56 protein-coding genes and 2 riboswitches (2 of these 58 only partly in view) are annotated in these 52,839 nt (G+C 71.1%); of the genes, 28 read left to right on the forward strand and 28 right to left on the reverse strand.

What is annotated here, in order from left to right; genetic code table 11:
- Positions 1–484, reverse strand: the 5' portion of a protein-coding gene (locus EOD73_RS06505; protein ID WP_127681968.1) for a DsbC family protein. It extends 308 nt beyond the left edge of the window; 484 of the gene's 792 nt are visible here — the first part of the coding sequence; it begins with the start codon at positions 482–484; its stop codon lies beyond the left edge, outside the window.
- Positions 481–1,635 carry an FAD-dependent monooxygenase gene (locus EOD73_RS06510; protein ID WP_127681970.1) on the reverse strand — a complete coding sequence of 385 codons (1,155 nt, stop codon included), beginning with the start codon at positions 1,633–1,635 and terminating at the stop codon, positions 481–483. Before EOD73_RS06510 ends, EOD73_RS06505 begins: the two co-directional genes overlap by 4 nt.
- Positions 1,636–1,757: 122 nt before the next feature.
- Between EOD73_RS06510 and ychF the strand changes: the two genes are divergently transcribed.
- The gene (gene ychF, locus EOD73_RS06515; RefSeq protein ID WP_127681972.1) at positions 1,758–2,849 is read left to right on the forward strand and encodes a redox-regulated ATPase YchF; all 1,092 of its coding nucleotides are present in this window, start codon (positions 1,758–1,760) and stop codon (positions 2,847–2,849) included.
- Between the two features lie 72 nt (positions 2,850–2,921).
- Here ychF and EOD73_RS06520 read toward each other — a convergent pair whose 3' ends face one another.
- The gene (locus tag EOD73_RS06520; protein WP_127681974.1) at positions 2,922–3,710 is read right to left on the reverse strand and encodes a hypothetical protein; all 789 of its coding nucleotides are present in this window, start codon (positions 3,708–3,710) and stop codon (positions 2,922–2,924) included.
- Between the two features lie 128 nt (positions 3,711–3,838).
- Here EOD73_RS06520 and EOD73_RS06525 point away from each other — a divergent pair, with 128 nt between their 5' ends.
- On the forward strand, positions 3,839–4,351 hold the full coding sequence (locus tag EOD73_RS06525; RefSeq protein ID WP_127681976.1) for a hypothetical protein: 513 nt from the start codon (positions 3,839–3,841) through the stop codon (positions 4,349–4,351).
- Positions 4,348–5,553, forward strand: coding sequence for a TIGR03862 family flavoprotein (locus EOD73_RS06530; RefSeq protein WP_127681978.1), 1,206 nt, complete (start codon positions 4,348–4,350; stop codon positions 5,551–5,553). The genes EOD73_RS06525 and EOD73_RS06530 overlap by 4 nt, the downstream gene beginning before the upstream one ends.
- On the opposite strand, the gene EOD73_RS06535 is transcribed toward EOD73_RS06530, so the two are convergent.
- Complete coding sequence (locus EOD73_RS06535; protein ID WP_127681980.1) at positions 5,520–5,798, reverse strand: DUF1272 domain-containing protein; 279 nt, start codon at positions 5,796–5,798, stop codon at positions 5,520–5,522. The genes EOD73_RS06530 and EOD73_RS06535 overlap by 34 nt on opposite strands.
- Before the next feature lie 7 nt (positions 5,799–5,805).
- A complete protein-coding gene (locus EOD73_RS06540; RefSeq protein ID WP_164845964.1) occupies positions 5,806–6,345 on the reverse strand; it encodes a phosphoglycerate mutase family protein in 540 nt (179 codons plus the stop codon).
- 58 nt (positions 6,346–6,403) lie between these two features.
- Here EOD73_RS06540 and EOD73_RS06545 point away from each other — a divergent pair, with 58 nt between their 5' ends.
- From EOD73_RS06545 to EOD73_RS06555, 3 genes are read left to right on the forward strand one after another with little or no spacing between them, the layout of a single operon-like run.
- Entirely contained in the window at positions 6,404–7,609 is a 1,206-nt protein-coding gene (locus EOD73_RS06545; RefSeq protein ID WP_127681984.1) for a methyltransferase, read from the forward strand.
- A gap of 10 nt (positions 7,610–7,619) precedes the next feature.
- Positions 7,620–8,846 carry an MFS transporter gene (locus EOD73_RS06550; RefSeq protein WP_127681986.1) on the forward strand — a complete coding sequence of 409 codons (1,227 nt, stop codon included), beginning with the start codon at positions 7,620–7,622 and terminating at the stop codon, positions 8,844–8,846.
- Positions 8,847–8,854: 8 nt separating this feature from the next.
- Complete coding sequence (locus tag EOD73_RS06555) at positions 8,855–9,847, forward strand: extracellular catalytic domain type 2 short-chain-length polyhydroxyalkanoate depolymerase (protein WP_127681988.1); 993 nt, start codon at positions 8,855–8,857, stop codon at positions 9,845–9,847.
- 29 nt (positions 9,848–9,876) lie between these two features.
- Here EOD73_RS06555 and EOD73_RS06560 read toward each other — a convergent pair whose 3' ends face one another.
- Both EOD73_RS06560 and EOD73_RS06565 read right to left on the reverse strand, forming a co-directional pair.
- Positions 9,877–10,575 (reverse strand): SDR family NAD(P)-dependent oxidoreductase, encoded by a 699-nt coding sequence (locus EOD73_RS06560; protein WP_127681990.1) that lies wholly within the window; start codon positions 10,573–10,575, stop codon positions 9,877–9,879.
- Entirely contained in the window at positions 10,572–11,447 is an 876-nt protein-coding gene (locus tag EOD73_RS06565; protein WP_127681992.1) for a sterol desaturase family protein, read from the reverse strand. The genes EOD73_RS06560 and EOD73_RS06565 overlap by 4 nt, the downstream gene beginning before the upstream one ends.
- 104 nt (positions 11,448–11,551) lie before the next feature.
- On the opposite strand from EOD73_RS06565, the gene EOD73_RS06570 reads away from it, so the two are divergent.
- On the forward strand, positions 11,552–12,520 hold the full coding sequence (locus tag EOD73_RS06570; protein WP_127681994.1) for a LysR family transcriptional regulator: 969 nt from the start codon (positions 11,552–11,554) through the stop codon (positions 12,518–12,520).
- Between the two features lie 7 nt (positions 12,521–12,527).
- Here EOD73_RS06570 and EOD73_RS06575 read toward each other — a convergent pair whose 3' ends face one another.
- The 4 genes from EOD73_RS06575 to EOD73_RS17530 are packed head-to-tail and all read right to left on the reverse strand — an operon-like array spanning position 12,528 to position 17,493.
- Positions 12,528–13,127: a DUF2894 domain-containing protein gene (locus EOD73_RS06575; protein WP_127681996.1), complete on the reverse strand. Its 600-nt coding sequence runs from the start codon at positions 13,125–13,127 to the stop codon at positions 12,528–12,530.
- Positions 13,128–13,129: 2 nt separating this feature from the next.
- Entirely contained in the window at positions 13,130–13,807 is a 678-nt protein-coding gene (locus EOD73_RS06580) for an OmpA family protein (protein ID WP_127681998.1), read from the reverse strand.
- Positions 13,800–16,322 carry a coiled-coil domain-containing protein gene (locus EOD73_RS06585; RefSeq protein ID WP_127682000.1) on the reverse strand — a complete coding sequence of 841 codons (2,523 nt, stop codon included), beginning with the start codon at positions 16,320–16,322 and terminating at the stop codon, positions 13,800–13,802. Before EOD73_RS06585 ends, EOD73_RS06580 begins: the two co-directional genes overlap by 8 nt.
- A gap of 7 nt (positions 16,323–16,329) precedes the next feature.
- The gene (locus EOD73_RS17530; RefSeq protein WP_127682002.1) at positions 16,330–17,493 is read right to left on the reverse strand and encodes a DUF3348 family protein; all 1,164 of its coding nucleotides are present in this window, start codon (positions 17,491–17,493) and stop codon (positions 16,330–16,332) included.
- On the opposite strand from EOD73_RS17530, the gene EOD73_RS06595 reads away from it, so the two are divergent.
- Positions 17,432–17,920 carry a hypothetical protein gene (locus tag EOD73_RS06595; protein WP_127682004.1) on the forward strand — a complete coding sequence of 163 codons (489 nt, stop codon included), beginning with the start codon at positions 17,432–17,434 and terminating at the stop codon, positions 17,918–17,920. The two genes, EOD73_RS17530 and EOD73_RS06595, sit on opposite strands and share 62 nt — an antisense overlap.
- A gap of 79 nt (positions 17,921–17,999) precedes the next feature.
- Here the strand turns inward: EOD73_RS06595 and EOD73_RS06600 are convergent, their stop codons facing one another.
- The gene (locus tag EOD73_RS06600) at positions 18,000–18,860 is read right to left on the reverse strand and encodes a DUF1444 domain-containing protein (RefSeq protein WP_127682006.1); all 861 of its coding nucleotides are present in this window, start codon (positions 18,858–18,860) and stop codon (positions 18,000–18,002) included.
- Between the two features lie 50 nt (positions 18,861–18,910).
- Here EOD73_RS06600 and EOD73_RS06605 point away from each other — a divergent pair, with 50 nt between their 5' ends.
- On the forward strand, positions 18,911–19,813 hold the full coding sequence (locus EOD73_RS06605) for a DMT family transporter (RefSeq protein ID WP_127682008.1): 903 nt from the start codon (positions 18,911–18,913) through the stop codon (positions 19,811–19,813).
- Positions 19,814–19,938: 125 nt separating this feature from the next.
- Here the strand turns inward: EOD73_RS06605 and EOD73_RS06610 are convergent, their stop codons facing one another.
- Together EOD73_RS06610 and EOD73_RS06615 are read right to left on the reverse strand one after the other, a co-directional pair.
- Entirely contained in the window at positions 19,939–20,139 is a 201-nt protein-coding gene (locus EOD73_RS06610; protein ID WP_127682010.1) for a hypothetical protein, read from the reverse strand.
- 156 nt (positions 20,140–20,295) lie between these two features.
- Positions 20,296–20,871 carry a histidine phosphatase family protein gene (locus EOD73_RS06615; RefSeq protein ID WP_127682012.1) on the reverse strand — a complete coding sequence of 192 codons (576 nt, stop codon included), beginning with the start codon at positions 20,869–20,871 and terminating at the stop codon, positions 20,296–20,298.
- Between the two features lie 85 nt (positions 20,872–20,956).
- Here EOD73_RS06615 and EOD73_RS06620 point away from each other — a divergent pair, with 85 nt between their 5' ends.
- Entirely contained in the window at positions 20,957–22,057 is a 1,101-nt protein-coding gene (locus tag EOD73_RS06620; RefSeq protein WP_127682014.1) for an S-(hydroxymethyl)glutathione dehydrogenase/class III alcohol dehydrogenase, read from the forward strand.
- Positions 22,057–22,911 carry an S-formylglutathione hydrolase gene (fghA, locus tag EOD73_RS06625; RefSeq protein ID WP_127682016.1) on the forward strand — a complete coding sequence of 285 codons (855 nt, stop codon included), beginning with the start codon at positions 22,057–22,059 and terminating at the stop codon, positions 22,909–22,911. The genes EOD73_RS06620 and fghA overlap by 1 nt, the downstream gene beginning before the upstream one ends.
- A 3-nt stretch (positions 22,912–22,914) precedes the next feature.
- Here fghA and EOD73_RS06630 read toward each other — a convergent pair whose 3' ends face one another.
- From EOD73_RS06630 to EOD73_RS06645, 4 genes are read right to left on the reverse strand one after another with little or no spacing between them, the layout of a single operon-like run.
- The gene (locus EOD73_RS06630) at positions 22,915–23,364 is read right to left on the reverse strand and encodes a hypothetical protein (RefSeq protein WP_127682018.1); all 450 of its coding nucleotides are present in this window, start codon (positions 23,362–23,364) and stop codon (positions 22,915–22,917) included.
- A gap of 10 nt (positions 23,365–23,374) precedes the next feature.
- Positions 23,375–24,583, reverse strand: coding sequence for an acyltransferase family protein (locus EOD73_RS06635; RefSeq protein ID WP_127682020.1), 1,209 nt, complete (start codon positions 24,581–24,583; stop codon positions 23,375–23,377).
- 47 nt (positions 24,584–24,630) lie between these two features.
- Positions 24,631–25,383 (reverse strand): LytR/AlgR family response regulator transcription factor, encoded by a 753-nt coding sequence (locus tag EOD73_RS06640; protein ID WP_127682022.1) that lies wholly within the window; start codon positions 25,381–25,383, stop codon positions 24,631–24,633.
- On the reverse strand, positions 25,380–26,435 hold the full coding sequence (locus tag EOD73_RS06645) for a sensor histidine kinase (RefSeq protein WP_127682024.1): 1,056 nt from the start codon (positions 26,433–26,435) through the stop codon (positions 25,380–25,382). The genes EOD73_RS06640 and EOD73_RS06645 overlap by 4 nt, the downstream gene beginning before the upstream one ends.
- A 123-nt stretch (positions 26,436–26,558) precedes the next feature.
- On the opposite strand from EOD73_RS06645, the gene EOD73_RS06650 reads away from it, so the two are divergent.
- Positions 26,559–27,344 (forward strand): alpha/beta family hydrolase, encoded by a 786-nt coding sequence (locus tag EOD73_RS06650; protein ID WP_127682026.1) that lies wholly within the window; start codon positions 26,559–26,561, stop codon positions 27,342–27,344.
- Between the two features lie 118 nt (positions 27,345–27,462).
- A riboswitch (cyclic di-GMP riboswitch) is annotated at positions 27,463–27,566 on the forward strand.
- Positions 27,567–27,607: 41 nt separating this feature from the next.
- A complete protein-coding gene (locus EOD73_RS06655; RefSeq protein ID WP_240660616.1) occupies positions 27,608–29,449 on the forward strand; it encodes a S8 family peptidase in 1,842 nt (613 codons plus the stop codon).
- Between the two features lie 19 nt (positions 29,450–29,468).
- On the opposite strand, the gene EOD73_RS06660 is transcribed toward EOD73_RS06655, so the two are convergent.
- Together EOD73_RS06660 and EOD73_RS06665 are read right to left on the reverse strand one after the other, a co-directional pair.
- Complete coding sequence (locus EOD73_RS06660; RefSeq protein WP_127682028.1) at positions 29,469–30,551, reverse strand: WD40/YVTN/BNR-like repeat-containing protein; 1,083 nt, start codon at positions 30,549–30,551, stop codon at positions 29,469–29,471.
- A 4-nt stretch (positions 30,552–30,555) separates the two neighbouring features.
- Positions 30,556–30,816, reverse strand: coding sequence for a MoaD/ThiS family protein (locus tag EOD73_RS06665; RefSeq protein WP_127682030.1), 261 nt, complete (start codon positions 30,814–30,816; stop codon positions 30,556–30,558).
- Positions 30,817–30,920: 104 nt separating this feature from the next.
- Between EOD73_RS06665 and EOD73_RS06670 the strand changes: the two genes are divergently transcribed.
- The 7 genes from EOD73_RS06670 (at position 30,921) to EOD73_RS06700 (ending at position 34,375) form a co-directional block, all read left to right on the forward strand.
- Positions 30,921–31,517 carry a GbsR/MarR family transcriptional regulator gene (locus EOD73_RS06670; protein ID WP_127682032.1) on the forward strand — a complete coding sequence of 199 codons (597 nt, stop codon included), beginning with the start codon at positions 30,921–30,923 and terminating at the stop codon, positions 31,515–31,517.
- Positions 31,518–31,589: 72 nt separating this feature from the next.
- Complete coding sequence (locus tag EOD73_RS06675; protein ID WP_127682034.1) at positions 31,590–32,033, forward strand: thiol-disulfide oxidoreductase DCC family protein; 444 nt, start codon at positions 31,590–31,592, stop codon at positions 32,031–32,033.
- 30 nt (positions 32,034–32,063) lie between these two features.
- A complete protein-coding gene (locus EOD73_RS06680; protein ID WP_127682036.1) occupies positions 32,064–32,456 on the forward strand; it encodes a hypothetical protein in 393 nt (130 codons plus the stop codon).
- Position 32,457: 1 nt separating this feature from the next.
- A complete protein-coding gene (locus EOD73_RS06685) occupies positions 32,458–33,315 on the forward strand; it encodes an NAD-dependent epimerase/dehydratase family protein (RefSeq protein WP_127682038.1) in 858 nt (285 codons plus the stop codon).
- Positions 33,312–33,680: a DoxX-like family protein gene (locus EOD73_RS06690; protein ID WP_240660617.1), complete on the forward strand. Its 369-nt coding sequence runs from the start codon at positions 33,312–33,314 to the stop codon at positions 33,678–33,680. Before EOD73_RS06685 ends, EOD73_RS06690 begins: the two co-directional genes overlap by 4 nt.
- Positions 33,677–34,153 (forward strand): DUF2269 family protein, encoded by a 477-nt coding sequence (locus tag EOD73_RS06695; RefSeq protein WP_127682042.1) that lies wholly within the window; start codon positions 33,677–33,679, stop codon positions 34,151–34,153. Before EOD73_RS06690 ends, EOD73_RS06695 begins: the two co-directional genes overlap by 4 nt.
- 12 nt (positions 34,154–34,165) lie before the next feature.
- Positions 34,166–34,375 carry a SlyX family protein gene (locus EOD73_RS06700; protein ID WP_127682044.1) on the forward strand — a complete coding sequence of 70 codons (210 nt, stop codon included), beginning with the start codon at positions 34,166–34,168 and terminating at the stop codon, positions 34,373–34,375.
- Between the two features lie 15 nt (positions 34,376–34,390).
- Here the strand turns inward: EOD73_RS06700 and EOD73_RS06705 are convergent, their stop codons facing one another.
- Positions 34,391–35,266 (reverse strand): transporter substrate-binding domain-containing protein, encoded by an 876-nt coding sequence (locus tag EOD73_RS06705; RefSeq protein ID WP_127682046.1) that lies wholly within the window; start codon positions 35,264–35,266, stop codon positions 34,391–34,393.
- A gap of 140 nt (positions 35,267–35,406) precedes the next feature.
- Between EOD73_RS06705 and EOD73_RS06710 the strand changes: the two genes are divergently transcribed.
- Positions 35,407–36,222: a GNAT family N-acetyltransferase gene (locus EOD73_RS06710; protein WP_240660618.1), complete on the forward strand. Its 816-nt coding sequence runs from the start codon at positions 35,407–35,409 to the stop codon at positions 36,220–36,222.
- Between the two features lie 76 nt (positions 36,223–36,298).
- Here the strand turns inward: EOD73_RS06710 and EOD73_RS06715 are convergent, their stop codons facing one another.
- The 5 genes from EOD73_RS06715 to EOD73_RS06735 form a co-directional block, all read right to left on the reverse strand.
- Positions 36,299–36,541 carry a hypothetical protein gene (locus tag EOD73_RS06715; protein ID WP_127682048.1) on the reverse strand — a complete coding sequence of 81 codons (243 nt, stop codon included), beginning with the start codon at positions 36,539–36,541 and terminating at the stop codon, positions 36,299–36,301.
- Positions 36,542–36,678: 137 nt separating this feature from the next.
- Positions 36,679–37,155 (reverse strand): GNAT family N-acetyltransferase, encoded by a 477-nt coding sequence (locus EOD73_RS06720; RefSeq protein WP_127682050.1) that lies wholly within the window; start codon positions 37,153–37,155, stop codon positions 36,679–36,681.
- A 215-nt stretch (positions 37,156–37,370) separates the two neighbouring features.
- Complete coding sequence (locus EOD73_RS06725) at positions 37,371–38,207, reverse strand: DUF6279 family lipoprotein (protein ID WP_127682052.1); 837 nt, start codon at positions 38,205–38,207, stop codon at positions 37,371–37,373.
- 16 nt (positions 38,208–38,223) lie between these two features.
- The gene (gene cphA, locus EOD73_RS06730; RefSeq protein ID WP_127682054.1) at positions 38,224–40,803 is read right to left on the reverse strand and encodes a cyanophycin synthetase; all 2,580 of its coding nucleotides are present in this window, start codon (positions 40,801–40,803) and stop codon (positions 38,224–38,226) included.
- Between the two features lie 18 nt (positions 40,804–40,821).
- A complete protein-coding gene (locus EOD73_RS06735) occupies positions 40,822–42,999 on the reverse strand; it encodes a cyanophycin synthetase (protein ID WP_127682056.1) in 2,178 nt (725 codons plus the stop codon).
- Between the two features lie 79 nt (positions 43,000–43,078).
- Between EOD73_RS06735 and EOD73_RS06740 the strand changes: the two genes are divergently transcribed.
- From EOD73_RS06740 to EOD73_RS06750, 3 genes are read left to right on the forward strand one after another with little or no spacing between them, the layout of a single operon-like run.
- Entirely contained in the window at positions 43,079–45,370 is a 2,292-nt protein-coding gene (locus tag EOD73_RS06740; RefSeq protein ID WP_127682058.1) for a cyanophycin metabolism-associated ABC transporter, read from the forward strand.
- On the forward strand, positions 45,367–45,813 hold the full coding sequence (locus EOD73_RS06745; protein ID WP_127682060.1) for a cyanophycin metabolism-associated DUF1854 family protein: 447 nt from the start codon (positions 45,367–45,369) through the stop codon (positions 45,811–45,813). Before EOD73_RS06740 ends, EOD73_RS06745 begins: the two co-directional genes overlap by 4 nt.
- Positions 45,810–46,385 (forward strand): flavin reductase family protein, encoded by a 576-nt coding sequence (locus EOD73_RS06750; protein ID WP_127682062.1) that lies wholly within the window; start codon positions 45,810–45,812, stop codon positions 46,383–46,385. Before EOD73_RS06745 ends, EOD73_RS06750 begins: the two co-directional genes overlap by 4 nt.
- Positions 46,386–46,449: 64 nt before the next feature.
- Here the strand turns inward: EOD73_RS06750 and EOD73_RS06755 are convergent, their stop codons facing one another.
- Positions 46,450–48,444: a hypothetical protein gene (locus EOD73_RS06755; protein ID WP_127682064.1), complete on the reverse strand. Its 1,995-nt coding sequence runs from the start codon at positions 48,442–48,444 to the stop codon at positions 46,450–46,452.
- A gap of 164 nt (positions 48,445–48,608) precedes the next feature.
- Positions 48,609–48,697: riboswitch (S-adenosyl-L-homocysteine riboswitch) on the forward strand.
- 74 nt (positions 48,698–48,771) lie between these two features.
- Here EOD73_RS06755 and ahcY point away from each other — a divergent pair.
- The 3 genes from ahcY to metF all read left to right on the forward strand — a co-directional run bounded on the left by ahcY (position 48,772) and on the right by metF (position 51,933).
- Positions 48,772–50,205, forward strand: coding sequence for an adenosylhomocysteinase (gene ahcY / locus EOD73_RS06760; protein ID WP_127682066.1), 1,434 nt, complete (start codon positions 48,772–48,774; stop codon positions 50,203–50,205).
- A 124-nt stretch (positions 50,206–50,329) separates the two neighbouring features.
- Positions 50,330–51,082: a TlyA family RNA methyltransferase gene (locus EOD73_RS06765; protein ID WP_127682068.1), complete on the forward strand. Its 753-nt coding sequence runs from the start codon at positions 50,330–50,332 to the stop codon at positions 51,080–51,082.
- On the forward strand, positions 51,079–51,933 hold the full coding sequence (gene metF / locus EOD73_RS06770) for a methylenetetrahydrofolate reductase [NAD(P)H] (protein ID WP_127682070.1): 855 nt from the start codon (positions 51,079–51,081) through the stop codon (positions 51,931–51,933). The genes EOD73_RS06765 and metF overlap by 4 nt, the downstream gene beginning before the upstream one ends.
- Here the strand turns inward: metF and EOD73_RS06775 are convergent.
- Complete coding sequence (locus EOD73_RS06775) at positions 51,930–52,616, reverse strand: 16S rRNA pseudouridine(516) synthase (RefSeq protein ID WP_127682072.1); 687 nt, start codon at positions 52,614–52,616, stop codon at positions 51,930–51,932. The two genes, metF and EOD73_RS06775, sit on opposite strands and share 4 nt — an antisense overlap.
- Positions 52,617–52,692: 76 nt before the next feature.
- Here EOD73_RS06775 and EOD73_RS06780 point away from each other — a divergent pair, with 76 nt between their 5' ends.
- Positions 52,693–52,839 carry the 5' end (the start) of an isovaleryl-CoA dehydrogenase gene (locus EOD73_RS06780; RefSeq protein WP_205702415.1) on the forward strand. Its footprint extends 1,032 nt past the window's final position, so the window shows 147 of its 1,179 coding nt (coding positions 1–147); it begins with the start codon at positions 52,693–52,695; its stop codon lies off the right edge, out of view.

The following is a 52,839-nucleotide window of genomic DNA, read 5'->3' on the forward strand; positions in this document are numbered from 1 at the left end:
TGAGCTCCGCCAAGCCCTTCTCGAAGCGCTTGCAGTAGCCGCAGTTCGGGTCTTCGAACACGGCCAGCTTGCGCGCCCCGGTGCCCCGCTTGACCACCATGGCATCGGCAACGGGCAAGGCGGAGAACTGGATGGCGGTGAGCTTGTCGACACGGGCTTGCGTCAGGCTGCTGCGGGTCTTCAGGTCGACCAAGTCGCCCTCGATCAGGTACTCGCCTTTGCCGTCGACGTAACGGATGTCGGTGCCAAAGCGAATCTCAAAAAGACCGGGGATCGGTGTGGTGCGGATCTCGTCGATCGGCGGGAAGTTGGGCAGGCGCTCGGCGATCGCCCGGCGCAGCGACACCTCGATGGCGCGCACCTCGGGGGCGGCCGCCGCAGGCGCTGGGGCTGGCGCCGCCTTCTTGGTGGGCACTTGGGCGGAGGCACCGGCCAGGGTCAAGGACAGGGCCAGGGCAGTGGCCAGCTTGCGGGGGAGCGTCATGGGGTCGGCCTTGCGGCGTTGGAAGCGTTCGAAGAGGGGGCACTGGCGCGGTGGCCCAGCGCCTGCTGGGTGAACCAGCGCTTGAGCGGCCCGAGGGCGTCGACCAAGGCCAGGCCCTGATTGCGCGCCACGCGGGCCCAAGGGGCGCCGTGCGCGAAGCCGTGCCACAGGCCGTCGGTCACGGTGGCCATCATCCAGGTGTCCAGCGCACGCTGGCGTTCGTAACGGCGCAACAGGGTCAAGTCGCCCAGCGGGCGCCAGGGCTCGCGCGCGGCCAGCACCTCGGCCAGGGCGGCCACGTCAGCGAGGCCCAGGTTCAAGCCCTGCCCGGCCAGCGGGTGAACCTGGTGGGCGCAATCGCCCAGCAGGGCCAAGCCGGGACGCACAGTGGGCGTGGCCCGCAGCAGGTTCAGGGGCCAGGTCTGCGCGGCGCCCACCTGCTGCAAATGGCCGGCGCGTTGGTGGGTCGCGGCCTGAAGTTCGGCCGCCAAGGCCTCGGGCGACAGCGCGGCTCGGCGCAGCGCGTCCTCGGCCGGCTGCGACCACACCATCGCGTAGCTGTGCCCGGGCGTGGGGCGGTCGAGCGGCAACAGAGCCAGCACGTCGCCGCCCGCCCCGAACCACTGCCAGGCGCGGCCTTGGTGGGGCACGTCGCTGACCCAGCGGGTGGCCAGCGCGTGGTGCCCGTAAGCCCGGCGCTCGACCTGGATGCCGTGCGCCTCGAGCCCGCGGGCCTCGCGCCCCTCGCACAGGGCCAGCAAGGCGTGCGGCAGTTCGCCGTCCACCCGTTGCACGTGGGGGGCAAAGCGCAGGGCGGCGTCCAAGGCGGCGTCCAGCTCGGCCGCGTCGACGATGACGGCCAGTTCGGCCAGGTGCGCCTGCCAGGCGCTGAAGTTCAGGCGCCCGCCTTCTTGGTCGCCGAACACCTGCATGTCCTGCACCGGCGTCTTGGCATCGGGCGGCAGGCTGTCCCACACCTTCAAGCGGCGCAGCAGGGCCTGGGCCCCGGCGTTCAGGGCGTAAGCGCGAACGTCTTGGGGGCGGGCTTGGGCGCGCCCCTGCAGGCCCACGCGCAGGCCCTGGTGCGACAGCGCCAGCGCCAGCGAGCGTCCCACGGCGCCATCGCCCCGGATGAGTACATCGACCTGCATAGCGCTCATTCTAGGAAGGGCCCCTCCGGCCCTTCTAAAATCACGCCTTTGGCCCGGACGACCGGGCCGCCTGCCCGGACGAACGACGCACCGGGCGCCTCCCCCACTGAAAGCCCTGCGCGATGAGCCTCAAATGCGGCATCGTGGGCTTGCCCAACGTCGGCAAGTCCACCCTCTTCAACGCCCTGACCAAAGCCGGCATCGCCGCCGAGAACTACCCCTTCTGCACGATCGAGCCCAACGTGGGCATCGTCGAGCTGCCTGACCCGCGCCTGGCCCAGCTGTCGGAGATCGTGAAGCCCGAGCGCATCGTGCCGGCCATCGTCGAGTTCGTGGACATCGCCGGCCTGGTGGCCGGGGCCAGCAAAGGCGAAGGCTTGGGCAACCAGTTCCTGAGCCACATCCGCGAGACCGACGCCATCGTCAACGTGGTGCGTTGCTTCGAGGACGAGAACGTCATCCACGTGAACGGCCGCGTCGACCCGATCGCCGACATCGAGGTCATCCAGACCGAGCTTTGCCTGGCCGACCTGGGCACTGTCGAGAAGAGCCTGCACCGCTACAACAAGGTGGCCCGCGCCGGCGACAAGGACGCCCAAGCCCTGGTCAAGGTGCTGGAGAAGTGCCAGGCCGCGCTGGACCAGGCCCAACCGGTGCGCGCCATCGACTTCAGCAAGGAAGAGCGCGCCATCCTCAAGCCCCTGTGCCTGATCACCGCCAAGCCGGCGATGTTCGTGGGCAACGTGGCGGAAGACGGCTTCGAGAACAACCCCTTCCTCGACCGCCTGCGCGAGTACGCCACCAAGCAAAACGCCCCTGTGGTGGCCATCTGCGCCAAGACCGAGGCCGAGCTCTCGGAGATGAGCGACGAGGACAAGGCCATGTTCCTGGCCGAGATGGGCCAGGACGAGCCCGGCTTGAACCGCCTCATCCGCGCCGGCTTCAAGCTGCTGGGCCTGCAGACCTACTTCACCGCCGGGGTGAAAGAAGTGCGCGCCTGGACCATCCACCAGGGCGACACCGCCCCGCAGGCCGCGGGCGTCATCCACACCGACTTCGAACGCGGCTTCATCCGCGCGCAGACCATCGCCTTCGACGACTTCATCGCCTACAAGGGCGAGCAAGGCGCCAAAGACGCCGGCAAGATGCGCGCGGAAGGCAAGGAGTACGTGGTCAAGGACGGCGACGTGCTGAACTTCTTGTTCAACGTCTGACACCACCCCTGCGAATGAAAACGGCGCCCTGCAAGGCGCCGTTTTCATTTGGAAGGGCGGGACCAACGCGGTTCAGGCCCCGCGCGGTGGGGCGGCGCGCCAGCCCCACCCCACCACCCCCGCCCCCAAGGCCACCCCGAGCAAGGCCTGCACCGCGGGGGGTGTGGCGGCCCAGCTTTGGCACAGGGCATTCCAGGCGTTCAGGTCCCCGAAGAACTGGAAACCCACGCTCTGTACCACCAATACGCCAGCCGCCCACAGGTAGGGCTTGGCGTGCTGCCGGGCTTGCAGGGCCAGCGCGACGGCGATGGCCAAGGCCACCAGCTGGGCCAACTGCACGCTGCCGGCAAAGCGCGGCAAGTCTTCCAGCCCGCGCATGGCGAAGGGCGGCAGGAACCCGGTGAACAAGCGGGCCAGCACCGGGCTGACCAACAGCAAGGGGGTGGCCATCAGCCAGCCGGCGTGCGCCGCCACGCGCCGGCGCTGGGCCAGGGCGGCGGCCACGAAGCCGGCAAAGCCCAAGGTGGCGAAGAAGTCGATGGCGATCAGGCGGTGGGCGTACATCGCATGGAACGGGCTCTTGCCTTGCGCCATGGTGCCCATCACCAGCAGCCCCCCGGCCAGGAAGGCCGGCACCAACAGCACGGCGCTGGTGCCCAGGAGGCGGTGGCCGGCGCGCCGTCCGCCATGGATCAACAGGCCCTGCGCCACCAGCAGCAGCATCCACAGCGTGGCGGTCACGCCGTGCACGTGGAACTGCCAGGGCACGGCGTCGAGCTTGCCGAAATAACTGGGCCAAAAGGCCAAGCCGGTCAGGCCGAGCAAGAGCAGCAGGTACAACCAAGCGCGGGGATAGGGCATGGACTTCGACTCCTTCAACAGGGCGGACCACGCTGGCCCCAAAACGCAGGTCAGCAACGCGCAGCATAGACACCGCGAGGCCGGGCCACAGCCCGCAAGCAGGGGGTCGGCCCGGCGATGATGGCGGCATGACCGAATTCACTGTGCTCGACCGACCGCCACCCCCGTCCTCGCTGTTGGCCCAACGCGCCGCGCAGGGCGAGTACGTCGACGCCTACTGCCTCCAAGTGCCTGCGCCTGCTGCACTGCCGGGCTGGGTGGTCGCCTTCTACGGCACCCGTCTCTTTGCCGCCGAGCGCTGCGTGCTGGCCCTGCTCGGCCACCCTTCTCGGCGCGCCCAGGCCCATGCGCTGGCCCAGGGCGAGCGCGAGGGCTTTGCCGCCTGGATGGTCACTGCGCGGCGCAGCGACGAGCTCTTGCTGACCGAGGCCTCGGGGCGCACGCGCTCGTGGCTGTCGGTGCAATCCTTGGACCCAGGCAGCCTGCTGTGGTTCGGGTCGGCGCTGCGCACCCGGCAGCAAGACGCCGACGGACGCCCGCGTTTGACCGGCGCGATGAAGGCCTTGCTGGGCCTGCACGAGCGCTACTCCCGCGCCCTGCTGCGCGCCGGCGCCCGCGACCTGCTGCGGGGTGCCGCATGAAGGCCCGGGTGGTGGGCGGCGGCCCGGCGGGCCTGATGGCCGCCGACGTGCTCAGCCAAGCCGGCTGGGCCGTGGACCTGTACGACGCCATGCCCAGCGTGGGCCGCAAGTTCTTGCTGGCCGGGCGCGGGGGTTTGAACCTCACGCACAGCGAGCCCTACGACCGCTTCGTCGCGCGCTTCGGCGCGCGCGCACCGGCCTTGCAGGCCGCCCTGGACGCCTTCACGCCGGACGACCTGCGCGCCTGGGCGGCGGACCTGGGCGTGGACACCTTCGTCGGCAGCTCGGGCCGCGTGTTCCCCACCGACCTGAAGGCCGCGCCGCTGCTGCGCGCGTGGCTGCGCCGCCTGCACGCGCAGGGCGTGCACTTCCACAGCCGGCACCGCTGGCTGGGCTGGGACGAGGACGGCGCGCTGCGCTTTGCCACGCCGGCCGGCGAGGCCCGTGTGCCCGCGGCGCCCACGCTGCTGGCCCTGGGGGGCGCCAGTTGGGCCCGCCTGGGCAGCGACGGCGCTTGGGTGCCGGTGCTGCAAGCCGCGGGCGCAGAACTCGCGCCGCTGCAGCCCAGCAACTGCGGCTTTGCCGTGGAAGGCGGCTGGAGCGCGTTCCTGCGCGAACGCTTTGCCGGTCAGCCGGTCAAGCCCGTGAGCCTGACGTTTGAAGGCCGCACGCAACAGGGCGAGTTCGTGCTCACCGACGATGGCGTGGAAGGCAGCTTGGTGTACGCCTTCAGCGCCGCGCTGCGCGACGCCATCGCCCGCGACGGCCAGGCCACCCTGCACCTGGACCTGCTGCCGCAGCACCCGCTGGACAAGGTGCGCGAGATCCTGAACCGCGGCCTGGGCGCCAAGAGCCTGGCCAGCTTCTTGAAGAGCCAGTTCAAGCTCAGCGGGCTGAAACCCGCGCTGCTGCACGAGGTGTTGGGCGCCAGCAAGGACCCGGCCGCGCTGGCCGCCACGCTCAAGGCCCTGCCTCTGACCCTGGTCGCCACGCGCCCCATCGACGAGGCCATCAGCACGGCTGGCGGCGTGCGCTTCGAAGGCCTGGACGCCGGCTACCAACTGCGCGCCAAGCCGGGCGTGTGGGTGGCGGGCGAGATGCTGGACTGGGAGGCCCCCACGGGCGGCTACCTGCTGACCGCCTGCCTGGCCACGGGCCGCGCGGCGGCTCAGGGGATCTTGTCGGCCGCCGTGCCGGGCTGAGCGTCGGCGCAAGCCGCGTGCGGCTGGCGCACGCGCTGCGTGCTCGCCGGGTTGCGCGCCAGCGCGTCGCCCACGCGGCGGGGCCGGGGCTGCAGCTCGCCGCCGCAGTTGGGGCACCGTCCGCCCAGGCGCTGGCGCACGCAGTCGTCGCAGAAGGTGCACTCGAAGCTGCACACCATGGCGCCGGGCGCGTCGGCCGGCAGGTCGCGGTCGCAGCACTCGCAGTTGGGGCGCATCTGCAGCATGGGGGTCTCAATGCTCACCGCACACCGGATTGGGCGCGCCGTACTGCAGGCGCATCACCGCGGCACTGCCGCCGGCATCCACAACGGGCTGCACCACGTAGGCCCAGCCGAACTGGTTCTCGCAGGGCGCCGGCACGGCACGGCCGCTCAGGGCCTTGACGATCTCGGCCACGGTGTTGCTGTGGCCCACCACCAGCACGCGGCCGCTCAGGCGCTGCACCGCGGCCGCCACCTCGGCCACGTGGGCCGGCAGCTCGCCTTTGCGGATGGCGACCACCTGGGGCGTCAGGCCCCGGGCGCGGGCCAGCGGGGCAGCGGTCTCTTGGGTGCGGCGCCAATGGCTGGTGACGATGGCGTCGATGCCCGCGTCGCTGCCGATCTGCGCGAGCAAGGCGGCGCGCTCGGCGCCTTCCGGCGTCAGCGTGGGGTCGCCAGCGGGCTCGGCCGCGCGCTCGGCGTGGCGAACCACCAGCACGAGGCTGGGGGCGGCGCTGGCACTGCCCCACACCACCAGGCCGCCGAGCAGCCAGGGAATCCAACGGGGCATGTCACGCCTACTGGTTGACGAAGGGGCGCCAGCATCGCACGGCGGCCACAATCCGACGATGAGCCTTCCGACCTCCCTCGCCAATCCCGCCGCGCCTGCGTTGACCTGGATCTCCACCGACGGAGAACCCCTGAGCGCCCGCTGGCACAGCGGCAGCGGCGCCCCCGCCCCCAAGCGCATCCGCGCCGTGGACGACAGCATCAACGCCGACGCCGCCTACAAGTTGGTGTGCGAAGGCACCGCGCTGGTGTGGGAGGGCGACTACCACCAGGCCCGGCAGATGCTGCAAGCCATAGCCCACCGCATCGACCGCCGCCGCGCGCGCAAACCGGCCACCGCCAAAGCGCCGGTGGCCTCGCCGGCCGACGCCTTCCACCAGCACCGCAAGGGCCAGGCCGAACGCGCCCGCATCCTGGGCCTGTTGGTGATGCGCCTGACGCCCGAGTTGCAACTGCCACTGCGCCGTGCGCCCGACCTGGCCCTCGCCGCCCGCGCGGCCATCGGCCCGCAGACCGAAGGCACCTTGGTGAGCCTGCGCGAGCTGCTGGGCTGGATCGGCGCCTGGGAATGGCGCCAGCAAGGCGTGCCGGTGCCGGCCCTGGGCCTGCGCAAGAACGGCGAAATCGCGCGCATCCACCCCTGGTACGGCGTGTTCAGCCCGGTGCGCGGGGAGTACCTGGAGCTGGTGCTGCAAGCGCCGTTGCCCGAAGCCCTGAAGGCGGAAGGTGCCTGGGCCATGGACATCGGCACGGGCACCGGCGTCGTCGCTGCGGTGCTGGCCCAGCGGGGCGTGGCCCGCACCGAGGCCACCGACCTCAGCCCCAGCGCCCTGGCCTGCGCGCTGGACAACCTGCAGCGCCTGGGCCTGCAGCACAAGGTCAAGCTCACCCAGGCCGACCTGTTCCCCGACGGCCGCGCCGCGCTGGTGGTGTGCAACCCGCCCTGGCTGCCGGCGCGCCCCAGCAGCGCGCTGGAGGCCGCCATCTACGACCCCGACAGCCGCATGCTCAAGGGCTTCTTGAACGGGCTGGCGGCGCACCTGGTGCCGGGGGGCGAAGGCTGGCTGATCCTGTCCGACCTGGCCGAGCACCTGGGCCTGCGCACCCGCGCCGAGCTGGAGGCCTGGATCGCCAGCGCCGGCCTGCAGGTGCTGGCGCGCCTGGAGATTCGCCCCACGCACGGCAAGGCCAGCGACAAGGCCGACCCCCTGCACGCCGCGCGCGCCAAGGAAACCACCTCGCTGTGGCGCCTCGCCGCGCTTTGAGTTCATCGCCATGACCACCTCGCCCCGCGCCACGCCGTACTGGTCCCTCGTGCTCGTGGCGGCCGCCATCCTGATGGTGACCATGGGCGCGCGGCAGAGCATGGGCCTGTTCATCGCGCCCATGAGCCGCGACACCGGCCTGTCCATCGTGGACATCAGCTTCGCGCTGGCCATCGGCCAGTTCGTCTGGGGCGCGTCGCAGCCGGTGTTCGGCATCGTGGCCGACCGCTTCGGCCCCACCAAAGTCGTCGTGCTGGGCGGCCTGCTGCTGGCCGCGGGCACGGCGCTCACGCCCTTCGTGCGCAGCGAGTGGGCGCTGATGGTCACCCTGGGCGTGATGGCCGCCGCTGGGGCGGGCGCGGGCAGTTTTTCGATCCTCATCGGCGCGGCCGCGCAGCGCCTGCCGGCCGAAAAGCGCAGCAGCGCCTCGGGCGTCATCAACGCCGGCGGCAGCTTCGGGCAGGCGGTGTTCGCGCCCATCAACCAGGCGCTCATCAGCGCACTGGGCTGGGTGCAGGCCATGTGGACGCTGGCGCTCATCACCCTGGCCACCCTGCCCTTGGCCTGGAAGTTGGGCGGCGGCAAGGCCGGCAGCCCGGCCCCCGGCGCGGTGGCCGCCCCGGCAGGCCCCAGCCTGGGCCAGCAGCTGCGCGAGGCCTTCGCCGACCGCAGCTACTGGTGCCTGCACCTGGGCTTCTTCACCTGCGGTTTTCACATCGCGTTCTTGGTCACGCACCTGCCCGGCGAAGTCGGCCTGTGCGGCCTGCCCGCCAGCGTGGCCGCCACTTCGCTGGCCGTCATTGGCGTGGCCAACATCGCCGGCAGCCTGATGGCCGGTGCGGCCGGCAACCGCTTCCGCATGAAGTACATCCTGTTCTGGATGTACGGCACCCGCGCGCTGGCCATCTTGGTCTACCTGGCCGCGCCCAAAACCGCGCTGACCTTCTACGTCTTTGCCGCCGTGCTCGGCTTCACCTGGCTGGCCACGGTGCCGCCCACCGCCGGCCTGGTGGGCAAGCTCTTCGGCACGCGCCACCTGGCGACCCTGTTCGGCATGACGCTGCTAAGCCACCAAATCGGCGGCTTCTTCGGCGCCTACTTCGGCGGCTTGGCCTTCGCGCGCTGGAACAGCTATGAGTCCATGTGGTGGGCCGACATCGCGCTGGCCGCCGCGGCCGCCGTCATCAACCTGCCCATCCGCGAGGCCAAGCTACCGCCGCGCGCCCAACCCGCTTGAGGACGCCCATGCGCTTGGCTGCCCTGCTCCTCGTTTCGACCTTGGCCACCGCCCCCGCGTTGGCGGCCGATGCCCCTCCGCCCCCGGAACTGCCTCGCCTCGGCGTGCAAGCCGACGGCGCCACGGTGTCGGGCGTGTCTTCGGGCGCCTACTTGGCGGTGCAATTGCACCTGTCGCAAGGCTCGCTGTTCGCCCGCGGTGTGGCGGCCGTGGCCGGTGGGCCCTTTGGCTGCGCGCAGGGCTCGGTGCTGCAAGCCTTGGGGCCCTGCCTCGGCCGCAGCCCCATCGACGTGCCGCTGCTGGTGCAACGCACCCAGGCGCTGGTGACCCAGGGCGAGATCCCGCCGCTGACCGCGCAGCAGAACGCCCGCGTCTACCTGTTCAGCGGCGCCAAGGACACGGTGGTCAACGTGGCCACCACCCAAGCCCTGCAAGCCCAGTTGCAGGCCCTGCTGCCCCACGCCCACATCACCGCACGCACCGACGTGCCTGCCGCGCACGGCTGGGTGGTCGACCGCGAAGGCGGCGACTGCGATCGCATGGCCGCGCCGCACCTGCTGAACTGCGGCGTCGACCTGGCGGGCGCACTGCTGCAGCACCTGCTGGGGCCGCTGAACGCCCGCGCCGATGCGGTTCCCGAGGGCGCGCTGCGGGCCTTCGACCAACGCCCCTTCCACACCGGGCCGGACCTGGGGCCGCAAGGCTTTGTGTTCGTGCCCCCGGCCTGCGAAGCCGGCGGCTGCCGCGTGCACGTGGCGCTGCACGGCTGCCAGATGAACGCCGGCTTCGTGGGCGAGGCCTTCGCGCGGCGCAGCGGGCTCAACGCGTGGGCCGCCACCAACCGGCTGGTGGTGCTGTACCCGCAAACCGGGCCGGGCGCGGTGAACGGGTGCTGGGATTGGTGGGGCTATGGCGGGGCCGGGTACCTGGGGCGGAACGCGCCGCAGATGAAGGCGATTGCGGGCATGGTGGCGCGCTTGCAGGAATCGCCCACGCGCTGACCGGCTCAACCCAAGGGGTCGCTGCGTCCTCAGACCCGACCACGGGCGGGGATCAAGGCCCCGTGCAGTGGCTCTGCCTCGGGCGACAGCAAAAAGGCCACCACTTTGGCCAGGGCCGTGGGGGTCACCCAGCGGCTGGCGTCGGCATCGGGCATGGCCGCGCGGTTGGCGGGGGTGTCCAGCAAGCTGGGCAGCACCGCGTGCACCCTCAAGGCACTGGCCTTGAACTCCTCCGCCAGCGCCTCGGTGAACCGCGCCACGCCCGCCTTGGCCGCGGCGTAGGCCCCCATGCCGGCGCCGGTCCGCTCCGCGGCAGCCGCTCCCACGTTCACCACGCACCCGCCGCCGCTGGCCAGCAACGCCGGCAGGGCCGCCTGCGTGCTGCACACCGCACTGCGCAGGTTCGAGCGGTACATGGCCTCCCAGATCGCCAGGTCACCGCCCGCCACATCTTGCATCTGAAAGCCGCCGGCCACGTTGACCAAGCCGTCCAAACGTCCATGCCATTGCAGCACCTGCGCCATGGCGACGCGGGCCGCCTCGGGCTCGTCCAGTCGCACCTGACCCAGGCACATCAAACCGTCGTCGTCGGGGAGCGCCCCAGCGTCGGGCGCCGTCGCGGCATCCAGCAAGGCCACCTGCGCGCCCTGCGCCCGCAGCACCTGCCCCAAGGCGCGACCCAAGGCGCCAAAGCCACCGGTGACCACGATGACCGGGACGGCGCTCATGCCAACTCCTGCTCGGCGTCGTCGTCGTAGGGCTTGCCGCCCGGGCGCAAGGCCGAGTGGATGCGGCGCGAACGCACCAAGGGGTAGAACATCTGTGCCGCCCAGTGCTCGTCGCCGAACAGCTTGTCGTCCACCAGCCCCACCTCAGGCGGGTAGCGGCGGGTGATGTGGGCGCTGCCGAAGAGCATGTCCCACACAAACAGCAGGTTGCCGAAGTTGCCCTTGTAGTGCCCCACGCCATCGCGGTTGCTCATGGCGTGGTGGGCCCAATGCGTGGCCGGGGTGGAAATGGTGCGCTCCAGCACCCAGGCCAAGGGGCGCAGAACCGGCTGCCGGTACAGGACTTCGTCCCACCGCCAGGCGCAATGGGCCCCCAAGATCACGGCGATCTTGACCACCACGTACACGAGGTACACCGCCCCAAACCCCAGGTAGAGCAGCACGCCAGACAGCCACAGGCCGGGCATGAGCAGGTAGTAGAAGAAGTTGTTGCGGTAGGTCACGCGGATGCTCATGTACCGGGCCGAATGGTGGGCGCGATGCAAAGGCCACAGCAACGGCGTGTGCGACAGGCGGTGCCACCAGTACTGGGTCATGTCGTCGGCCAGCAGCAGCACGCCCACCATGGCCCACCAGGGCCAATCGGCCAGCGCATTGCGTTGCTCGGGCAGGAGCCAGGCGCACAGGGCATTGCTGCCCAAGAGGGCCGTCGGCTGCGCCACGGCGAGCAAGCTGACAAACATCAGGCCCTCGAGCCAGGTGTCATTGCGGCTCGCCCGGACGGTGGTTTGGTAACGGCGCGTGGCGAACTCCATGCCCGCAAAGCCCAGGATGAGGCAAAGGATCAGCGTGTTCTGCAGCAGCGGGTTCATGGGCACCTCCGGCAAAGACCAACTCCGAATTAGCGGCTCCTTTCGGTAATGCGTCCAATGCATTGTTAGAAATGCTTTAATGCATTCAAAGCAATGGAGTTGCAGTGGACCTGAAGCACCTGAGCCACCTGGTGGCCTTGGACGACGAGCGCCATTTCGCCCGTGCCGCCCAACGGGTTCACCTCAGCCAACCCGCCTTCAGCCGCAGCATCCAAGCGGCAGAACAGGCGCTGGGATTGCGTCTGTTCGACCGCGAGGTGGGAGAGGTGCGGCCCACGCCCGCGGCCTCCTTCCTGCTGCCACGGGCCCGGCGCCTGCTGCTCGAGGCGCGCCACCTGCAGCACGAGGCCGCCCTGTTGCGCGACGGGCAGTTGGGCGACTTGGCCTTTGGGGCAGGACCCTTTCCCGGCGAAACCCTGGCGCCACGCTTGATGGCCCAGTTGCGCGTCGCGCACCCGCAGGTGCGCATCCGCTTCGAGAAGAACAACTGGCAATCGCTGTTGCAGCGCTTGTTCGACGAAAGCATCGAGTTCTTCGTGGCCGACCACCGGGACATTCCGGCCGACGCGCGCATTCAGGTGATGCCGCTGGGGCGCGACCGGGGCCGCTTGTTTGTGCGCCAAGGCCACCCCTTGGCCGGCCGCACCTGCCAGCTGAGCGAAGCCTGGGCCTACGGCTTGGCGGGGCCCAAGCTGCCGCAGGCCATGCACGCCTTGCTGGTGCGTTTGCTGGGTCTGCCCCACGCAGAAGACGCCGTGATGGCCCTGGAGTGCGACGAGGTGCCCTTGCTGCGGCAGGTGGCGCTGAACACCGACACCGTGGTGGTGTGCAGCGAGCTCGCCCTGCGCGACGAAGCCCAGGCGGGACGCCTGCTGCCGCTGGACGTTCACGGCTTGCCCGACGTGGGGGCCGACATGGGCATCGTGCTGCTGCGCCACCGAACCCCGTCCCCCATGGCACAACGGGCCATCGAAGCGCTTTGGCAACTGGCCCGCAGCCTGGGAATCCCAGCCCTGCCTGACTCGCCTTCCGGCCCAGCCCCATTCGGCGGCGTTGCCGCAGCGCGCCCGTGAGTGCTGGCTAGGGACGCCTTCGAATCGGCGCCTTCGGCTTGGCCGGCTTGCGCGGCACCACCGCCACCGGTGACGCCGCCGGTGCCGGCGCAGCGGCCGCGCGAGGCAACGAGCCCAGCACGTCGAACTGCTGCATCAGCCGCTGCAGGTACTCGGGCGACAGGGATTGCAGTTGCGCCAAGGCCTTGGGCATCAGCGCGTGGGCGTTGAGCGGGCCCACCGGGGTGCTGGGCTCGGGCGGCACGTCGGCCAGGCGGCGGGCCACGCGCAGGCGGGTCCAGTCGCGGGTGTTGGCGCGCACCGCGCGCAGCTCGGGCCAGGCGCCGTCGGCGGCTTCGGGGTGGCCGGCGTTCAGCGCGGCGGTCAGGGCCTGCAAGGGCGGGCGCACGGCCGAGGGCGCGCGGGCGGGTGCTGGCTCGCCCCCGGGCAGCGCCGCCACACCAGCGCCCAAGCGGCGGCACAGCAGGGTGCGCAACGCGCCTTCGGCGCGGGCCGCGCGGCGGGCCAGGGCCACCAGGGCGTGCCAGCGCGCGGGGTGCGTGCGCGCGGTCTGGGCTTGCGGCTGCGCTTGCAGCCAGCTCAGCGGGTCGTCGGCCGGGTCCAGCATCGTCAGGGGGCGCTGGCCGCCGAAGCGGCACTCGCCGCGGCGCCCGCACGGCGCGGCATCGGGGCGATCTCCACGCGGCGGTTGAGCGCGCGGCCGGCGGCGTCGGCGTTGGAGGCCACGGGCTGCTCTGGCCCGAAGGCGGCGGCGAACACGCGCGAGGCGGGCACGCCGTCGGCCATCAGCGCGCGGGTCACGGTCAGCGCGCGCAGGGCCGAGAGCTCCCAGTTGTCTTCGAAGCGGCGGTTGCCGCCGCGCACCTGCTTGTCGTCGGTGAAACCGCTGACCATCAGCACCTCGTCGCGCGCGGCGAGGTAGGCGTTCAGGCCCGGCGCCAGGCCGCGCAGCAGCTGACGGCCTTCGTCGTGCAGTGCATCGGAACCCGGCGCGAACAGCACGTTGCCGGCGATGCCGATGCGCCCGTCTTTGAGCGTGATGCGCCCGCCCGCCAGCGGGCCGGCCAGGGCCTGTTCCAAGGCCTCGCGGCGCTGGGCCTCGGCCTGGCGTTGGCGTTGCGCGTCGTCCAGCTGCTGCGCCAGGTCCATCTGCATGACGAGGGCGAAGGCCAGGATCAGCACGAAGGCGCCGAGCACGCCCGTCATCAGGTCGCCAAACGCCGCCCACACCGGCGTGGCGCCGGCGCCGTCGGGGGCACCGTCCACCAACGGGTCGTGCTCAAGCATGGCCGGCCTTGCCCGCGTGGCGCAGGGCGTCCACGGCTTGCTTCTGAGCGTCCAGGCAGAGGTCGATCACCTCGCGGGCCTGGGCCACGTAATAGGCCAGCTGCTCGTCGCTGCGGGCGATGCTGCGCTCCAGCGAAGCGTCCACCTGGCTGAGGTGGCCCACCAAGGCCTCGTTGGCGCTGTGGAACTGCGCCACGGCCGCGCCAAAGCCTTCGCCCAGCGCGCCCATCTCGGCGGCGCTGCCCGCCAGTTGGGTGGCGGCTAGCGCCAGGGTCTCTTGCGTGGCGCTGGCCTGCGTGGCGACGCGCTCGCTCAAGTCGTTCATCAGGGTGGACGAGGCGCTCACCAGCCCGTCCACCGCGGCGCGCTGCTCGCCCGCGGCCTGCTGCACGGCGGTCAGCAGGGTGTGCAGGGTCTCCATGAGCTGCGCGCGCTCGGCCAGCGCGGCGTTGTCGCGCACCAGGCTCTGGCTGAGCTGTTCGCGCAGCGCGGCGACCACCTCGCCGGCGGCGCGCGGGGCCTCGGCGGCGCTGGCCAGCAGGCCGGTCACCTCTTGGATGGTGGCGCGCGCCTGGGCCTCGGCCTGGGCCACCACCTCGCGGGCGGTGGCGGCCAGGGTGTCGGCCAAGGCGGTGTGGTGGGCCTGCTGCTGCGCGGTGGCCGCGCTCCAGGCCTGCTGCATGCCAGACTGGGTTTCGGCCAGCGCGCTGCGCCAGGCGGCCAGGCGCTCGGCGTCGGCCTGGGCCAGGGCGGCCATGCGCTCGCCATCGGCCTGGGCCAAGGCCGCCTGCTGCGCGGCTTGCGCTTCGCTCCAGCGCAGCACCAACTGGGTGGACTGCGCGGCCAGGCCCTCGGCCCAGGCGCTGGCGGCTTGGCGAGACTGGGCGCTGGTCTCGGCCAAGGTGGCCTGCGTTTGCTGGGCCAAGGCCTGCACGGCCTCGCGGGTGTGGGCCACGGCCTCGGCCAGGGCCTGCTGGGTGTGCGTCACCGTCTCCGTCAGGGCCACGCCACTGCGCTCGGCCTGCTCGGTCATCAGGGCCGCTTGGCGCTCGACCTGGGCCTGCATCAGCGCAGCCTGGCGTTCCACCTGCGCCTCCATCAGGGCGGACTGCTGCTCGGCCTGCGCCTGCATCAAGGCCGACTGGCGCTCGGCCTGCTCGGTCAGCGCACGGGCCTGCGCCTCGGCTTGCGCCGCCAAGGCGGCGGCCTGCTGCTGGCTGTGCTGCTGCAGGGCCTGCTGCAGCGCGCCCACCTGCGTGGCCGCGGCGGCCAGCTGGGCCTCCACGGCCTGGCGCACGTCGGCGCCCAGTTGCTGCACGCTGCCCTGCACCTGCGCGGCGGTGTGCTGCAGCTGCTGCGCGCTGGCCTCGGCCACCGCCTTGTGAAGTTGTTCGGCGCTGGCGCGCACGGTGTCGGCGGTGTGGCTCAGCGCCTGCTGCAGGCCTTGCGCTTGGGCGCTGGCGGCGGCGGTGTGGGCCTCGGCGCTGGCGCTCACCGCGCGCGCCAGGGCATCCACCTGCTGAGCGATGTCTTGCACCGTGCGCTGGTGCAGCGTGGTGGCGCTGGTGGTCAGCTGCGCGTGCAGCGCCTGAGCCTGCTGGGCCAGGGCGCTCAAGGTGGCGTCCACCGCGGGGCGGATGGTGTCGGCGGCGCGCTGGGCGCTGTCCACCAGGCTGGTGCGCAGCGTTTGGTCCACCGAGGCGGCCAGGCCGGTGAAGGCGCTGCGCGTGTCGGCCTGGAAGCGCTGCTGCTCGGACAGCCACTGCGCCTGGAACTGCGCCTGCTGCTCGGCCATCTGCGTGTGCAGCGCCTTCACCTGGGCCACCAGCTCGGGCACGGCCAGGGCTTGGGCTTGCAGGGCGCGCTGGGCTTCGTCGCGGCGGTGGGCGGCGGTGTGCGGGTGCAGGGGGCCGAGCAAGGCGGCGTCCAGCGCCTGCGCCACGGCCTGGCGTTCGCGACGGGCCAGCGCGGCCATCAGGCCCAGCATGGCCGAGGTGGCCACCCCCGCCACCGAGGTGCCGAAGGCCAGGCCCAGGCCCTGAACGGGCGCGGTCAGCGCGGCGCGCATGGCGGTCAGGTCGGTGGTGGCGCGCAGCGCGTTGGCCGTGCCGCCCAGGGTGATGACCAAGCCCACGAAGGTGCCCAACATGCCCAGCAGAACCAGCAGGCCGGCCAGCGAGGGCGCCAGGGCCGGGCCGGGCAGCTCGCTGCGTGCGCCGTCCAAGCGCTGGCGCACGGGCTCGCGCAGCGCGGCGGGCAGCTGCAAGAGCCAGTCGCCCAGCGCCGCCACCGCGGCCCCCGGTTGGGCCAAGGGCAGCAGCGCGCCTTTCAGCTGCGCCGTGGCGCTCCGGTAGCCGTGCAGCTCCCAAGCGCCCAGGCCGAAGAAGAAGGCGACCAGCACTGTCGTGCCCAGGGCCACGGCGTGGTGCTGCACGGCAGCGCCCCCGGCCCAGCCGATGGCGGCCAGGCCGGCAACGAGGGCGGCGGGGTACAGGAAGGCGGTCAGGCGGTTCATCGCGAAATCAGTCGGAGTCGGTGGGCGGCGCCTCGGCAGCGGCCGCGTCGTTCAGGGCTTCGAGCAGGCCCAGAACGGGTTGGAGTCGGAGGTCGAGTTCGGCGCGCAGCAGGCGCTGCACGTCGGCCCAGAAGGTGGCGCGCCAGCCCACCGGGGGCCAGGCTTCGGCGTCGGCCGGCTCGCCGGGCGTTTGCGCCTGCAGGTCAAGCCCACGCTGGACCAGCAGCGCGCTCAGGCCCGAGAGGCGCTGTTGCTCGGCCTCGGCCAAGGCGCGGTCGAACACGGCGTCGTAAGCGGCCAGCTGCGCCAGCGCGGGGCCCGCCTCGCTCAGCTGCGCGCGCAACCGGGTGCGGAAGGTGGCCACGCGGCCAGCCAGCGCGCGTTGCTGGGTGGCGTGGTGCAGCCGGTACGGGGCGACGGCATCTTGCGGGTTGGAGGCGCTGGCGCTGCGCGCGGGCATGGCACGGCCGCGGCCCAGCGGAAGCGGCGGGCCACCTTGCACCAGGGTGGGCTCGGCAAAGGCGGCGTGCAGTTCGGCAACCAAGCGCTCCAACGCGGCTTCGGCCCAGCGGCGGGCGGCCAGCACGGGCGATTCGGCGTCGGGGGCGTCGGTCGGTGCCGGGCGGGTGGCAGCGGGGGCGGCCAGCACCTGGGCCAGGGCCACGGCGTCCATCCAGCCCATGGCGTCGGCCAAGCGGGGCGTGAAGGGCTGGCGCGGGGGGCGCAGGCGCGTGCCCCAACTTGCCAACAAGCGCGGCAGGTGCTGGGCCGAAGGGGCCGTTAGGGCCGTTCGCCCAGCCCCATTGGGGGTCGGCGCGGCCGGCTGATTTCCCCCTGCGTGCATGCCGAGTTCGCCGTCGAAAAAACCGCGCATTTTAGGCGGTGGGGTGTGGGTGACTTGAGCCGCCACCGAAGGGGGAACGGCGGACAACAAGGGGCATGTCCACTGGGGGCGCTCGCCGCGGAGCCGGATCGGCAGTGGCCGCTTGCCCCGGACGCCATGGTTAGGCGTCGCTCCACGTACTTCCCATGCTTTCGGATACGGCTGAAGCGGATTGGGCTGATAAGGTCGTGCTGATGATCGAACCATCAACCTGTACGCCTTCAACATGACCTCGCCCAGTGGGCACGAGTCTGCCCTGAAAGCCGTGCGCGACACGACGTGGGTCATGGTGTCCTCTCCGAGCGCTAGCGAAGACGAGATAGTGAATCGCCTGATTGGCCTGGGCTATTCCGCTACCGGAGCGGAGAAGCTCAACGCATTCGTCCCGTCGGCGTTTGCTTGGGTGCTGTTACGGCGCCTAGGTGTCGGGAGCTTTCCAAGCCACTACATCGCACTTGATGCAGATGGGACCGAGGTCAGTATTCCAGTTGCCAGGGAGCACTACTTCACAGCGGCACTACAACTTGCTTTTGAGACGCTTGAACATGGCTGGAGCGATGACCTTCCGCGAGAAGCGTTTGAGGCGGTCATTGCTCGAAGCGCAGAGATGAATGCCGCAAACAAGGCGCTGAACGAGGGGGCGTCCATTGCGGGCGCGGCACTTCAGCCGCTCCGCGTATTTCGCTTTTCTGCAAACGAGGCGAGCAATGGCTAAACAGTCGCCCAAGCCGATTCTTATCGACGAACCTGCGCTCACGGCTCGGCTTCAAGGTTGATCGGCGCTCACTCGACCCTCACCTCCCCAACGCTACCCACTTCCCCTCCCGCCGCACGAACAACTCCGGCGTCAGCGCATAGGCCGACTCCCGGTGCGCCTTTTGGGCGATGCCGCGCAGGCGCTCCACCATCGCCGGGGTGCTCAGGCTGGTGACGAGCAGCAGGTCGCGGGCTGGAACGGCGACCACCCAGGGCTCGGGCAGGCCGATTTGGGCCTCGGTCCACAGCGTGTCGAGCAGCAGCAGGCTGGCCTCGAAGTTGCCGCCGGCGGTGACCATGGCCAGGCCGTTGCCGCGGCGCACCTCCACGTCGCTGAGTACGCGGCGCAGGTTGGCCAGGGCCAGCACGCGCAGGGCCTCGGGGCGGGTGGTCCAAGCGGCGAGGTCGGCCTCGGTGAGGTAGCGCAGGCGCTCGGGGGCGTCTTCGGCGTAGTGGACGGTCAGGGCGTCGTTCAGCGGCTCTTGGAACAGCGGTTTGGGCGCCTTGCCGCCGCGCTGAGTCACGGTGCGGGCCACGCCCTCGGCCCAGGCGCGGTCTTTGACGATGGGCACGACGCGGGCCAGGTCGATGGGCTGCGCGGTGTCGGTGGCGCGGGTGCCCTGCAGCGCGGCGATGTGGCGGGCGATGACGGCCTCGGTGTCGGCCGGGTTCTGCAGGGCTTGGCGGTGGGCGTTGTCGAGGTACACCAGCTGCGGCGACTGCCCCGGGGGCGCCACTTCCAACTCGCCCGGGCTTTTCTGGACGACCTTCCAGTTGGGCTGCGTCTTCTTCAGCTGCTCGACGAAGCGCTGCTCGAACTGGGCCAAGGTGGGCGCCGCAGGGGGCGCGGCCAGGGCCGGGAAGGCGAAGCAGCAAAGGGCCAGGATCCAAGCGCGCATGGGCGGTCTCCGAAAGGGGGCGGCGCATTGCACCACCACAATCGCCGCCGATGACCCCCTCACGCCCTCCCCGTGGCCCGATCGACCGCAACGCCGCCCTGCTGATGCTGGGCCTGTGCCTGTGCTGGGCGCTGCAACAGATCGCGGTGAAGTGGGCGGCGCCCGACATGGCGCCGGTGGCGCAGATCGGCTGGCGCTCGGCCGTGGCCGCGGGCCTGGTGGCCCTGTTCATGGCCTGGCGGCAGGAGCCGCTGCACTGGCGCCGCAACGGCCGCGCGGGGGCGCTGGTGGGCCTGCTGTTCGGCGTGGAGTTCTTGCTGGTGGCCGAGGCGCTGGTGCGCACCTCGGCCGCGCACACGGTGGTGTTCCTGTACACGGCGCCGCTGTTCGCGGCGCTGGGCTTGCACCTGCGGGTGCGTGCCGAGCGGCTGCGGCCGCTGCAGTGGGGTGGTCTGCTGCTCGCGTTCGCGGGCATTGCCCTGGCCTTTGGGCGGGCGCCGGCCGCGGGCACCTCGCTGCTGGGCGACGCCTTCGCGCTGGCGGCCGGGCTGGCCTGGGGGCTGACGACGGTGGGCGTGCGCGGCAGCCGCTTGGCCGATGCAGCGGCCAGCGAGGTGCTGCTGTACCAACTGGTGGGCGCGGCGCTGCTGCTGCTGGCGGTGGGCGCGTGGACGGGGCAGATGGCCTACCGGCCGACGCCGGTGCTGGCGGCCAGCCTGGCCTTCCAGGCGGTGGTGGTGGCCTTCGTCAGCTACTTGGTGTGGTTCTGGCTGCTGACGAAGGTCGTGGCCTCGGCGCTGGGCGCGTTTTCGTTCTTGACGCCGGTGCTGGGCGTGGGCCTGGGCGCGCTGCTGCTGAACGAGCCGCTGGAGCCGGCCTTTTTGGGCGGCGCGGTGCTGGTGCTGGCCGGGGTGACGGTGGTGAGCCTGAACCCGGCGAAGTCGGAGCACTGAACAGCGCCTCCTGAAACGACAACGGCCCGGCAGGGCAGGGCCGAAAAGACAACGGCCCGGCAGGGCAGGGCCGAAAAGACAACGGCCCGGCAGGGCCGGGCCGTTCGATCCCCCGAACGGGAACCTTAAGAAGCGCGTTTGACGATCACGACCACCGGCGGCAGCTTCGCGATGGGCGCGGCGCTGGCGTGGACGGGCGTGGGCTTGGCGATCAGCGGCTCGGCCACGGCGGCGGCGCTGGCGATGGTCAGGCCGATCATCAGGCTGAAGGTCAGCACGTCGCTGAGCAGGCCGAGGGACGAAAGGCTGAAGGTGTTGCGGGTCATGAAGGGCTCCTGGGGGTGGTTTCGGTGGGGGAATCGGTGTTCGATGGGTGGACTTTGATCCCCCGTTCCCCGCGCCACCAGCGCCGTGTGACGACCTGCCAAATGCCGCGACGAATGCGGGAAAACCCCGCATGAGCAGCAGGCCGGTGCGGGGTCTCAGCCCGCCATCCACCGGCCCAACACCCGCGGCGCGCCGCCCTGGCCCCGCACCCACACGCCTTCGCCCGAGGCCGGCACGAGGCCGGTGAGCGCGGTGATGTTGACTTGGTGGGTGACGACCACGAGCACGCCTTGGCGCGGCTGCGCCGCGAAAGCGGCCAACTCGGCCTGCGCGGCCAAGGTTTGGGGGTTTTCGCGCTGGGGCTCGGCAAAGAACGAGGCCCAGGCCGTGCGCGGCTCGACGACCGGTTGTGGGAAAGCCAAGCGGGCGGTGTCTTGCGTGCGGCACCAGGGCGAGGCCCACACGGCCGCCACCGCCAGGCCTTGCGCTGCCAGCGCCTGGCGCAAGGCATCGCCCAGGCGGCGGGCCTGGTCGCGGCCTTCGGCGTCGAGGTTGCGTTGGGTGCGGCAGTCGCCCAACTGGAAACCCGCCGGATCGCCCGTGCCCGGGGCGCGGGCGTGGCGCAGCAGCAGCGCGTCGCCGGGGCGCAGGGCGGTCCAATCCAAGGCTTGCGCCTGGGCGACTGCCAAGGGCCCAACCCCCAGTGCCAACGTGAAAGTGCGGCGTTGCATGGCCGACGATTCTGCTCAGGCAAGGCCGCCCCGGTGCAGGGAGGGGCTTGCCTAAGATGCCCCGCCCAATGCTTGGAGACCCCCAATGAAGACGCGCGCCGCCGTGGCCTGGAAGGCCGGAGCCCCTCTGACGATCGAGGAGGTGGACCTGGAGGGCCCGCGCGACGGCGAGGTGCTCGTGGAGGTGAAGGCCACGGGCGTGTGCCACACCGACGCCTACACGCTCAGCGGCGCCGACCCCGAAGGCCTGTTCCCGGCCATCTTGGGCCACGAAGGCGCGGGCGTGGTGCTGGAGAGCAAGGTCCCCTGGCTGAAGCCCGGCGACCACGTGATCCCGCTCTACACGCCCGAGTGCCGCGAGTGCAAGTTTTGCCTGAGCCGCAAGACCAACCTGTGCCAGGCCATCCGCCCCACGCAGGGCAAGGGCCTGATGCCCGACGGCACCAGCCGCTTCAGCCTGAACGGCCAGCCCATCCTGCACTACATGGGCACCAGCACCTTCGCCAACCACATCGTGGTGCCGGGCATCGCGCTGGCCAAGGTGCGGCCGGACGCGCCCTTCGACAAGGTCTGCTACATCGGCTGCGGCGTCACCACCGGTGTGGGCGCGGTGCTGTTCACCGCCAAGGTGGAGGCTGGCGCCACGGTGGCGGTGTTCGGCCTGGGCGGCATCGGGCTGAACGTGATCCAGGGCGCCAAGATGGTGGGCGCGGGCCGGATCATCGGCATCGACATCAACCCGGCGCGCGAGGACATGGCCCGGCGCTTTGGCATGACCGACTTCGTGAACCCGAAGGACGTGCCCAACCTGGTGGACCACCTGGTGCAGATGACCGACGGCGGCGTGGACTACAGCTTCGAGTGCGTGGGCAACACCACGCTGATGCGCCAGGCCCTGGAGTGCACGCACAAGGGCTGGGGCCGCTCCATCATCATCGGCGTGGCGCCGGCCGGCGCCGAGATCAGCACCCGCCCCTTCCAGCTGGTGACGGGCCGCAAGTGGGAAGGCAGCGCCTTCGGCGGCGCGCGCGGCCGCACCGACGTGCCCAAGCTGGTGGACTGGTACATGGAGGGCAAGCTGCAGATCGACGAGCTGATCACCCACAAGCTGCCGCTGGAGCGCATCAACGAGGCCTTTGACCTGATGCACGCCGGCACGTCCATCCGCACCGTGATCGAGTTCTGATGGACGGCTTCGCGCTTTTGAGCCAGCACGCGTGCTTTGGCGGCTGGCAGCAGTTTTGGCAGCACGCCAGCCGCGAGACCGGCACGTCCATGCGCTTCGGGCTGTACCGCCCGCCCGGCCCTGTGCGCGGGCTGCTCGTTTACCTGGCGGGCCTGACCTGCACGGAAGAGACCTTCGCCATCAAGGCCGGCGCGCAGCGCCGCGCGGCCGAGTTGGGACTGGCCGTGCTGAGCCCCGACACCAGTCCCCGCGGCACCGACATCGCCGGCCAGGCCGAGGCCTGGGATTTCGGCGTGGGCGCCGGCTTCTACCTGGACGCCACGCAAGCGCCGTGGGCCACGAACTGGCGCATGGAGAGTTACCTGATGCGCGAGCTGCTGCCGGCGGTGCAGGCGGAGCTGCAGGGCGTGCCGGGCGTGCCGGGCTTGCCGGTCGGCCTGATGGGCCACTCCATGGGCGGCCACGGCGCGCTGACGCTGGCGCTGCGCCACCCGGGGCGCTTTGCCTCGGTGAGCGCGCTGGCCCCCATCTGCGCGCCGGCGCGCTGCCCCTGGGGGCGCAAGGCCTTCGCCGGCTACCTGGGCCCCGACGAGTCCACCTGGGCGGCGCACGACGCCAGCGCGCTGATGGCCTCGCAGGCCCAAGCACCCTACCCCCGCGGCATCCGCATCGACCAAGGCCTGGCCGACCAATTCCTGGCCGAGCAGCTGCACCCCGAAGCCTTCGAGGTGGCCTGCGCCGCGGTGGGCCAGCCGCTGACCCTGGTGCGCCACGCCGACGCCGACCACGGCTACTACTTCATCGCCAGCGTGATCGACGCGCACCTGGCGCACCACGCGCAAGCGCTGGGTTGAAGCTCAGCGCTTCGTGCGCGCTCGGCCTTGCGGCGAGATGGCGCCCTCGGGGTGGCGCTTCAGGCTGGGGATGAAGTCGGCGCGGCGAAAGCGCAGCGCCGACCAGTCGGCGTCGATCGCCACCTGGCGGACCGGCTCGTAGCCCGCGGCGCCGAGCACGGCCCAGCCGCTGTCGCGGTTGAACTCGGCGCGGTAGGCCTTGGACGTGCCCTTGGGGTAGGCGATCCACAGCACCGCATCGCCCTCGGCGGCGGCGCACAGCGCGGCGCAGGCTGCGTCCCGCTCGGCCACCGTCACCGCGAAGGCCAGCCCAAACCCCAGCGGGGCGTGGGCTTGGCGAAGGACGCTCACGCCGTCCAACGCGGCCAAGGCCGGCTCGAAGGCGGCGGGCGCGTTGAGCACCGCCACGCGGCGGTGCGTGCCGAGGTTGAGCTTCTGGAACAGCGGGGTCATGCAAGGCCTTTCAGGCCGGGGCAGTGCCCCCCGGCGCAGGCGTGACCTTAACGGGAGATCGAGGCGCCTCGATGCCCACCAGCCCGCGCAGCCCTGGCACGTGGCGCAGCACCGCAAAAGCCAGCGTGCACACGGCGGCGGTGCCCACGATGAGCAGCAGCGCCTCCCATCCCCAGGGCAGGCCGGCGGGCTTCAAGGCCATGGCCAGCAGCACGATGACCGACTGGTGCAGCACGTACAGGCAGAACACCGCCGCACTCCAGGCCCGCAACCGCGGCGTCTCTTGGGGGAACGCGCGTTGCGCCCAGCCGCAAGCCGCGGCGATGGCCCACCAGCACAAGGCGGCCCAAACGACGCGCATGGCCATGCGCAGGGCCTCCGGCGGGGTGGCCGTGTCGTAGGCCTGGAAGTAGGTGACCGTGGCCACCCAGGCCAACAAGGCCGTACCCAACAAGGCCCAGCGGGCGCGCAGGGCGTGCGCCCAAAAGGCCGAGCCCGCCGGCGTTCGCACGGCCCAGCCCAGCGCGAATAGCCATCCGTACTGGGCATGGTTGTACAGGTCGTTCACCAGATCGTGTGTGCTGGGGAAGGCGCTGAGCAGGCCGACCCGGGCCGCCGCCAAGGGCAGCACCGGCAACAAGCACCAGGACCAGGGGCTGGCGATCCAACGGGAGCGGGCCGTCCCCACCCATCGGGCCAAACGGGGCGCCAGCAGCGCCCCCACGCAGGCGTAAAGCCACAGGTAGGGCAAGAACCACAGGTGGTTCCAGGTGGGCGTGACCAGGCACTCCGTGCCTCGACAGAAGTGCCCGCCTTGCAGGTAGGCAACCCAAAAGTCGAAGTAGCCGCCGTCGCCTGGCAACTGGGCGGGCATTTGGGTCTGCACCTCGAAGTAGGTTTGCGGCACCACGATCACGGCCATGCCGAACACCAAGGGCAGCAGCAGCCGGCGCGATCGATCGCGCCACACGCCCCAAGGGCCCCGCCGGGCCATCAGGCCCTGGCAGGCGGCACCGGCCACGAAGAACAGCAGGCCCAAGCGCCACGGGCTGGTGAGCAGCATGAAGGGCTCCAGGCCCGGGTGCAGCGTGGCGCTTTTGACGTGCCAGCCCCAACTCACGTAGTACATCCCCACGTGGTACGGGATGAGCAGCGCGAAGGCGGCCAAACGAAGCCCGTCCAGAAACGGCAGGCGCGAAGGAGCGGTGAGGGAGTTCATGGCGCACAGCTTGTCGCGGCACGGCGCGCGCGACCAGCGCGCTGGGGTCAGCGGGGGGCGGCCTGGGGCGAGTGGGGGGCGGCGCCGGACAGCACCGTGTCCAGCGCCTCGCGAAAGCGACGGGACACGCCCAGCACCGCGCCACTGCGCATCGTCAGCAGGGCCTCGCCGCCGGCTTGCGGCGCCACGGCTTGCACGTGCGCGGGGTTCACGGCGTGGCAGCGGTGCACGCGGACGAATCGGCCCGCCCACCCGGGCTGGGCCAGCCAAGCGACCAGGGCGCCGCGCTCCAGAAACTGCTGTGGCGGCAGGTGCAGGCTGACGTAGTTGTCGGCGCTGGCCACCCATTGCACGTCGGCCAGGGCGATGCGGCGGCGACCCTCGCGGGTGCTCACCCAGGCATGCGCCGCCGGGGGCTGCGCCACCCAGGCGCGCACGCGGTCCAGGCTCTGCGCCAGGCGCTCGGCATGGAAGGGCTTGAGCAGGTAGTCGACCGCGCCAAGCGCAAAGGCGTCGAGCGCGTGCTGCGCGTGGGCGGTGGAAAAGACGACGCAACGCACCAGGCCGTCGCGCGTCAGGACTTCCGCCAGCTGCAGGCCGTTGGGACCCGGCATGTCGATGTCGAGCACCGCCAGCGCGAAGGGGCCCTCGCGCTGCGCCGCGGCCAGGGCGCTCGGGGTGTCGACGGCCTCGACCACGTGGCCCACGTCGGCATGCGCCGCGAGCAGGCGGCGCAATCGCGCGCGGGCGGCGGGCTCGTCGTCGGCCACCAGCACGCGCAGCCTGCGGTCGGTGCTCATGCCGGCCACGACAGCGCCAAGCGCATGCCCCCCGCATGCGGGCCGAACTGCACGGCCGCGTCCGCGCCCCAGCGCGCCTGCAGGCGCTCGCGCAGGTTGCGCAGGCCGTGCCCCCCGTCGGGTTCGCCTGGCGCATGCACGCCGCTGTTGTCGAGCTGCAAGTGCAGGCGCCCGTCGCGCAAGGCGGCCGTCAAGGCCACGGTGACCGGCCCCGTGTGCCGGGCCACGTCGTGCTTGACGGCGTTCTCCACCGGCGCCAGCAGCAGCAGGGCCGGCAATCGGCAGGCGAGCGCGGCCTCGCTGGCCGCGATGTCCACTTGCAGGCGGTCCCCGAAGCGGGCCTGCATCAGCGCCAAGAACGGTCGCACCAAGCCCAGCTCCTCGGCCAGGGTGTGCTCGCCCGCCACCTGGGCCGCGGTGGTCTGGCGCAGCAACTGGGCCAAGTCGCACAGCAAGCGGTCGGCGCGATCCACGTCTTCGTGCATGAGGTTCGCAATCAGGTTCAGGCTGTTGAACAGGAAGTGGGGCTGCACCTGCTCGCTCAGGCGGGCCAAGCGGGCCTCGGCGAGCTCCCGGCGCGTGCGCTCCAACTCTTCGCGCTGGGCGCTCGTTTCCTGCATGGCCCAGATGCCGTGGCTGAGGGCCAGCAGGATGGCGTAGCTCACCAAGTCCTTCGCGCCCTCGTACACGAGCACCTCGGACCACGGGTCGGGCTCGTAGCGCACCCCGGCCCCCGCGTAAACCGCGAAGCGCAGCCCGAGCATGCCCGCCACGTGCAGGGCGTTGAAGGCCAAAGCGCCAGCGACCCAAGCCAGCCAACGGTGTCCTGGCGGCCACCGCCGCCAACGCCCGACCAGGACATGCAAGCCCAAGGCCAAGCCCCCGACCACCCATGCCGAACTGAATTCCCACACGAAGGGCTCCCAGTCGCGCGTGCCACCGACCTGGTGGTAGTCCTGCAAGGCCGCCACGCTGAGCAGCAGGCCCACCGCCGACCAAAAGGCGGCGTAAGCAAGGGAGCCCCAACGGCCGTACGGAAATGCAAATGGCATGCCCGCAAGGTAGCACCCGCGCCGATCCAGGCGCCCACCATTCGCCCCCCGACCAGCGCCACTCGCCCCAGGCGCTCCACGAATGGTTGAAGATGCCGTGTCCCGCCACCCTGTGCTGTTCCCATGCGACTGCGTGCTTGGCCGCTGCTGTTCTTGACGACCGTTGGGCTCCCGCTGGCCGCTCGCGCGGAGTTCCAAGCGCTGACGCTGAGCACGCCGCGCGGCGCGGCGCTGTCGGTGCTGGCCGACTGGCCGGACCCCGAGCGCTTCGGCCCTGGGCCCTACCCGACCTTGGTGCTGGCCAGCGGCGCCGGCTACCACCAGCGCATGCCGCTGCAGGCCACGCTGGCCGAGGCGCTGAGCGCCGCCGGCGTGGGGGTCGTGCGATTCGATTGGGCCTACTTCAGCGCCCAAGGCCAGCCCTCCGACGACCTGGCCCCCGAGCGCGAAGACCTGCAAACCGTGCTGGCCCATGTCCGAGGCCTGAAGCACGTGGACGTGGACCGCCTGACGGTGGCCGGCAAGTCCCTGGGCAGCCTGGTGGCCTGGCAGGTGTTCCGCGCCGACCCGGACGTGTCGCGGGCCGTGCTCTTGACGCCCTTGTGCTCGCGCAGCACCGACGGCACGCTGCAATCGGTGGCCGCCGAGCGCTACCCCGGTGTCAACGGCCGCGACGCCCGCCCTGCGCTGTGGGTGCTGGGCGACCGCGACCCCGCGTGCGCGCCGGCCGTGTTGCGGGCGTTCCTGCGCGAACGGCCGCAGGACGGGGTGCGGGAACTCGAGGGCGACCACGGCCTGGAGCGCCGCGACCTGCCGGCCCCCGTGGCCCGCGCGCGGCGGGCGCGTGCGCACGACGAGGCGGCCCAGGCCGTGCTGCAGTTCACGCTGGGCGACGGCCGCGCCCCGTGATCGTGGCGGGTACGCGGCACCCCGCCCCGTCGGCTCCGCCAACAAAGTCGCGCCGCCCGCCGCTTTCCCATCCCCAGGTCTGGACGCCCGCGGCCCAGCAACCTATCGTTCAGGTCGTCCATCCCTTCCGCAAACCCGGTGAAAGCCGGGGACGCAAAGCCTCCGGCCTACAGCCGGGCCTGCTGACCCCAGCGGCCCGACCACGGTAGCGGGGCTGCCAAGGCGACACCGCACGCCTTGGCCTCGAACCCCACGAGGCACCCATGCTCCCCTTCCGCTCCGCGCTCTCGGCCCTGCTTGCTTTGTCCGCCGTGGGCGCCGCCGTGGCCGCCCTGCCCGACGAGCGCGCCCGCCGCCAGCAGGAGTTGGAAACGCAAGACGGCCCGCCCGCCGCATGGCGCCGGATGCAAGGCATGGCGCCGGTGTCGGACCGCCTGATCGTCAAGTACCGCAGCGCCGAGGCGGGCAACAGCGCGCTGAGCCAACAAGCCACCCTGGTGGTGGGCAACCGGCAGGGCGTGGCCTTGTCGCCGCTGCGCACCACCGCCCATGGCGCGCAGGTGCTGCGCCTGAACCGCGCGCTGCGGGTGGAAGAGTTGCGCACGATGGCCGACACCCTGCAGGCCACCGACCCCAACGTGGAGTACGCCGAGCCCGACCTGCTGCTGCAGGCCGCGCTGACGCCCAACGACAGCCTGTACGCCCAGCAGTGGCACCTGAGCAGCAGCACCGCGGGCATCCGCGCGCCGGCGGCTTGGGACCGCGCCACGGGCAGCGGCATCACCGTGGCCGTGATCGACACCGGGGTGCGTCCGCACACCGATTTCAAGTCCAAGCTGCTTCCCGGGTACGACTTCATCACCAGCACCACCATGGCGGGTGACGGCAACGGCCGCGACGCCGATGCCGCCGACGTGGGCGACTTCACCACCGCCGGGCAGTGCAGCACCGGCAGTGCCGCCACCAACAGCTCGTGGCACGGCACGCACGTGGCCGGCATCGTGGCGGCGCAGGGCAACAACGCCCAAGGCGTGGCAGGGGTGGCCTTCAACGCCCGCATCCTACCGGTGCGGGCCCTGGGCCGCTGCGGCGGCTACAGCTCCGACATCGCCGACGCCATCGTCTGGTCGGCCGGCGGCGCGGTGACCGGCGTGCCCACCAACGCCAACCCTGCGCGGGTGATCAACCTGTCGCTGGGCGGCACCGGCGCCTGCGGCACGACCACGCAAAACGCCATCAACACCGCCCGTGCGCGCGGCGCCGTGGTGGTGGTGGCCGCCGGCAACGAACGTGCCGACGCCAGCACCTCCACCCCCGCCAACTGCAAAGGTGTGGTGGTGGTGGCCGCCACCGGCAACACCGGCGGCAAGGCGTCTTACTCCAACACCGGCAGCATCGTGACCCTGGCTGCCCCGGGCGGCGACAGCACCGGCGGCATCTTGTCGACCTACAACGCCGGGAAGACCACCCCGGGCGCCGACAGCTACGGCAACCTGATGGGCACCTCGATGGCCACCCCGGTGGTCAGCGGCGTGGTGGCCTTGATGCTGCAGGCCAAGCCCGCGCTGACGCCCGACCAAGTCAGCACCCTGCTGCGCAGCAGCGCCCGAGCCTTCCCGGCCGCGTGCAGCGGTTGCGGGGCCGGCCTGGTGGACGCCAACGCCGCCGTGCTGGCCGCCAGTGGCGCCACGGCCGCGCCCGCACCGGCCCCCGCTCCGGCACCGGCCCCCGCGCCCGCCCCGGCCCCCACGGGGACGGTCAAGGACCTGGAGCCCAACAACACGGTGGCCACGGCGCAGAAGATCGCCGCTCTGCCCGCCACGGTGGGTGGGGCGCTGGCCACCACGACGGACGAAGACCACTTCCGCGTCACGGTGACCGCCGGCAAGTCTTTGGTGGCCAAGTTGACGACGGGCAGCACCTCGGGCTTCGGCATCGGCGTCTACACGACCTCGGGCCAGCAGTTGATCTTGCTCACGGCCCTGCAAGGCCAAACCTCGCAGGTGACGCTCAAGAACGCGGGCACGGCCAGCATGGACGTGGTGGTGCGCGTGATGCGCAGCACCGGCAACGCCGGCAGCTACACGCTGGCGATGAGCAACTGAACCCGGTTCAGGCGCCGTCTCAGCCGATCTCCACGGCGTAGATCGGCGGCAGATGGGCCGCCACGGCCACCCAGTGCTCGCCGGCATCGTCACTGGCCCACAGGTGGCCGGTGGTGCTGGCCATCAAGAGGCCGCGCCCTTGCGCGTCCACGGTCAGGCCGTGGCGGTAGACCAGGTCGTAACAGTGCTGCTGCGGCAGGCCCTCGCGCAGCACCTCGAAGGTCTGACCGCCATCGCGCGTGCGGGTCACGCACAACGCGGCGTCCACCGGCACGCGCTTCTCGTCCTTGATGGCCGGGACGAACCAGGCCGTGAGCGGGTCGCTCGGGTGCGCGGCCACGGCAAAGCCAAAGCTGCTGGGCTGGGCCTTCAGCTCGGTCCACAGGCCGCCGTGGTTGGCGCTGCGCCAGATGCCGCAGTGGTGCTGGGTCCACAGCACCTCGGGCGCGGCCGAGCAGCGGGCCACGCGGTGCACGTCTTGGATGTTGGGGTTCTCGCCCTGCTCGGGCGGCATGAAGTCGGCCTTCATGCCCTGGGTGTGCACGGCCCAGCTGGCGCCGCCATCGCGCGTGCGCCACACGCCGCCGCAGCTGATGCCGATGCTCAGGTCGTTCGCGTCCTGCGGGTGCGGCAGGATGGAATGGATGCCAGGCTCGGGGTAGCCGCCGCCGAACCATTCCAGGCGGGCGGGCAGCTGCCACAGGCTGTCGACCAACTGCCAGCTGGCCGCGCCGTCGCGCGACACGAACAAGCCGCCCGGCAGCGTGCCGCACCACAGCGCGCCATCCACGCCGCGGGCCAGGCTCCACACCAGGCCCAACTTCCAAGGGAAGGGCTGGGGCGGGGCCTCGGGCTGGGGTGGGTAGGTGGGGCAAGCCACCTCGCGCCAGGTGGCGCCGGCGTCGTCGCTGGCGTGCAGCTTCACCCCAAAGTGGCCCAGGTTCAGCGCCGCCAGCATGAAGCCGCGCTCGTCGGGCGGCAGCACCATGCTGACCGGCTCGGCCAGGAAGCTGACGCGCGCGATCTGCCACGCGCTGGCGCTTCGGCGCAGTTCGAAGAGGCCCTTGCGGGTGGCCACCCAGGCGCGGTCGTTGCGGGTCATCGTGTCAGCCTCCAGACAGGGCCTGCAGCACGTGCACTTGGCTGTGCGGCTGCAAGGCGTGGTTCACGTTCAGGGTTCGCGTGCCGTCCACAAAGGCCGCCACGTTGGGCCGCAGCTGCCCTTGGTCGTCCAGCACGTAGCCGCGCAGGCGGGGGTTCAGGGCAAAGGCGGCGTCCAGCGCGGTGGCCAGGTCGGGCGCGTCCACCTCGACGTCTGGGGTGTCGGTGAATCGACGCAGTTGGGCGGTGAATTGCAATCGGGCCATGGCCCATGGTGGCAGCCCCGAGGCCGTTGCCCATCGGTCACAACCCGTGGCAGCGGCTTAATTTCTGTCTTGACAGAATTTATCGACGCAATAGAGTCGAGCGCATGGAACTCACCGACATCGCCCGCCGCTTCATCGTCCACTGGGGCGAGATGGGCTCGAGCTGGGGCGTCAACCGCAGCGTGGCGCAAATCCATGCGCTGCTGTTCTTCCACGGCACGCCGCTGCACGCCGAGGAGATCGCCGACACCCTGGCCATCGCCCGCAGCAACGTCAGCAACAGCCTGAAGGAGTTGCTGAACTGGAACCTGATCCGCGTGACCCATGTGCTGGGCGACCGGCGGGATTACTACGAGACCAGCGGCGACGTGTGGGAGCTGTTCCGCACCATCGTTCGCGAGCGCAAGGAGCGCGAGTTCGACCCCACGGTGCGCCTGCTGCGCGAACTGGCGGCCGACCCCGCGCTGGGTGGCGAATCGCCCGCCGCGCAAGACCGCCTGCGCAGCACCATGGCCTTCATGCAAACCTTGGGCGCCTGGAGCGACGAGATGCTGCGCCTGTCGCCGGCCACGTTGGAGAAGATCTTGAAGCTGGGCGCGCAGGTGCAGCGCTTCGTGCGTGCGCCCGAGGCCGAACCCGGGCCTGGCGACGCGAACGCCAACCCCCAGCCGCCTTTGCCGCCGGTGATTCCGCCCTACTGAGCCTTGCCCCTGCGGGCGCCCTGGCGCCCTTTCTTTGGCTTCTTGATTTCACTTTATACAGAAATACCAGCTATGACGAACATCGAACTCACCACCTACTACGACGGTGCCTGCCAGCTCTGCCGCGCCGAGATGCGCAACCTGATGCGGCGCAACACCGAAGGCCGCGTGGACTTCGTGGATGCGGCCGCGCCCGGCTTCGACGCCGGGGCGCTGGGCCTCACGCAAGAGGCCGTGATGAACGCCTTGCACGTGCGCACCGCCTCCGGCGACTGGCTGGTGGGCGTGCCCGCCTTCGAGGCCCTGTACCGCACCCTGGGCCTGCCCTGGGTATCGGCCGCCCTGCGCCAGCCCCTGCTGGCCGCCGTGGCGGCGCGCGTTTACCCCTGGGTGGTGCGGCACCGCCACCACCTGCCGCGCGCGCCCATCACCTGGCTGTTCGAGCGGGCCGGTCGTCGCGCCGCCGAACGCGCCGCCGCCCGTCGCTGCGACGACAGCGACACATGCCGCCTTTGACGGCGAATTCCTCAACCCTCGGAGAGCCCCATGACCGACTCGCTGCAATTCCTGCTCGCTCTCGCGCTCGCCGCCCTGGGTCCTGTGGCCGCGCTGCGCTACCTGCAACCCATCCTGCTGCCCGTGCTGCGCACCCAGTGCGAGGAAGGCGGGCAAGGCGCCGAGTTTTGGATGCGCAGCGCCTACGTGTTGGCCGTGTGCGGCACCCTGCTGTTGACGCTGAGCTTCGGCCAGTACCGCGGCGATCTGCTGCACACGCTGGAGCGTTCGTTGTGGCTGGTGGCCGCCGGCACCTTCGTCACCGTGGCCTTCATCGCACGGCAGGTGTGGGCCCCGGTGCGAGAAAGCCGCGCCTTGCGGCGGCTTGAGGCCGAGCGCGCGGCCCGCGCGCGCCCCGGCCCGGTGACCCCAACGGGAGCCTGAGATGCGCGTGCTTCTCGTCGGCGCCGGCGGCTTCGTGGGCCGACATACGGCCCACGCCTTGGCAGCGCAGGGCCACGCGGTGGCCACCCTGGATGGACGGCTGGACTGGGCCGAGGCCCACCGCGCCAAAGCCTGGCTGCCGCTGCTGGGCGAGGTGGACGCGGCGATCTACCTGCCCGGCACCATGCGCGACCGCCTGCAAGGCCGCAACGGCTGGTTGGAGCGCCTGCACCACCACGCCCCCGCGGCCCTGGCAGAGGCCTGCGTGCTCGCCGGCGTGCCGCGGCTGACGCACGTGTCGGTGCTGTGCCGGGGCGACAGCGCCTACGCTCGCACCAAGCGCGCGGGCGACGCCGCCGTGCAGGCCGTGGCCCAAGGCACCGGCTTGATCGCCCACGTCGTGCAGCCCAGCCTGGTGCTGGGCGAACGCGGCATCACCAGCCGGCAGTTGGAGCAACTCAGCCGCCTCCCCGTTTGGCCCCTGCCCGCGGCGATGCAACGCTGCCAAGTGCAGCCCCTGCGCGTGGAGGACCTGGCCGACGCCCTGGTGGCCACGCTGGGCGCGGCCGCCCCAGCCGCACCTTGGCACGCCGTGGGCCCCGAAACCGACGCGCTGCCGCACTGGCTGCAGCGCCGGCGTGCGCAGCGCGGCCAGCGCCCCGCCCGGGTGCTGACCCTCCCGGACGCCGTGGCCATGGCCACCGCCGCCCTGGGAGACCACGTGCGCTTCACCAGTTGGAGCCGCGAGACCTGGGCCTTGATGGCCCACGACAGCGCCAGCGCCGACCCACGCGCGCCGCAGCGCCTGGCCGACTTGCTGGGCCGGCCGCTGAGACCGGCGCTGGAGGGCGCATGGTGACCCGTCCCCTCCACCGCGATGGGCCGCGCGCCGCCCTGGTGACCGTGTGGCTGGGCACGGCCGCCGCCAGCCTGTGGGACGGCGGTGCGCACGGCCAAACCCTGCTGCAGCGCCTGGGCCTCGGTGCCGGCCTGGCGCTGGCCCTGGTGTGGGCCGGCGCGCTGTGGGACCTGACCTTGGGCCTGTGGCTCGCACGGCGTCCCAGCGCCCTGACCTACCGCGCCGCGCTGTGGGGCATGGTGGGCATGACGGCGCTGGCCACCGCCTGGTTGCCCGCCCTGTGGCTGGACCCGCTGGGCCCGCTGCTGAAGAACCTCGCCATCGCCGCGCTGCTGCTGCAAGGCCTGCAGCGCCATCCCCCATGAGCGCCTACCTCGTCCTCAAGTGCCTGCACATCGTCAGCAGCGTCTTGCTCGTCGGCACCGGCTTCGGCACGGCCTTCTACCTGTTCTTCACCAACCGCCAGCCCAGCCTGGAAGCCCGCGTGGTGGTGGCGCGCTTGGTGGTGCGGGCCGACCTGTGGTTCACCACGCCGGCCGTCATCGTGCAGCCGCTCACCGGGGTGGCCATGGTGCGCATGGCCGGCTGGCCCTGGGACAGCCCCTGGCTGCTGGCGTCCATCGCGCTCTACGCCCTGGCCGGCGCCTGCTGGCTGCCCGTGCTGTGGCTGCAGTTGCGCATGGCCCGGATGGCCGAGCAGGCGGTGGCCACCGGCACGGCGCTGCCGCCCACGTACCGCCGGCTGCAGCGCGCGTGGGAATGGCTGGGTTACCCGGCCTTTGCCGCCATGCTGGCGGTGTACGCGCTGATGGTGCTCAAGCCGCCGCTTTGGGGCTGAGACACTGCGCGCATGAGCGACCGAACCGACGCCCGCCTGACCGAGCTGGAAATCAAAGCCTGCTTTGCCGACGACCTGCTGGAGCAGCTGAACCAACTGGTGGCGCGCCAGCAGCAGCAAATCGACCTGCTGCAGCGCGAGCTGCTGTCGCTGCGCCAACAGGTGCGCGACCAACCCAGCCACGGCAACAGCCCGGTCGACGAGCGCCCGCCGCACTACTGAGCGGGGCAGCGCGCCTCAGGTCGGGCGCCACCACAGCTCGCGGCGGTGCAGCGGCGTGTCGGCCGGCAAGTGGGGGTTGTGCAGCTCGATCACGCGGCGCTGCGCCACCTTGAGCGGCGCCACCAGGGGCTTCACGTGCTGCTGGAACAGGCGGTCCATCCGCCCGCTGGCCACCAAGCGGTTCAGGCCCAGGGTCAGCGCCTCGGCCAGCTCGGCGTCCTCGCGGTGCACGAAGGCGTAAATTGCGGCCGGGTAGCTGAGCACCAGGTGCGGGTCGATGACGCATCGGTCTTGGTGCCGCTCTTGGTCCCAGGCCACCTCGGCCACCGAACGCGGAAAGGCCTGTGCCGGGCCGGTGTCGAGCAGGCGGAACAAGGCCTCGAAGGACTGTGCCGTGTGCACCGTCAGCCCGTTGGCACGCAGCAGCGTGGTGTCGGGCCAGTCGTGGCCCTGCACCATCGGCACCTTGCGCAGATCGTCCAAGTGCCGCACGCCGGCCAACAGGTCGGGCGTTCGCCGCGACACGAGCATCACCCGCCAACCGTAAAGCCCCTTGTAGAGCGGGATGCGCACGGGGCGCAGTTGCGCCTCGCGCTCCGGGGTGGTCATGGTCCAGGTCACCTGCAAGCTGCCGGTGCCCTCTTCCAGCTCGCGCAAGGCGCGGGTCTGCACCATGGGCCAGCGGCTGGGTGCCAGGCGGTGCGCAAAGCCGGCCTCGGTCAGGGCCAGGCCCAACAAGCGCACGACGTACTCGCGCTCCTCCGACAGCCCGCGCAGGCTGCGGGGGTAGTGGATGGTTCGGGGGGGCGCCTCTCCCCCCCAGCCGGGCAGCGCACAGCCCAGGCCCAGGGCCCCCAGGGCGATGCGGCGACCGAGCGGCGGAACGTTCATGACCGCAGCTTACGAGGCCAGGCGTCGCTTGCCCTCGGCAGATGCCCGCCCTCGGCGGGCCCGCCTGTCATGCAAACGCCACGGCCTTGCCACGGGCCCGTCACACAGCCGCCCCACCATGACGGCTCATGCAGCACCCGATGCCCCACCTTTCGTCCAGCACGGTCGCCCCCCTGCGCCTGCTGCCCGCCACCGAAGCGCGCGCCGTCGAGCTGCGCGCCTCCTGGGCGCGCCACCCGGCCGAGGTGCGCGAGGCCCAGCGCCTTCGCCACGCGGTGTTCGCCGAGGAGAAGGGCGCCCGCCTGCGCCCGCTCCCCGGCACTGCCCCCGGGCTGGATGCCGACCTGTACGACCCGCACTGCGAGCACCTGCTGGTGCGGGCCGTGCCCTTGGGCGAAGACAGCGGACCGGTGGTCGCCACCTACCGCGTGCTGTTGCCCGAAGCGGCCAAGCGCCTGGGCGGCTTCTACGCCGAACAGCGCTTCGACCTGGTGCGCCTGCGCGCCCACCGCCCGCGGTTGGCCGAGTTGGGGCGGGCCTGCGTGCACCCCGATCACCGCCAAGGGGCCGCGCTGCTGATGATGTGGGGCGAGATCGTGGCCTTGCTGGCGCGCCACGGCGTCGATTACGCCCTGGGCAGCGTGAGCCTGTGCGCCCGCGACGGCGGGGCCCGGGCCTGGGCGGTTTGGCAGCAGGTGGCCAGCCAGCACCTGGCCCCGCTGGAGTGGCAGGTTCGCAGCCGCAGCCCGCTGCCGCGCCCCCTGCGTCCGCACACCGGCGAGTGCGTCCTCGACCCCCTGCTGCGCGGCTACCTGAAGCTGCACGCCCAGCTCTTGGGCGAGCCGGCCTGGGACGGCGACTTCCAATGCGCCGACCTGCCGGTGATGGTGCGCCTGGACGCCCTGCCCGGCCGCTTCCGCCGCCAGCTCGCCCAACCCCTTCGCTGGGCCGCCTGAGCACCGACCAACAACAAGGCCCAACCCCCTCGCGGGGGTTGGGCCTTGTTGCGTTTCCCCACCGCCGGGGGCGGGGTCAGGCGCGGACGTTGGCGGCGCCGCGCTGCGCCACCACGATGACGGTGGGCAACTGCGCCACGGGCGCGGCCCGCTTGACGGTCATCACGACCGGGGGCAACTGCACCACGGTGGCGGCGGACGCCGGGTGGTGCGTGGCCCAGGTGGCGGCGCTGGCGAAGGTCAGGCCGGCCATCACGGCGATGCTGAGAACGCCGCCGACGTGGTCGAGGACGGGAACGGGGCTGAAGGTCTGGCTCATGGTCGGCTCCTGGCGGTGGGTGGCGTGTTGCGGTGAGTGAACTGTGCGCGTTCCACCCCGCCCCCACCACCGGCTTGCGACGGGCCGACGCCGCACGCGATCGGCAGCAGAAATGCCGACACGAACGGCGGCCGGCCTCAGCCGGCCAAGGTCCGCAGCGCCTCGCCCGTGACCCGGCAAATGCGCCAGTCGGGCAGCACCGTGGCCCCCATGCGCTCGTAGAAGCGGATGGCCGGCGTGTTCCAGTCCAGCACGCTCCACTCGAAGCGCCCGCAGCCGCGGGCCACCGCCAGTTGGGCCAGGTGCCGCAGCAAGGCCTGCCCCAGGCCCGACCCGCGGTGCGCGGGCTGGACGTACAGGTCCTCCAAGTACAGCCCCGGCTGGGCGAGGAAGGTCGAGAAGTTGGTGAAGTACAGCGCGAACGCCACCACCACCCCTTCGACTTCGGCGACCACCGCCTCGGCGGCCGGGTGCGGGCCGAACAGGTGCTGCTGGAGCTTTTCGGGCGTGGTTTGGACGAGGTGACCGAGTTTTTCGTAGTCGGCCAACTCACAGATCAGGCCGGCCAAGGCCGGCGCATCGCCCGCCAAAGCGGGCCGCAATTGAAAGGTCATGGGGTGCCCCAGGGCATGGCAGGTCGCAAAGGCCGCCGAGCATAGGACGCGCAAAAAAAAGCGAGCGCCAGGCGCTCGCGGAAGTCAGGCCCCGGCAGCCGCAAGGCCGCCGCGCCCAAGAGGACCCCCCATGGGGTGAACCCAGTGTGCCGGCCGGGGCGTCCAGCGCCACCCGGCATGCGACCAACGGGCGCTTCGCGGGGACGAACTGCAACTCAACGCGCCACGTGGAGCCGCCCCAACTCCTGGCGCCACTCGGCCCAGCGCTGGGCGGTGGCGCGCCGTTGCTCGGCCTGGGCCAAGGCCACCACGGCCAGCGCATCGGCCGCCACGGCGTCGCGCAGGGCCTGCTCGCTGGCGCTGCGGGCCCCCGGCACCTGGTTCAGGGCCAGCATCAGGTGGCGCACGCCGTTGCTTTGCTGCCCGGCGGCCCAGTCGCGCAGGCCAGCCACGGCCTGGGCTTGGCGCTGCTCGCGCTGCGCGCGCCAGGCGACCAGGTCCACCGGCCAGTGTGCCGCGCGCTCGCGCGCCAGGGCTTCTTGGGGGCGGCTCAGGTCACCGGTCCAGCGGGCCAGGCTGCGCGTGAAGCCCTTCTCACGCGCCCGGCGGCGGGCGTCCTCGCTGCCCTGCTGCTCGCGCCACCACCGGGCCTGCCGTTCGTCGATGGCCCGCTGCAAGTCGGTCCACTGCGCCGGGCTCAGGCTGGCCAGCAGCGGCGTGGCCAAGGGGGCCAGGTGGGCCAGGCTGCGCTCTACCGACTGGGCCAGGCCGGCCTCCAGCGCGGCCAAGGCCCGGGTGTCCAGGCTGCCTGCCTTCAAGCCCTGCTCGGCCTGGGCCAGCAAGGCCTGCAAGCGCGGCAACTCTTCCCGGCGGTGCCAGGCTTGCCACTGCGCCCAAGCGCGGTCGAACTGGGCCTGCTGGGTGCGGTCCAGGTCGACGTAGTCGTCCACCCACCACGAGGCCAGCCGCGGCAGTTGCTCGTAGCCCAGGCGCAGGCTGCTGCAGGCGCTCAGCAGCACGGCCAACCCCAAGATCCACAGCACGCGGCGCATGGGGCTGGCAGGGCGTTCAAGCCGCTTGGCAGCGCTGCCGCAGGTGGGCCAGCGCCTCTTCCACTTGGTCCACCAGCACCAGGCACAGGTCGCCTTCTTGCAAGAAGGAGAACGCGTGGTCGATGGCGGCGAACTCGCCCCGGATGTCGTCGATGCGCGTGGTGCGCTTGGCGCCTTCGAGGCCTTGGCGCAGCAAGGCCACGACCTCGCCGTCCTCGCGGCCGCGCTGGCAAGCGTCCTGGTACAGCACGACGTGGTCGAAGGCCGTGCCCAAGATTTGCGTCTGCTCGACGATGTCCTGGTCGCGGCGGTCGCCGGCGCCGCTGATGACGACCATACGGCGCTTGGCCGGGATGGCGTCCACCGCGGCCACCAGGGCGCGCATGGCGTCGGGGTTGTGGCCGTAGTCGGCGATGACCGTGGCGCCCTGGAACTCCATGACGTTGAAGCGGCCCGGCGCGTTGTCGCCATCGCTGTTGAAGCTGGCCAGGCCGCGGCGGATCGCGTCCCAGGTCAGGCCCGCGCCCCAGGCCGCCGCGACGGCGGCCATGGCGTTCTCGACCTGGAAGCCGAGCTGACCGCCCCGCGTCAAGGGCACGTCCCGCAGCGGGATCGACTCGCGCCAGGCCCCGTCGCTGGCCACGATGGCGCCTTCGTCCACGAACACGCAGCGCTTGCCCTGCGCGCGGTGGGTGGCCATCAGGGGCAGGTGGCGGTCGGCGCAGAAGTAAATGATCTTGCCCGGGCACAGCGGGGCCATGCTGGCCACCAGCGGGTCGGCCGCGTTGAGCACGGCGTAGCCGTCGGGGCTCACGTTCTGCACGATGACCGACTTGACGCGCTTGATGTCTTCGGGCGTCTCGAGGTAGTTCATGCCCAGGTGGTCGCCGGCGCCCACGTTGGTCACCACGGCCACCGCGCAGCGGTCGAAGCCCAGGCCCTCACGCAGGATGCCGCCGCGCGCGCACTCCAGCACCGCGGCCTCCACGTCGGGGTGCATCAGCACGTTGCGGGCACTCTTGGGGCCGGAGCAGTCGCCGCTGTCGATCTGGCGACCGTCGACGTACACGCCGTCGGTGTTGGTCATGCCCACCGTCATGCCCGAGGTGGCGAACAGGTGGGTGATGAGACGCGCCGTGGTCGTCTTGCCGTTGGTGCCGGTGACGGCCACGACGGGGATGCGACCGTCGGCGTTCTTGTCGGGGCCGTAGATGCTTTGGATGACGGCCTTGCCCACGTTGCGGCCCTTGCCGTAGCTGGGGCTCAGGTGCATGCGCAGGCCCGGCGCGGCGTTGACTTCCACGATGCCGCCGCTTTGCTCTTCGAGCGGGCGCAGCACGCTCTCGGCCACCACGTCGACGCCGCAGACGTGCAAGCCCACGATCTGCGCCGCGGCGATGGCGCGCTGCGCCACCTCGGGGTGCACGTCGTCGGTCACGTCGGTGGCGCTGCCGCCGGTGCTGAGGTTGGCGTTGTTGCGCAGGATCACGCGCTGGCCCTTGGCCGGCACGCTGTCGGGCTCCAGGCCCTGCTGGCGGATGCGCTCGATCGCGATGTCGTCCAGGCGCATCTTGGTCAGCGAGGTGGCATGGCCATCGCCCCGGCGGGGGTCCTTGTTGACCTCGTCCACCAGCTCGCGCACGGTGTGCACGCCGTCGCCACTGACTTGCGGTGGGTCGCGGCGGGCCGCGGCCACCAGCTGGTTGCCCACGACCAACAGGCGGAAGTCGCTGCCGGGCAAGAACTTCTCGACCATGGGCGTGCCGATGTCTTCGGCCGCCTTGTAGGCCAGCTCGAAGTGCTCGCGCGTCATCACGTTGACGGTGACGCCCTTGCCTTGGTTGCCGTCCAGGGGCTTGACCACGACCGGCAGGCCGATTTCGAGCGCGGCCTCCCAGCCGTCGTCCAGGCTGTCCACGGGGCGGCCGATGGGCACGGGCACGCCGGCGCTTTGCAGCAGGCGCTTGGACAGGTCTTTGTCTTGCGCGATGGATTCGCTCACGGCGCTGGTGGCGTCCACCTCGGCGGCCCAGATGCGGCGCTGCTTGTGGCCCCAGCCGAACTGGACCAGGCTGCCTTGGGTCAGCCGGCGGTAGGGCACACCGCGCGCCACGGCGGCGTTGACGATGCTGCCGGTGGACGGGCCCAGGCGCACGTCTTCGTCGAGCTCGCGCAGCTGCTTGATGACGGCGTCGTCGTCCCAGTCGCTGCGGCCGTCCAGAGCGGCCTGCACCAGCTTGACGGCCTCGTCAAACGCCAGCCGGCCGACGTCTTCCTCGCTGTACTCCACCACCACCTGAAAGTGGCCGGCGGTGGGCGTGACGTGGGTCGTGCTGAAGGTCACCGGGCAGCCGGCCTGGGCCTGCAGGGCCAGGGCCGCTTGCTCCAGGACGTGGGCCAGGCTCACCGGCACGCGCTGCCCCGAGGCCGGGCGCAGCGGCCCCATGCCCGGGAACAAGGCGCGCAGCCGCGTCTCGAAGCCCGGCAGTTCGTCGATGTTGCATTCGGCCGGTTGGCAGATGACCACGACCTCCACCGCGGTGTGGCGGCTCCAGAGGTTCGGGCCCCGCAGGGCGCGCAAGCGAGAAACGTCCATCGCGTTCGTCTCGGTTTCTTATTGAGGAAGGGCCGGCACGAAGGTGTCCAGGCCGGCAATGATCAATTCGGGAGAGATGCCCAGCGCCCAGGCCGCGCCCACGGCGGCCAGCACGGCCGGCGCGTCGACTTGCAAGCCGGCGGTTGCAAACCGCGCCTGCAAATCGGCCACGTGCGCGCCCTGCACCTCGCCCGTGGGCGCCAGCAGCACGGCCTGGCCGGCGCGCAACACCACGGCGCGGCCGCCGGCGTGCAGGTGGGCCTGCAGCGCGGCGTTGTCCTCGTCGCGGCTGTAGAAGATGACCTCGCCGTCGCACAGCTCGGCCATGGCGGCCACCTGCGGGTCTTCGGCGTTGAGCACCGCCGCGCCATCGGGCAGCACCACGTCCACCTGCGTGCGCAGCACCTTGAAGAGCTGGGCCGGCTCGTGCACGTCGTGCACGTGCAAGGCCTCGGTCAGGGTCAGGTCGGTGACCACGCCCACCAGGCAGCGGTCGTAGGCCAAGCCGTCGTTCAGGATGGCCATGGCGTCGTTCTCGGCCACCACGGCGTCCACGCGGCGGTTCATCAGCAGGCGGTGCGCGGCATCGAAGGGCTTCTTGAAGCGCTTTTCCACCTGCCGGGCGCCGAGGAACAGGCCGTCGGCGCAGGCCAAGCCCACCTGCTTGCCGTGCAGGTGCAACAACCAGGCCACCAGGCGGCCGATGGTCGCCGTGCCCTGCGTGCCGGCCACGCCCACGATGGGGATGCGACCCGTTTCGTCCTCGGCGAACAGGTGGTCGACGATGGCCTGGCCCACCGGCTGGGGCAGGCCTTCGGCGGGCTTCAAGTGCATCAGCAAGCCGGGGCCGGCGTTGACCTCGACGATGGCGCCGCCTTGTTCTTGCAGCGGGCGGCCGATGTCTTCGGCCACCAGGTCGATGCCCGCGATGTCCAGGCCCACGGTGCGCGCGGCCAGGCCCACGGCATAGGCCACCTCGGGGTGCACCTCCGGCGTGCAGTCGATGGCCACGTTGCCGTTGCGCTGGATGAGCACGCGCTGGCCGTGCGCCGGCACCGACTCGACGCGCAGGTTCTGCCGCTGCAACTCGAGCATCACCACCGGGTCTTCTTCCGGCACCACGCGGTTCAAGGGGAAGTCTTCCGTCAGGCCGCGACGGGGGTCGGTGTTGATCTGCTGGTCGATGAGTTGTTTGACGCTGTGCTTGCCGTCGCCCACCACCCAGGCCGACTCGCCGCGCGCCGCGGCCACCAGCTTGCCGCCCACCACCAGCAGGCGGTGCTCGTTGCCCGGGATGCAGCGCTCGACGAGCACCTCGGAGCCCTCGCGGTCGGCCAGGGCGAAGGCGGCGTGCACGTCGGCCTCTTCCTTCAGGTCCAAGGTCACGCCCCGGCCATGGTTGCCGTCGCTGGGCTTGACGACCACGGGCAGGCCCAGGTCTTGGGCCGCTTCCCAGGCTTCTTCCGGGCTCTTGACCACCACGCCCTCGGGCACCGGCACGCCCACGGCCTTGAGCAGGGCCTTGGTCAGGTCCTTGTCGCGGGCGATGCCTTCGGCGATGGCGCTGGTGCGGTCGGTCTCGGCCGTCCAAATCCGGCGCTGCTTGGCGCCGTGGCCCAGCTGCACCAGGTTGCCGTCGTTCAGGCGGATGTGCGGGATCCGGCGGTCGGTGGCCGCGGCCACGATGGCGGCCGTCGACGGGCCGAGGTAGCAGTCGTCGATGGTGTCGCGCAACCGCGCCACGGCGGCGGGCAGGTCGAAGGCCTCGTCGTTGATGGCGGCCATCAAGAGCGCGTGGCCCTCCTTCAGCGCGGCGCGGGCCACTTGCTCGTCGCGCGCCCGGAACACCATGCGGTAAACGCCCCGCTGGCTGGTGGAGCGCGTCTGGCCGAAGCCGGTGGGCATGCCCGCCAGGTTCAGCAGCTCGATCACGACGTGCTCCAGCACGTGGCCGCACCAGGTGCCCTCTTGCAAGCGCTGCAAGAAGCCGCCCCGCTCGCCCACCCCGCAGTGGTGCTCCACCAAAGCGGGCAGCCAGGCGCACAGGCGCTCGTTCATGCCCGGCAATTGGTTGGAGGGGAAGTCCTCCAACTCGCCCAGGTCGAGCCAGGTTTCGAGGCAGGACCGGTAGGTCCAGATGTTGGGACCGCGCAAATAGTTGATGCGCAACAGCTTGATGTCGTTCTTCTTGCTCATGGACAGGGCCAAGGGCTGGGGGCGATGGGCCTCATTCTGCGCTGACAATCGCCGCCGATTCGAACAAGAACCGCGCCCGATGCAGCCCCTCCCCATCAGCGACACCCTGCGACAGCACCCTCAGTGGGTGGCCGCCCAAGCGCACGTGAAGCCGGGCGAGAACGTCGTGGCGGCCGCTGGCGTTGACCTGGACGCCCAGCGCCGCTTCGTCCCCGGCCTGCTTTTGCTGGTGCAGGGCGAGGCCGGTTTCCGGCTGCTGGACGCCGCCGGCGGCGCCTGGCGCTTGGCCCCCGGCCAGCAGTTGAAGATGCAGGACCAGGGCGGCCTGGGCCTGCTGGAACTGAGCGACGCGCACCAGCGACTGGCCCATTGGCCCTTCACCCTGGGCGAACAACTGGGCCTGCAGCGCCTGAGCGAGGCCTTCGAGCGGGCGCTCGAGGAAATGGCCGGCCAGGTGCACGCCCCGGCCGGCGACGACGCCGAGCACTGCCCCACCTGCCAGGCGCCTTTGCCGCCCGACAGCGAGGAATGCCCCACCTGCCACCGCGAGCTGCACACGCCGCCCAGCACCTGGGTGCTGCTGCGCTTGTGGCGCTTTGCCAAGCCCTACCAGGGGCAGCTGCTGCTGGGCTTCTTGCTGATGCTGGGCGCCACCGGCGCCACCTTGGTCGCCCCCTACCTGACCATGCCCCTCATGGACGACGTGCTGATCCCGTTCCAGAACGGCCAGCCCATCGACCGCATGCACGTGGCCTTGTTGCTGTCGGGCCTGTTCGGCGCGGCGCTCGTCAGTTGGGGCTTGGGCTGGGCCAAGACCTACATCCTGGCCTTGATCAGCGAGCGCATCGCCGCCGACCTGCGCACCGCCACCTTCGACCACCTGCTGGGCCTGTCGCTCGAGTACTTCGGCAACAAGCGCACGGGCGACCTGATGGCCCGCATCGGCTCGGAAACCGACCGCATTTCGGTGTTCTTGAGCCTGCATGCGCTGGACTTCATCACCGACGTGCTGATGCTGGCCATGACGGCCACCATCCTGTTCAGCATCCACCCCGGCCTGGCCCTGGCCACCCTGGTGCCCCTGCCCTTCATCGCCTGGCTGATCCACCTGGTGCGCGACCGCCTGCGCACCGGCTTTGAAAAGATCGACCGCGTCTGGGGCGAGGTCACCAGCGTGCTGGCCGACACCATCCCCGGCATCCGCGTGGTCAAGGCCTTCGCCCAAGAGAAGCGCGAGGCCAACCGCTTCAAAGAGGCCAACGCCAACAACCTGGCCGTCAATGACAAGCTGAACAAGACCTGGAGCCTGTTCGGCCCCACGGTGGGCCTGATGACCGAGGTCGGCCTGCTGGTGGTCTGGGTCACGGGCATTTGGCTCATCAGCCACCAGAGCATCACGGTCGGCGTGTTGACGGCCTTCCTGGCCTACATCGGGCGCTTCTACGGCCGGCTGGATTCGATGAGCCGCATCGTCTCGGTGACGCAAAAGGCCGCGGCCGGCGCCAAGCGAATCTTCGACATCCTGGACCACGTCTCCAACGTGCCCGACCCGGCCCAGCCGGTGCCTTTCGACCAGGCCAAGGGCGCCTTGAGCCTGCAGGGCGTGCACTTCCGCTACGGCAGCCGCGCCGTCATCAAGCGCCTGGACCTGGACATCCGCCCGGGCGAAATGATCGGCCTGGTGGGCCACAGCGGTTCGGGCAAGAGCACCCTGGTCAACCTGATCTGCCGCTTCTACGACGTGACCGAGGGCAGCATCAAGATCGACGGCGTGGACCTGCGCCGCATCAAGGTGGCCGACTACCGCCGCCACATCGGCCTGGTGCTGCAAGAGCCCTTCCTGTTTTTCGGCACCATCGCCGAGAACATCGCCTACGGCAAGCCGGGCGCCACGCGCGAAGAGATCGTGGCCGCGGCCCGCGCCGCCCATGCGCACGAGTTCATCCTGCGCCTGCCCCACGGCTACGACAGCCTGGTGGGCGAACGCGGCCAGGGCCTGAGCGGCGGCGAGCGCCAGCGCATCTCCATCGCCCGCGCCCTGCTGATCGACCCGGCCCTGTTGATCCTGGACGAGGCCACCTCGGCCGTGGACACCGAGACCGAGAAGGAAATCCAGAAGGCCCTGGACAACCTCGTGAAAGGCCGCACCACCATCGCCATCGCGCACCGCCTGAGCACCCTGCGCAAGGCCGACCGCCTGGTGGTCATGGACCGCGGCGAGATCGTCGAGGTCGGTCCGCACGACGAGCTGATCGAGCAAAAGGGTCACTACTGGCGCCTGTGGGAGGCCCAAGTGCGTCGCGTGGACCAAGAGGAGGGCGAGATCGTCATGACGCCCAACCCGCACCAGCACGTGGAGGCCTCGGCATGAACCTGCAACGCGACCCCTTCGGCCGCCTGCTGCTGGACGGCGAGCCGGTGAACCCCGTGCGCGCCCACCCCATCAGCGCGCCCGACGAAGGCCTGAGCCTGGTCGGCCCCGACGGCCACGAACGCGCCTGGGTGGACCGCCTGTCCACCTGCCCCGAGCCCGCCCGCAGCCTGCTGCAAGAAGAACTGGCCCAGCGCGAGTTCCACCCGACGGTGCAGCGCCTGGTGAAGGTCAGCACCTTCAGCACGCCCAGCGAGTGGACGGTGGAGACCGACCGCGGCCCCTTGCAGTTCGTGCTGAAGAGCGAAGAAGACATCCGGCGCTTGGGCGGCCCGGGCGAAGGCCGCCTGCTGATCACCACCAGCCACGGGCTGATGCTGTTCATCGCCGACCGCTGGGCGCTGGACCGCGCCTCGCGGCGCTTGCTCGAACGCTTCCTGTGACCCCGGTCGCGCTGGCGCACGCCACGCGCCTGCTGAACCACGGCCCCACGGTGCTGGTGGCCAGCGCCCACGGCGACCAGCGCGACGTGATGGCCGCGGCCTGGTCCATGCCGGTGGAGTTCACGCCACCGCGCATCGCGGTGGTGATCGACAAGAGCACCTTCACGCGCGAGCTGGTGCAGGCAAGCGGCCACCTGGTGCTCAGCGTGCCCACCCGCGCCCTGGCCGACGCCACCTTCAGCGTGGGCAGCGTCAGCGGCCGCAACGGCGACAAGTTCGAACGCTTCGGCCTGGCGGCCGACGCCAGCCCGCTGCTGGGCCTGCCCCTGTTGCGCGGCTGCGCCGCCCACATGGAGTGCCGGGTGATTCGCGAGCCGCACAGCGAGGCGGCCTACGACACCTTCTTCGTGGAAGTGCTCGCCGCCCAGGCCGACCCGCGCGTGTTCGCCCAAGGACGCTGGTCGTTCCGCGAGGACAACGCCGACCTGCACACCCTGCACCACCTGGGCGCGGGCCTGTTCGCCCTGCCCGGTGCGACCGTGCAGGGCCACGTGATGGCGGCCCCGGACTGAGGTCCTTGCCCCATGGAAAACGGGCGCCGCGGCGCCCGTTTTCATCGCAAGCGCAGTCGCGCGCTCAGTGTGCCGGCAAGCGCTTGGGGTGCTCGTGCACCTGTTGGCGCTCCATCATCTTGCGCAGCTGCCACTGCTCGGCGGCCGACAAGGCCTGGCGGCGGTCGTTGGCCTCGGCCGGACGAACCGGGCTGAGGTTCAAGTTGCTGCTCCAGGACTCGCCGACGCGCATTTGCACGGGGGCCGGCAGGGCGTCGACCTCGGTGCTCGGCAGCCACGGCACCACCAAGGAGGCGGCTTGGCGCACGCGCGGCTTGATGCGCGGGTCGCCCACGCGGCCACGTTGGCCCCAGCGCACATTGCTGGTTTGAATGGTCTCGCCATTGCGCGGAACCATCGCCACGTCGCGCTGCACACCCAGGCGGCGGCTCATCAGCATTTCTTCCACGCTCATGGCCACGTCTTCGCGAGAGGTGCTGTAGGCGTACTCGTCGGTGGCCAAGTCGGCGCTGAAGAAGCCGGCCACTTGGTCGGCCGTGTAGGCGTTTTGCGTGGCGGTGGCCGTCACCCCTTGGAACTTCACCTGGCCCAGGCCCTTCATCTCGGTCGAGGTCAAGGGGTAGGCGCTGCTGACCAAGTCCGACACCAGCTGGCGCGCCGAGAAGCGCGGCGCGATGTTGCCCCAGGCCGACAGGCTGGGGTTCAGGCCGGCGTACTGGCCCGGCGGCATGAAGTCCAGCGCGTGGGTGAGCTCGTGGTACATCAGCCAGCCGGCATCGGCCAACAGGTCGGCTTGGGTGCGGGTGACGCGGCGCTGCGGGTCGAAGTAGGCCAGGTAGCCCCGGTTGTCCTTGGCGTAACGCCACAGGCCGTAGTAGCTCAGGCTGTTGCCGAAGCCGGCGCGGTAGTCGGGCGCCTCGTCGATCGTGTCGCGCTGCTCGGGCGTCAGCCAGAAGTTGTCGGCATCCAGGTAAATGGCACCCGTGCCCGCGTAATAGAACGAGGGACGGACGTGCGCGCCCAGCACGATGGCCGTGGTGCTCATCAGCATGCGGCGGAAGTCACCGCGGGTGTCGTTGGTGCGCAAGAACTGCTCGAAGTTCTCGCCCAGCCAGTCGTGCGACACGATCACCCGGTCCATCACCTGCTCGACCGTGGGGATCTGGCCCGCCGCGACGTCCTGGGCCAAGAAGGGCAACTGGCTCAAGGGGCACAGCGCCCGGTCGCTTTGCGCCGAGTCGTAGGTGCAGCGCACCAAGGCGCTGGCGTACGGGCTGCTGGCGCGGTAGGCGTAGACGCGGGAGATGTGGTCGCCGCCCCAGACGGCGTTGGCGTCGCTGGCCGAGGCCTGCACGTGCCGCTCCACGAGCACCAGGGCTTCGTGCGAGTCGCTGGCCCCGTTGGCGGTCGTCACCGTCGCGCGGAAGCGCAGCACGGTATCGCGGGCCACCTCTGGCGCCACGAATTGCTTGGCCAGCGGGTCGACGTTCTGCAGGCTCACCGTCGGGCCCGCGGTTTGCACCCAGCTGACGCTGTTGACCGACTCGCCCGTCGGGGCCCACGCGCGCAGCGAGATCTTGCCGCCCATGCGAACGGCTTGGTGGTTGCGCACCACGGCGCGCACCGCCTGGGCCGGCGCCGTCACGGCCACCGTCAGGTCTTCGGTGCGGGCGGTGCCGCTCGGGTCGGTGAAGCGCACCCGGAAGCCGTAGGTGCCGGCCACGGCGGGCTCGAAGTGGATGACCTGGGACTTGGCACTGAGCAGGGCCACGGCCGGACCGGCGGTCTGGGTCCACTCGGGGGCCACGATGGCGCCCGTGCACCCCACGACCGCCGCAGCCGCCTGCTTGCCCACCAGCTCGCCGGCCAACGTGGTCAGTCCGTAGGCGTTGCTGCCGGTGCAGGGGTCGGCGCCGGTGGTCGACACGGTCGGCGCCGGCGGCGGCGGTGCGGGCGTGGGCGCGGGGGTGGAGCCGCCGCCACCGCCACCGCAGGCGGCCAACAGCAGGGCCAAGGTCAACGCGGCGGAGGTGCCACGCGGCGAAGGCGTCGAGATCATGGTTGAAATTCCTAGGGGGGGACAGCGAAGGGAGCCTGGCTCCTCGGCGAAGGGCGGCAGTGTGCCCAAATGCACGGCCCCCACGCCCGGATGGCCCCCACAAGCCCGAGAGGGCGAAGCTGGAAAGCAACACACATTGGGAAAGACCCGCATAATCCGGGGCTCGTTTCGAGGAGCGCTGCAACCGTCTGTAACGACGGCCAGGCTCGAAGCGAAGGCCCTCCCGGGCCAATGGCAACCGCGCTCACCCGCTGATTCGGCGTGGGTGAGCTCGCACCTGAACCCCCATTCCGTTCGGCGGCCCGTGATCATTTTCGGAGCCCGCGCATGAACGCCGTTGCCAAACCCATTTCCACCGACCAGTTCCACATCGCCGACCTGTCGCTCGCCGACTGGGGCCGCAAAGAGATCAACATCGCCGAAGGCGAGATGCCCGCGCTGATGGCCATCCGCCGCGAGCTGGCCCCCAGCCAGCCCTTGAAGGGCGCCCGCGTCACGGGCAGCCTGCACATGACCATCCAGACGGCCGTGCTGGTCGAAACCCTGCAAGCCCTGGGCGCCGACGTGCGCTGGGCCAGCTGCAACATCTTCAGCACGCAAGACCACGCCGCCGCCGCGCTGGTGGCCCGCGGCACGCCGGTGTTCGCCTACAAGGGCGAAACCCTGGAGGACTACTGGGACTACACGCACCGCATCTTCGACTTCGGCGCGGCCGGCACGCCGGGCGAAGGCCCGAACATGATCCTGGACGACGGCGGCGACGCGACCCTGCTGCTGCACCTGGGCCAGAAGGCCGAGAAGGACCTGTCGGTGCTGGCCAACCCGGGCAGCGAAGAAGAGCGCATCCTGTTTGCCGCCATCAAGGCCAAGCTGGCCGTGGACCCGACCTGGTACACCCGCAAGAGCGCCGAGGTCATCGGCGTGACCGAGGAAACCACCACCGGCGTGCACCGCCTCAACGAGATGGCCGCCAAGGGCACGCTGCTGTTCCGCGCCATCAACGTGAACGACAGCGTCACCAAGAGCAAGTTCGACAACCTGTACGGCTGCCGTGAATCGCTGGTCGACGCCATCAAGCGCGCCACCGACGTGATGGTGGCCGGCAAGATCGCCGTCGTGGCCGGCTACGGCGACGTGGGCAAGGGCTCGGCCCAGGCCCTGCGCGCCTTGAGCGCCCAGGTCTGGGTCACCGAAATCGACCCCATCTGCGCGCTGCAGGCCGCCATGGAGGGCTACCGCGTCGTGACCATGGAGTACGCCATGGACAAGGCCGACATCTTCGTCACCGCCACGGGCAACCGCGACGTCATCACGCGCGCCCACATGGAGAAGATGAAGCCCAACGCCATCGTCTGCAACATCGGTCACTTCGACAACGAGATCGACGTCGCTGGCCTGGAAGGCTGCACCTTCGAAGAAATCAAGCCGCAGGTCGACCACGTCGTGTTTCCCGACGGCAAGCGCATCATCCTGTTGGCCAAGGGCCGCCTGGTGAACCTGGGCTGTGGCACGGGCCACCCCAGCTACGTGATGAGCTCCAGCTTCGCCAACCAAACCCTGGCCCAGGTGGAGCTGTACGCCCACAAGGACAAGTACGAAACCGGCAAGGTCTACGTGCTGCCCAAGCACCTGGACGAGAAGGTGGCCCGCCTGCAGCTGACGACGCTGAACGCCCAACTGAGCGAGCTGACGCCCGCCCAGGCCGCGTACATCGGCGTGACGCCGCAAGGCCCCTTCAAGGGCGACACGTACAGGTACTGAGCCCACCCCCGAAGCGGCTTCGCCGCCTCCCCCTCAAGGGGGCACCCCGAGCGGTCCGGCGAAGCCGGTCCCGCCGGGGTCGCTGAAGGCGGACGCTCCGCGTCCGGGGATGGCGCATTCATCCATGAGCCCCAACCCTTTGCAAACGCGCGTGGACCAACTGTTGGTCCAGCGCGGCCTGGCGCCCACGCGGTCGGCCGCCCAGCGGCTGATCGCGGCCGGGGCGGTGCAGTGGCTCGGTCCGCAAGGCTGGGCCGCGCCCAAGAAGGCCGGCGACGTCCTGCCCACGCGCTGCGAGCTGAGGGTGACCGACGACGCCGAGACCCGCTGGGTCTCGCGCGGCGGCCTGAAGCTGGAAGGCGCCTTGGTGCACACCGGCCTGGCCCTCAGGGATCAGCGGGTGCTCGACCTCGGTCAAAGCACGGGCGGCTTCAGCGAGGTTTGCCTGCACGCCGGGGCCGCCTCGGTGGTCGGCGTGGACGTGGGCCACGGCCAACTGCACCCGCGCTTGCGCGGCGACGCGCGCCTGCGCTGCCTCGAGGGCATCAACGCCCGCGAGCTGACGCTGGAGGCCGTGGGGGGCGACCCCTTCGACGTGGCCGTGGGCGACCTGAGCTTCATCTCGCTCACGCTCGTGCTGCCCGCCGTGGCCCCGCTGGCGCGCACGCTCTTGCTGCTGGTCAAGCCGCAGTTCGAGCTGCAGCCCGGCCAGATCGGCAAGGGCGGCTTGGTCAAGGACGAGGCCTCGTACGCCGAGGTCGAGCACAAACTGCGCGACGCCGTGCAGGCCCTGGGCCTGCGGGTGCGCGACTACTTCGCGAGCCCCATCGCCGGTGGCGACGGCAACCGCGAGTTCTTCATTTGGATCGAGTCATGACCCGAGTTCCGGTTTCGGTCGAGTTCTTCCCGCCCAACACCCCTGTGGGGCACGACAAGCTGCTGAACCAGGTGGTGCCCGCGCTGCAGCGCTTGCAGCCCGAGTACTTCAGCGTCACCTACGGCGCCGGCGGCGCCACGCGCGAGAAGACCCTGGCCACGGTCAAGGCCATCGCCGCCACCGGCGCGCAGGCCGCCCCGCACCTCAGCTGTGTGGGCGCCACGCGCGAGACCATCAGCGAGATCCTGGCCGAGTACCGCGCCCAGGGCATCCGCCGCGTGGTGGCGCTGCGCGGTGACCTGCCCAGCGGCACGGCGTCTTTGGGCGAGTTCCGGTATGCCGACGAGCTGGTCGCCTTCATCCGCGAAACGCAAGGCGCCGACTGGCACATCGAGGTGGCCGCTTACCCCGAGACCCACCCGCAGTGCCGCTACGCCGCCAAGGACCTGCAGCACTTCGCGCACAAGATGAAGGCCGGGGCCGACGGCGCCATCACCCAGTTCTTCTTCAACCCCGAGGCCTACTTCCACTTCGTGGACGAGGCGCGCAAGCTGGGCGTCACGCAGCCCATCGTGCCGGGCATCATGCCCTTCCACAACTTCCACCGCATCGCGCAGTTCGCGCAGCGCGACGGCATCGACATCCCCCGCTGGGTGGCGCTGAAGATGGAAGGCTTCCTGGACGACGCGGCCTCGATCCGCGCCTTCGGCCTGGACGTGATCACCCGCCTTTGCGAGCGCTTGGTGGCCGGCGGTGCGCCGGGCCTGCACTTCTACGCGCTGAACCAGAGCGAGCTGGTGCTGGAGATCGGCCAACGCTTGGGGCTCACGGCCCCTCCCGCCCAGGCCTAAACGGCTGAGGGATCGACCCAGACCCAGCCGCCGGGCTTCAGGTCGGGCGGCACGCTGAGCTGGCCAAATCCGCTGCGGTGCAGGCCCTCGCAGCGGTTGCTCACCGCCGCCACCATGCGCTTGACCTGGTGGTAGCGGCCGCTGGTGATGGTCAGGCGCAAAAGCGTCGGCGTCAGCAACTCGGCCGCACTGGCCACCACCGGCTCCGGGTCGTCGTCCAGCACCACGCCGGCCAGCAACTTCTGCCGGGCGGCCTCATCCATGGGGTGCTTCAAGGTCACGTCGTACACCTTGGGCAGCTTGCGCTTGGGGTGCGTCCACTTGTGGATCAAGGCGCCGTCGTCGGTCAGCAGCAGCAGGCCCGTCGTGTCTTCGTCCAGGCGCCCCACGGGCTGGATGCCGCGCACCCGCAAGGGGCCGGGCAGCAGGCTCAACACGCTGGGGTGGTGCTTGGGCTTCATGCTGCATTCAAAGCCCGCCGGCTTGTGCAGCAGCACCACGGCCTTCTCGGCGTAGGGCCAGGCCTCGCCGTTCACGTGCAGCACGAGGCCGTCGGTGTCCAAGTCCTCGAAGGGGTCGTCCAGCACGCGACCGGCCAGGCTCACCTGGCCGTTGACCACCATGCCGGTGCATTCGTGACGGGTGCCAAAGCCTTGGCTGAAGAGGATCTGTTGGACGTGCATGGCCCGATCGTAAAGACCTCCCTAGAGAGCCCTTCCTAGAATGGCAGGCTCCACGAAACACGAAGTAACCCTTGCCATGAACCTCCCCGGCCTGAACTTCCAACTCGGCGACGACATCGACGCCCTGCGCGACGCCGTGCGCGCCTTTGCCGACGCCGAGATCGCCCCGCGCGCGGCCGAGATCGACCGCAGCGACCAGTTCCCCATGGACCTGTGGCGCAAG

Source organism: Inhella crocodyli (assembly GCF_004004565.1).
GTDB lineage: Bacteria > Pseudomonadota > Gammaproteobacteria > Burkholderiales > Burkholderiaceae_C > Inhella > Inhella crocodyli.

Bases quoted from the DNA above. Each gene is read 5' to 3' on its own strand.
- EOD73_RS06720 (WP_127682050.1), bottom strand. From the start codon at position 37,155: ATGACCTTTCAATTGCGGCCCGCTTTGGCGGGCGATGCGCCGGCCTTG.
- EOD73_RS06565 (WP_127681992.1), bottom strand. From the start codon at position 11,447: ATGAACCCGCTGCTGCAGAACACGCTGATCCTTTGCCTCATCCTGGGC.
- EOD73_RS06525 (WP_127681976.1), top strand. From the start codon at position 3,839: ATGACCGAATTCACTGTGCTCGACCGACCGCCACCCCCGTCCTCGCTG.
- EOD73_RS06550 (WP_127681986.1), top strand. From the start codon at position 7,620: ATGACCACCTCGCCCCGCGCCACGCCGTACTGGTCCCTCGTGCTCGTG.
- cphA (WP_127682054.1), bottom strand. From the start codon at position 40,803: ATGGACGTTTCTCGCTTGCGCGCCCTGCGGGGCCCGAACCTCTGGAGC.
- EOD73_RS06775 (WP_127682072.1), bottom strand. From the start codon at position 52,616: ATGCACGTCCAACAGATCCTCTTCAGCCAAGGCTTTGGCACCCGTCAC.
- EOD73_RS06735 (WP_127682056.1), bottom strand. From the start codon at position 42,999: ATGAGCAAGAAGAACGACATCAAGCTGTTGCGCATCAACTATTTGCGC.
- EOD73_RS06520 (WP_127681974.1), bottom strand. From the start codon at position 3,710: ATGCCCTATCCCCGCGCTTGGTTGTACCTGCTGCTCTTGCTCGGCCTG.
- EOD73_RS06555 (WP_127681988.1), top strand. From the start codon at position 8,855: ATGCGCTTGGCTGCCCTGCTCCTCGTTTCGACCTTGGCCACCGCCCCC.
- EOD73_RS06725 (WP_127682052.1), bottom strand. From the start codon at position 38,207: ATGCGCCGCGTGCTGTGGATCTTGGGGTTGGCCGTGCTGCTGAGCGCC.
- EOD73_RS06575 (WP_127681996.1), bottom strand. From the start codon at position 13,127: ATGCTGGACCCGGCCGACGACCCGCTGAGCTGGCTGCAAGCGCAGCCG.
- EOD73_RS06660 (WP_127682028.1), bottom strand. From the start codon at position 30,551: ATGACCCGCAACGACCGCGCCTGGGTGGCCACCCGCAAGGGCCTCTTC.
- EOD73_RS06645 (WP_127682024.1), bottom strand. From the start codon at position 26,435: ATGCCATTTGCATTTCCGTACGGCCGTTGGGGCTCCCTTGCTTACGCC.
- EOD73_RS06510 (WP_127681970.1), bottom strand. From the start codon at position 1,635: ATGCAGGTCGATGTACTCATCCGGGGCGATGGCGCCGTGGGACGCTCG.
- EOD73_RS06545 (WP_127681984.1), top strand. From the start codon at position 6,404: ATGAGCCTTCCGACCTCCCTCGCCAATCCCGCCGCGCCTGCGTTGACC.
- EOD73_RS06615 (WP_127682012.1), bottom strand. From the start codon at position 20,871: ATGCAACGCCGCACTTTCACGTTGGCACTGGGGGTTGGGCCCTTGGCA.
- EOD73_RS06605 (WP_127682008.1), top strand. From the start codon at position 18,911: ATGACCCCCTCACGCCCTCCCCGTGGCCCGATCGACCGCAACGCCGCC.
- EOD73_RS06765 (WP_127682068.1), top strand. From the start codon at position 50,330: ATGAGCCCCAACCCTTTGCAAACGCGCGTGGACCAACTGTTGGTCCAG.
- ychF (WP_127681972.1), top strand. From the start codon at position 1,758: ATGAGCCTCAAATGCGGCATCGTGGGCTTGCCCAACGTCGGCAAGTCC.
- EOD73_RS06560 (WP_127681990.1), bottom strand. From the start codon at position 10,575: ATGAGCGCCGTCCCGGTCATCGTGGTCACCGGTGGCTTTGGCGCCTTG.
- EOD73_RS06650 (WP_127682026.1), top strand. From the start codon at position 26,559: ATGCGACTGCGTGCTTGGCCGCTGCTGTTCTTGACGACCGTTGGGCTC.
- EOD73_RS06595 (WP_127682004.1), top strand. From the start codon at position 17,432: ATGACCTCGCCCAGTGGGCACGAGTCTGCCCTGAAAGCCGTGCGCGAC.
- EOD73_RS06695 (WP_127682042.1), top strand. From the start codon at position 33,677: ATGAGCGCCTACCTCGTCCTCAAGTGCCTGCACATCGTCAGCAGCGTC.
- EOD73_RS06610 (WP_127682010.1), bottom strand. From the start codon at position 20,139: ATGACCCGCAACACCTTCAGCCTTTCGTCCCTCGGCCTGCTCAGCGAC.
- EOD73_RS06630 (WP_127682018.1), bottom strand. From the start codon at position 23,364: ATGACCCCGCTGTTCCAGAAGCTCAACCTCGGCACGCACCGCCGCGTG.
- fghA (WP_127682016.1), top strand. From the start codon at position 22,057: ATGGACGGCTTCGCGCTTTTGAGCCAGCACGCGTGCTTTGGCGGCTGG.
- EOD73_RS06580 (WP_127681998.1), bottom strand. From the start codon at position 13,807: ATGCTTGAGCACGACCCGTTGGTGGACGGTGCCCCCGACGGCGCCGGC.
- EOD73_RS06585 (WP_127682000.1), bottom strand. From the start codon at position 16,322: ATGAACCGCCTGACCGCCTTCCTGTACCCCGCCGCCCTCGTTGCCGGC.
- EOD73_RS06705 (WP_127682046.1), bottom strand. From the start codon at position 35,266: ATGAACGTTCCGCCGCTCGGTCGCCGCATCGCCCTGGGGGCCCTGGGC.
- EOD73_RS06530 (WP_127681978.1), top strand. From the start codon at position 4,348: ATGAAGGCCCGGGTGGTGGGCGGCGGCCCGGCGGGCCTGATGGCCGCC.
- EOD73_RS17530 (WP_127682002.1), bottom strand. From the start codon at position 17,493: ATGACCCACGTCGTGTCGCGCACGGCTTTCAGGGCAGACTCGTGCCCA.
- EOD73_RS06535 (WP_127681980.1), bottom strand. From the start codon at position 5,798: ATGCTGCAGATGCGCCCCAACTGCGAGTGCTGCGACCGCGACCTGCCG.
- EOD73_RS06665 (WP_127682030.1), bottom strand. From the start codon at position 30,816: ATGGCCCGATTGCAATTCACCGCCCAACTGCGTCGATTCACCGACACC.
- EOD73_RS06680 (WP_127682036.1), top strand. From the start codon at position 32,064: ATGACCGACTCGCTGCAATTCCTGCTCGCTCTCGCGCTCGCCGCCCTG.
- EOD73_RS06755 (WP_127682064.1), bottom strand. From the start codon at position 48,444: ATGATCTCGACGCCTTCGCCGCGTGGCACCTCCGCCGCGTTGACCTTG.
- EOD73_RS06620 (WP_127682014.1), top strand. From the start codon at position 20,957: ATGAAGACGCGCGCCGCCGTGGCCTGGAAGGCCGGAGCCCCTCTGACG.
- EOD73_RS06675 (WP_127682034.1), top strand. From the start codon at position 31,590: ATGACGAACATCGAACTCACCACCTACTACGACGGTGCCTGCCAGCTC.
- EOD73_RS06640 (WP_127682022.1), bottom strand. From the start codon at position 25,383: ATGAGCACCGACCGCAGGCTGCGCGTGCTGGTGGCCGACGACGAGCCC.
- EOD73_RS06685 (WP_127682038.1), top strand. From the start codon at position 32,458: ATGCGCGTGCTTCTCGTCGGCGCCGGCGGCTTCGTGGGCCGACATACG.
- EOD73_RS06670 (WP_127682032.1), top strand. From the start codon at position 30,921: ATGGAACTCACCGACATCGCCCGCCGCTTCATCGTCCACTGGGGCGAG.
- EOD73_RS06745 (WP_127682060.1), top strand. From the start codon at position 45,367: ATGAACCTGCAACGCGACCCCTTCGGCCGCCTGCTGCTGGACGGCGAG.
- EOD73_RS06700 (WP_127682044.1), top strand. From the start codon at position 34,166: ATGAGCGACCGAACCGACGCCCGCCTGACCGAGCTGGAAATCAAAGCC.
- EOD73_RS06635 (WP_127682020.1), bottom strand. From the start codon at position 24,583: ATGAACTCCCTCACCGCTCCTTCGCGCCTGCCGTTTCTGGACGGGCTT.
- ahcY (WP_127682066.1), top strand. From the start codon at position 48,772: ATGAACGCCGTTGCCAAACCCATTTCCACCGACCAGTTCCACATCGCC.
- EOD73_RS06740 (WP_127682058.1), top strand. From the start codon at position 43,079: ATGCAGCCCCTCCCCATCAGCGACACCCTGCGACAGCACCCTCAGTGG.
- EOD73_RS06600 (WP_127682006.1), bottom strand. From the start codon at position 18,860: ATGCGCGCTTGGATCCTGGCCCTTTGCTGCTTCGCCTTCCCGGCCCTG.
- EOD73_RS06540 (WP_164845964.1), bottom strand. From the start codon at position 6,345: ATGCCCCGTTGGATTCCCTGGCTGCTCGGCGGCCTGGTGGTGTGGGGC.
- EOD73_RS06715 (WP_127682048.1), bottom strand. From the start codon at position 36,541: ATGAGCCAGACCTTCAGCCCCGTTCCCGTCCTCGACCACGTCGGCGGC.
- EOD73_RS06655 (WP_240660616.1), top strand. From the start codon at position 27,608: ATGCTCCCCTTCCGCTCCGCGCTCTCGGCCCTGCTTGCTTTGTCCGCC.
- EOD73_RS06710 (WP_240660618.1), top strand. From the start codon at position 35,407: ATGCCCCACCTTTCGTCCAGCACGGTCGCCCCCCTGCGCCTGCTGCCC.
- metF (WP_127682070.1), top strand. From the start codon at position 51,079: ATGACCCGAGTTCCGGTTTCGGTCGAGTTCTTCCCGCCCAACACCCCT.